The organism is Actinomadura flavalba DSM 45200 (assembly GCF_000374305.1).
GTDB classification, from domain to species: domain Bacteria; phylum Actinomycetota; class Actinomycetes; order Streptosporangiales; family Streptosporangiaceae; genus Spirillospora; species Spirillospora flavalba.
Genome location: NZ_KB894098.1, coordinates 1 through 57,535 on the forward strand (window position 1 = coordinate 1; position 57,535 = coordinate 57,535).

The 57,535-nt window shown below is 73.4% G+C and carries 46 protein-coding genes and 1 pseudogene (1 of these 47 cut by a window edge); 30 read left to right on the forward strand and 17 right to left on the reverse strand.

Annotated features, from left to right (window positions below; all coding sequences use genetic code 11):
* The first annotated feature begins 545 nt into the window (after positions 1-545).
* Entirely contained in the window at positions 546-1,286 is a 741-nt protein-coding gene (locus C229_RS0120620) for a nitroreductase family protein (RefSeq protein ID WP_018657003.1), read from the forward strand.
* On the opposite strand, the gene C229_RS0120625 is transcribed toward C229_RS0120620, so the two are convergent.
* Positions 1,212-2,024, reverse strand: coding sequence for a putative RNA methyltransferase (locus tag C229_RS0120625; protein ID WP_018657004.1), 813 nt, complete (start codon positions 2,022-2,024; stop codon positions 1,212-1,214). The genes C229_RS0120620 and C229_RS0120625 overlap by 75 nt on opposite strands.
* 30 nt (positions 2,025-2,054) lie before the next feature.
* Positions 2,055-2,405, reverse strand: a complete 351-nt coding sequence (locus tag C229_RS0120630) for a thioredoxin family protein (RefSeq protein ID WP_018657005.1) — start codon at positions 2,403-2,405, stop codon at positions 2,055-2,057.
* 164 nt (positions 2,406-2,569) lie between these two features.
* Here C229_RS0120630 and C229_RS31295 point away from each other — a divergent pair, with 164 nt between their 5' ends.
* Together C229_RS31295 and C229_RS0120640 are read left to right on the forward strand one after the other, a co-directional pair.
* Positions 2,570-3,541, forward strand: a complete 972-nt coding sequence (locus tag C229_RS31295; RefSeq protein ID WP_018657006.1) for a sigma-70 family RNA polymerase sigma factor — start codon at positions 2,570-2,572, stop codon at positions 3,539-3,541.
* A gap of 140 nt (positions 3,542-3,681) precedes the next feature.
* Positions 3,682-5,007, forward strand: coding sequence for a class II 3-deoxy-7-phosphoheptulonate synthase (locus C229_RS0120640; RefSeq protein ID WP_033424631.1), 1,326 nt, complete (start codon positions 3,682-3,684; stop codon positions 5,005-5,007).
* Between the two features lie 52 nt (positions 5,008-5,059).
* Here the strand turns inward: C229_RS0120640 and C229_RS0120645 are convergent, their stop codons facing one another.
* The 3 genes from C229_RS0120645 to C229_RS0120655 are packed head-to-tail and all read right to left on the reverse strand — an operon-like array spanning position 5,060 to position 7,966.
* The gene (locus tag C229_RS0120645; RefSeq protein WP_033424646.1) at positions 5,060-5,428 is read right to left on the reverse strand and encodes an ATP-binding protein; all 369 of its coding nucleotides are present in this window, start codon (positions 5,426-5,428) and stop codon (positions 5,060-5,062) included.
* A gap of 35 nt (positions 5,429-5,463) precedes the next feature.
* On the reverse strand, positions 5,464-5,793 hold the full coding sequence (locus C229_RS0120650; RefSeq protein ID WP_018657009.1) for an STAS domain-containing protein: 330 nt from the start codon (positions 5,791-5,793) through the stop codon (positions 5,464-5,466).
* A 31-nt stretch (positions 5,794-5,824) separates the two neighbouring features.
* Complete coding sequence (locus tag C229_RS0120655) at positions 5,825-7,966, reverse strand: SpoIIE family protein phosphatase (RefSeq protein ID WP_018657010.1); 2,142 nt, start codon at positions 7,964-7,966, stop codon at positions 5,825-5,827.
* Positions 7,967-8,278: 312 nt separating this feature from the next.
* Between C229_RS0120655 and C229_RS0120660 the strand changes: the two genes are divergently transcribed.
* The 3 genes from C229_RS0120660 to C229_RS0120670 all read left to right on the forward strand — a co-directional run bounded on the left by C229_RS0120660 (position 8,279) and on the right by C229_RS0120670 (position 14,739).
* Positions 8,279-12,487, forward strand: a complete 4,209-nt coding sequence (locus C229_RS0120660) for a HAMP domain-containing protein (protein ID WP_018657011.1) — start codon at positions 8,279-8,281, stop codon at positions 12,485-12,487.
* Between the two features lie 51 nt (positions 12,488-12,538).
* The gene (locus tag C229_RS0120665) at positions 12,539-13,213 is read left to right on the forward strand and encodes a response regulator (RefSeq protein WP_018657012.1); all 675 of its coding nucleotides are present in this window, start codon (positions 12,539-12,541) and stop codon (positions 13,211-13,213) included.
* A 497-nt stretch (positions 13,214-13,710) separates the two neighbouring features.
* Positions 13,711-14,739, forward strand: a complete 1,029-nt coding sequence (locus C229_RS0120670; protein WP_018657013.1) for an urease accessory protein UreH domain-containing protein — start codon at positions 13,711-13,713, stop codon at positions 14,737-14,739.
* Here C229_RS0120670 and gltX read toward each other — a convergent pair.
* Both gltX and C229_RS0120680 read right to left on the reverse strand, forming a co-directional pair.
* Positions 14,732-16,123, reverse strand: coding sequence for a glutamate--tRNA ligase (gene gltX, locus C229_RS0120675; protein ID WP_081639972.1), 1,392 nt, complete (start codon positions 16,121-16,123; stop codon positions 14,732-14,734). The genes C229_RS0120670 and gltX overlap by 8 nt on opposite strands.
* A 52-nt stretch (positions 16,124-16,175) precedes the next feature.
* Complete coding sequence (locus tag C229_RS0120680) at positions 16,176-16,739, reverse strand: TIGR03086 family metal-binding protein (RefSeq protein WP_033424647.1); 564 nt, start codon at positions 16,737-16,739, stop codon at positions 16,176-16,178.
* Between the two features lie 109 nt (positions 16,740-16,848).
* On the opposite strand from C229_RS0120680, the gene C229_RS0120685 reads away from it, so the two are divergent.
* A complete protein-coding gene (locus tag C229_RS0120685; protein ID WP_018657016.1) occupies positions 16,849-17,478 on the forward strand; it encodes an NUDIX hydrolase in 630 nt (209 codons plus the stop codon).
* Here C229_RS0120685 and C229_RS0120690 read toward each other — a convergent pair.
* Positions 17,475-18,284 (reverse strand): SDR family NAD(P)-dependent oxidoreductase, encoded by an 810-nt coding sequence (locus tag C229_RS0120690; RefSeq protein WP_018657017.1) that lies wholly within the window; start codon positions 18,282-18,284, stop codon positions 17,475-17,477. The genes C229_RS0120685 and C229_RS0120690 overlap by 4 nt on opposite strands.
* 41 nt (positions 18,285-18,325) lie before the next feature.
* Positions 18,326-18,826 carry an HAD domain-containing protein gene (locus C229_RS0120695; protein WP_018657018.1) on the reverse strand — a complete coding sequence of 167 codons (501 nt, stop codon included), beginning with the start codon at positions 18,824-18,826 and terminating at the stop codon, positions 18,326-18,328.
* Between the two features lie 119 nt (positions 18,827-18,945).
* Between C229_RS0120695 and C229_RS0120700 the strand changes: the two genes are divergently transcribed.
* Both C229_RS0120700 and C229_RS0120705 read left to right on the forward strand, forming a co-directional pair.
* Positions 18,946-19,764 (forward strand): PIG-L family deacetylase, encoded by an 819-nt coding sequence (locus C229_RS0120700; RefSeq protein ID WP_018657019.1) that lies wholly within the window; start codon positions 18,946-18,948, stop codon positions 19,762-19,764.
* 70 nt (positions 19,765-19,834) lie between these two features.
* The gene (locus tag C229_RS0120705; protein ID WP_018657020.1) at positions 19,835-20,899 is read left to right on the forward strand and encodes a phosphotransferase family protein; all 1,065 of its coding nucleotides are present in this window, start codon (positions 19,835-19,837) and stop codon (positions 20,897-20,899) included.
* On the opposite strand, the gene C229_RS0120710 is transcribed toward C229_RS0120705, so the two are convergent.
* On the reverse strand, positions 20,886-22,688 hold the full coding sequence (locus tag C229_RS0120710) for a GMC oxidoreductase (protein WP_018657021.1): 1,803 nt from the start codon (positions 22,686-22,688) through the stop codon (positions 20,886-20,888). The genes C229_RS0120705 and C229_RS0120710 overlap by 14 nt on opposite strands.
* A 279-nt stretch (positions 22,689-22,967) precedes the next feature.
* Between C229_RS0120710 and C229_RS0120715 the strand changes: the two genes are divergently transcribed.
* On the forward strand, positions 22,968-23,516 hold the full coding sequence (locus tag C229_RS0120715; RefSeq protein WP_018657022.1) for a hypothetical protein: 549 nt from the start codon (positions 22,968-22,970) through the stop codon (positions 23,514-23,516).
* A gap of 72 nt (positions 23,517-23,588) precedes the next feature.
* Here C229_RS0120715 and C229_RS0120720 read toward each other — a convergent pair whose 3' ends face one another.
* Together C229_RS0120720 and C229_RS35040 are read right to left on the reverse strand one after the other, a co-directional pair.
* On the reverse strand, positions 23,589-24,212 hold the full coding sequence (locus C229_RS0120720; RefSeq protein ID WP_018657023.1) for a hypothetical protein: 624 nt from the start codon (positions 24,210-24,212) through the stop codon (positions 23,589-23,591).
* Positions 24,213-24,782: 570 nt separating this feature from the next.
* A complete protein-coding gene (locus tag C229_RS35040; protein WP_033424633.1) occupies positions 24,783-25,166 on the reverse strand; it encodes a hypothetical protein in 384 nt (127 codons plus the stop codon).
* Between the two features lie 283 nt (positions 25,167-25,449).
* Between C229_RS35040 and C229_RS0120730 the strand changes: the two genes are divergently transcribed.
* The 3 genes from C229_RS0120730 to C229_RS31300 all read left to right on the forward strand — a co-directional run bounded on the left by C229_RS0120730 (position 25,450) and on the right by C229_RS31300 (position 28,961).
* The gene (locus tag C229_RS0120730) at positions 25,450-26,538 is read left to right on the forward strand and encodes a winged helix DNA-binding domain-containing protein (protein ID WP_018657024.1); all 1,089 of its coding nucleotides are present in this window, start codon (positions 25,450-25,452) and stop codon (positions 26,536-26,538) included.
* 128 nt (positions 26,539-26,666) lie between these two features.
* A complete protein-coding gene (locus C229_RS0120735) occupies positions 26,667-26,933 on the forward strand; it encodes a hypothetical protein (protein ID WP_018657025.1) in 267 nt (88 codons plus the stop codon).
* A gap of 891 nt (positions 26,934-27,824) precedes the next feature.
* Positions 27,825-28,961: a DUF2786 domain-containing protein gene (locus tag C229_RS31300; protein WP_018657026.1), complete on the forward strand. Its 1,137-nt coding sequence runs from the start codon at positions 27,825-27,827 to the stop codon at positions 28,959-28,961.
* Positions 28,962-29,000: 39 nt separating this feature from the next.
* Here the strand turns inward: C229_RS31300 and C229_RS0120745 are convergent, their stop codons facing one another.
* A complete protein-coding gene (locus C229_RS0120745; protein WP_026313999.1) occupies positions 29,001-29,213 on the reverse strand; it encodes a helix-turn-helix domain-containing protein in 213 nt (70 codons plus the stop codon).
* A gap of 1,826 nt (positions 29,214-31,039) precedes the next feature.
* Here C229_RS0120745 and C229_RS0120750 point away from each other — a divergent pair.
* On the forward strand, positions 31,040-31,966 hold the full coding sequence (locus C229_RS0120750; RefSeq protein ID WP_033424634.1) for a hypothetical protein: 927 nt from the start codon (positions 31,040-31,042) through the stop codon (positions 31,964-31,966).
* Here the strand turns inward: C229_RS0120750 and C229_RS33065 are convergent.
* Entirely contained in the window at positions 31,960-32,748 is a 789-nt protein-coding gene (locus tag C229_RS33065) for a hypothetical protein (RefSeq protein ID WP_018657028.1), read from the reverse strand. The two genes, C229_RS0120750 and C229_RS33065, sit on opposite strands and share 7 nt — an antisense overlap.
* Positions 32,749-33,271: 523 nt before the next feature.
* On the opposite strand from C229_RS33065, the gene C229_RS0120760 reads away from it, so the two are divergent.
* From C229_RS0120760 to C229_RS0120830, 15 genes and pseudogenes are all read left to right on the forward strand, one after another.
* Positions 33,272-34,555, forward strand: a complete 1,284-nt coding sequence (locus C229_RS0120760; protein ID WP_018657029.1) for a citrate synthase — start codon at positions 33,272-33,274, stop codon at positions 34,553-34,555.
* Positions 34,556-35,846: 1,291 nt separating this feature from the next.
* Positions 35,847-36,719 carry a hypothetical protein gene (locus C229_RS0120765; protein ID WP_018657030.1) on the forward strand — a complete coding sequence of 291 codons (873 nt, stop codon included), beginning with the start codon at positions 35,847-35,849 and terminating at the stop codon, positions 36,717-36,719.
* Between the two features lie 118 nt (positions 36,720-36,837).
* Positions 36,838-37,248 (forward strand): annotated as a pseudogene (locus C229_RS32365) (DUF4291 family protein); the annotation flags it as partial.
* Positions 37,249-38,851: 1,603 nt separating this feature from the next.
* Positions 38,852-39,160 (forward strand): hypothetical protein, encoded by a 309-nt coding sequence (locus C229_RS34425; RefSeq protein ID WP_155884962.1) that lies wholly within the window; start codon positions 38,852-38,854, stop codon positions 39,158-39,160.
* Positions 39,161-39,983: 823 nt separating this feature from the next.
* Entirely contained in the window at positions 39,984-40,289 is a 306-nt protein-coding gene (locus tag C229_RS0120780) for a hypothetical protein (RefSeq protein ID WP_018657033.1), read from the forward strand.
* A 405-nt stretch (positions 40,290-40,694) separates the two neighbouring features.
* On the forward strand, positions 40,695-41,600 hold the full coding sequence (locus C229_RS0120785) for a helix-turn-helix domain-containing protein (protein ID WP_026314001.1): 906 nt from the start codon (positions 40,695-40,697) through the stop codon (positions 41,598-41,600).
* Positions 41,601-41,654: 54 nt separating this feature from the next.
* Positions 41,655-42,056: a nitroreductase family deazaflavin-dependent oxidoreductase gene (locus C229_RS0120790; RefSeq protein ID WP_018657035.1), complete on the forward strand. Its 402-nt coding sequence runs from the start codon at positions 41,655-41,657 to the stop codon at positions 42,054-42,056.
* 76 nt (positions 42,057-42,132) lie between these two features.
* Positions 42,133-43,143 (forward strand): phosphotransferase, encoded by a 1,011-nt coding sequence (locus tag C229_RS0120795; protein WP_018657036.1) that lies wholly within the window; start codon positions 42,133-42,135, stop codon positions 43,141-43,143.
* On the forward strand, positions 43,140-44,006 hold the full coding sequence (locus C229_RS0120800) for an NAD(P)-dependent oxidoreductase (RefSeq protein ID WP_018657037.1): 867 nt from the start codon (positions 43,140-43,142) through the stop codon (positions 44,004-44,006). The genes C229_RS0120795 and C229_RS0120800 overlap by 4 nt, the downstream gene beginning before the upstream one ends.
* 7 nt (positions 44,007-44,013) lie before the next feature.
* Positions 44,014-44,397: a VOC family protein gene (locus C229_RS0120805; RefSeq protein WP_018657038.1), complete on the forward strand. Its 384-nt coding sequence runs from the start codon at positions 44,014-44,016 to the stop codon at positions 44,395-44,397.
* A 100-nt stretch (positions 44,398-44,497) separates the two neighbouring features.
* Positions 44,498-45,586 carry a hypothetical protein gene (locus tag C229_RS0120810; protein ID WP_018657039.1) on the forward strand — a complete coding sequence of 363 codons (1,089 nt, stop codon included), beginning with the start codon at positions 44,498-44,500 and terminating at the stop codon, positions 45,584-45,586.
* Complete coding sequence (locus C229_RS0120815; RefSeq protein ID WP_018657040.1) at positions 45,583-47,049, forward strand: hypothetical protein; 1,467 nt, start codon at positions 45,583-45,585, stop codon at positions 47,047-47,049. The genes C229_RS0120810 and C229_RS0120815 overlap by 4 nt, the downstream gene beginning before the upstream one ends.
* Positions 47,046-48,356 (forward strand): AAA family ATPase, encoded by a 1,311-nt coding sequence (locus C229_RS0120820; RefSeq protein ID WP_240487357.1) that lies wholly within the window; start codon positions 47,046-47,048, stop codon positions 48,354-48,356. The genes C229_RS0120815 and C229_RS0120820 overlap by 4 nt, the downstream gene beginning before the upstream one ends.
* 157 nt (positions 48,357-48,513) lie before the next feature.
* Complete coding sequence (locus C229_RS0120825; protein ID WP_018657042.1) at positions 48,514-49,032, forward strand: hypothetical protein; 519 nt, start codon at positions 48,514-48,516, stop codon at positions 49,030-49,032.
* A 99-nt stretch (positions 49,033-49,131) separates the two neighbouring features.
* Positions 49,132-49,818, forward strand: a complete 687-nt coding sequence (locus C229_RS0120830) for a hypothetical protein (protein WP_018657043.1) — start codon at positions 49,132-49,134, stop codon at positions 49,816-49,818.
* A 253-nt stretch (positions 49,819-50,071) separates the two neighbouring features.
* On the opposite strand, the gene C229_RS31320 is transcribed toward C229_RS0120830, so the two are convergent.
* The 3 genes from C229_RS31320 to C229_RS0120845 form a co-directional block, all read right to left on the reverse strand.
* Positions 50,072-51,547: a coiled-coil domain-containing protein gene (locus tag C229_RS31320; RefSeq protein ID WP_018657044.1), complete on the reverse strand. Its 1,476-nt coding sequence runs from the start codon at positions 51,545-51,547 to the stop codon at positions 50,072-50,074.
* A 64-nt stretch (positions 51,548-51,611) separates the two neighbouring features.
* The gene (gene hrpA / locus C229_RS0120840; protein WP_018657045.1) at positions 51,612-55,568 is read right to left on the reverse strand and encodes an ATP-dependent RNA helicase HrpA; all 3,957 of its coding nucleotides are present in this window, start codon (positions 55,566-55,568) and stop codon (positions 51,612-51,614) included.
* Between the two features lie 171 nt (positions 55,569-55,739).
* Positions 55,740-56,558 (reverse strand): NmrA family NAD(P)-binding protein, encoded by an 819-nt coding sequence (locus tag C229_RS0120845; RefSeq protein ID WP_026314003.1) that lies wholly within the window; start codon positions 56,556-56,558, stop codon positions 55,740-55,742.
* 74 nt (positions 56,559-56,632) lie between these two features.
* Here C229_RS0120845 and C229_RS0120850 point away from each other — a divergent pair, with 74 nt between their 5' ends.
* Positions 56,633-57,535, forward strand: the 5' portion of a protein-coding gene (locus C229_RS0120850; RefSeq protein ID WP_018657047.1) for an AraC family transcriptional regulator. 57 nt of this gene lie beyond the right edge of the window; the window shows 903 of its 960 coding nt (coding positions 1-903); its start codon is at positions 56,633-56,635; its stop codon lies beyond the right edge, outside the window.

Here is a 57,535-nt window from a genome sequence, read left to right on the forward strand (position 1 = left end):
TCGGGGGTACGGCCCGGAACAATCCGGACCGCTATAAAGGCACTGGCTTTTAACACGCTGTTGAGTTCTCAAGAAACGGACACCCACCGCGCTCCACCCGCTCACGCGAGCCTCGCTCCGGGGCAACCCTTCAACCTTACCCGGCCTCACCCCCGTGTCAAACCGATCCAACCGGACCAACTTCGACAACAGAGCCTCGACCAGCTCCCGCACAACAGCACGACAACCGATCCGAAACCGACCATCACACGTAGCAGGAGATTCGCCCTCCGGGCCGGCCACCTCACGGTGTCCTGCATCCCGTCGCGGGCTGTTGGTAAAACTCTAACACCGCGTGGACGGTGCTTCGACCGGTTTCCACGCGGCACTCGTCCGACGCTACGCGGCCATCACCACGAATCGCCCTCTACGTGCGTCAGCTCACATTGCGGTACGGTTCGCCTCAATCGCGTCACACCGGACGGTCGCCGGACGAAACCGCAGGTGCGACGCTCGCCGTGGACCGCCCGCCGGAGCATCGAGCGGGTCGAGGTGAGGAGGTACCGGTGGCCGGTGCGACCGTCGGCCGGGGCTCAGCGGAGCGCCTGGTCCTCGCGGGAACGATGGGACCGACGATCCATGACGTCCACGCCTGGCGCCTGCGTCTCGCGGACGGGCACATCGAGATCCACGCCGATCCCGAGCGGTTCCGCGCCATGGACGACCCCACGGGCCGGAGCCTGCACCTGAGCTGCGGAGCGGCGATCGTCAACCTGCGCCTGGCGGCGGCCCAGCTCAGTCATGAGGCGGTCGTCCGCCTGGTCCCCGACCCGGAGCACCCCGTCCTGCTGGCGTCGATCCGGCTCGCGCCCCGCCGTCCGCCGACCCGGACGGAGCGGCTCCTGTATTCGGCGACGATGCGCCCGTTCCCCGCCAGGGGTTCACGCAGCGCTCCCCCGCCCCGGCACATCGCGTCCTCGCTCGCGGACGTCGCGCGGCTGGAGGGAGCGTCGCTGCACCTGCGTCCGGGCGGACGAGCGGTCCTGACGACCTCCGGAGACTCCCCCGCGGCCTGGCTGCGCGCGGGCCGCGCCCTCCAGTCGGTACTGCTCGCCGCCACGGTCCGGGGCGTGGCGGCGTCGTTCCTGTACGAGGTCGTGTCGGTGCCGGACGCCCACGAGTACACCGCGCCGGGCGACGTCCCGCAGGTTCTGCTGGAACTGGCCGCGCGGCTACCGGTGGACCGACAGGACGAACGCCAGCGGCACCTCGTACGGGTCGGTCAGCTTCGCGACGCGACGCCGTAGTTCGTCGGCGTCGATGTGGTGGGCGTTCGGGCCCATCCCGACGAGGGTCGCGATCTCGGCGTGCGTGAGCCGCGCCGCCGCCTGGAGCGTGGTGCGCGCGTCGAGGGTGAAGTGGCCGGCGAGGCGGGCGTCGGTACGGGCGGTCTTGTCCGCGTCGACGGAGAGCAACCCGAGGTCGGCGATGAGCGGGGCGAGGTGGCCGGGCCCCGGCGTGACGGTGTGCAACGCCCCGTCCGGCCGCAGGACGCGGCGGAACTCGGCGGCGTTGCGCGGGGCGAACACGTTGAGCACCGCGTCCATGGACGCGTCGCGCACGGGCAGCGGCCGCCAGAGGTCGGCGACGACGGCCCCGGCGCGGGGGTGGGCGCGGGCGGCGCGGCGCGCGGCGTACTTGGACACGTCCAGGGCGATGCCGGTGGCGTCGCCGGAGAGCACGGCGGCGAGGTAGTGGCCGGTTCCGGCGCCCGCGTCCAGAACGCGCCGCGCCCCGGCGAGACGGACCGCGAGGGCGTCGGTCAGCGCGGCGTAGTGCCCGGCGCCCAGGAACTCGGCGCGGGCCGTGACCATGCCGGGGGTGTCGGCGGTGCCGGGCCGCGCCGATCCGGGGAGCAGGTTCGCGTATCCCTGGCGAGCGATGTCGAAGGCGTGCCCGGCGGCGCAGCGCAGGTCCCGGTCGCGCAGGGCGAGCGGGCCGGTGCAGACGGGGCAGCGGAGGTCGTCGACGACGTCGGCCAGCATGCGTCCATCATCGGCCACGCCGCGCGGAGGTCAGGACAGGCGGGAGCGGACGTCGTCCATGTCGAGCGCCCGCACCTCCTTGATGATCTTCTCCAGGGACGCGTCGGGCAGCGCGCCGGGCTCGGCGTAGACGATGACGCCGTCGCGGATGGCCATGAGGGTCGGGATGGACGCGATGCCGAAGCGTTCGGCGAGGACGGGTTCGGCCTCGGTGTCGACCTTGCCGAACACGATGTCGTCGTGCCGCTCGGACGCGGTCTCGTAGACGGGCGCGAACCGCCGGCAGGGCCCGCACCAGGCGGCCCAGAAGTCGATGAGGACGATCCCCTCGCCCTCGGCCAGCGCGTTGAAGGTCCCGGTGGTGACTGTGACGGTCGCCATGTCGCTTTCTCCTCTGCCTGGGTATCAGAACCCTGTGGGGTGGGGTGTTCGCTTCGCAGTATCGCCGAACTGGGAATCCCACAGCGGTATTCGCCGTTCTCCTCTTAGGGAGATCGCACCAGAGAAGGGTCAGGATGGCTGCAACCCGTACCAAGGCTGACAGGGTGGATGCCCCCGACAAGGATCTGGTCGGGGCGTATCTCGACCGGATCGGCCGTACCCCTCTGCTCGACGCGCAGGAGGAGGTCGATCTGGCGAAGGCGATCGAGGGGGGCCTGTACGCGGAACAGTTGCTCGACGAGGGCCGTGTGCCCGCCGGGGCGTCCGGTGACGAGCTGGAGGACCTGGTGGCGGCGGGTCTGCGGGCCAAGCAGCGGTTCGTCGAGGCGAACCTGCGGCTCGTGGTCTCGATCGCCCGCAAGTACCCCACCGACTCGCTGCCGCTGATCGACCTCATCCAGGAGGGCAATCTGGGGTTGATGCGCGCGGTGGAGAAGTTCGACTACCGACGGGGTTTCAAGTTCTCGACCTATGCGACGTGGTGGATTCGGCAGGCGATCGGGCGGGGCCTCAGCCACACGGCCCGGACGATCCGGCTTCCGGTCCACGTCGAGGAGGAGTTGTCGCGGCTGCGGCGGGCGGAGCGTCAGCTCAGCCGTGATCTCGGCCGTGAGCCCAACCGCGAGGAGCTGGCCGACGCCGTGGGCGCCGAGCCGGAGCACGTGGACGAGCTGCTGCGCTGGCGGCGCGACCCCGCGAGCCTGGACGCGACCGTGGACGACGCCGGTGAGACGCCGATGGGCGACCTCCTGGAGGACCCGGACGCGGTGACGCCCGAGGCGGAGATTCTCGCGCTGGACGATCTGGAGGGCCTGGGCCGCCTGCTGGAGCGCCTTCCCGAGCGTGAGGCGTCGATCGTGCGGGCCCGGTTCGGCATGGAGAGCGGTCAGCCGCTGTCGTACGCGCAGATCGGCGCCCGCTATGGCCTGAGCCACAATCGCGTCCGGCAGATCACCGACCGTTCGCTGCGCCGTCTGCGTCAGCTCGCCGTCGAGACCGACCTGTCGGGACGCCGCCCGTTCGGCGAGCAGGCCCGCGACGACACCCTGGTGGGCGCCGGCAGCCGCGCCGCCTGACACTCCCCCGCACACCGCGTCGCGCCTCCGGGCCCGGCGCGGTGTCGTTGTTCCGGCCGTCTCACTTCGCGGTCGCCCCGTTTCACAATCGGTTCTTTCCCATACCATTGGACTCTGTGAGTACATCAAGCGTTCCCGGGGTGCTCGACGCCTGGCGCGATCTCCCGGCTCTCCAGCAGCCCGCATGGGATGACCCCGCCGAGGTGGCGGCCGTGACGAGGGAGCTGGCGCAGTTGCCGCCGCTCGTCTTCGCCGGAGAATGTGACCAGCTCAAGGACCGGCTCGCCGACGTGGCGCGCGGCGAGGCCTTCGTCCTCCAGGGCGGTGACTGCGCGGAGACGTTCGCGGGGTCCAACGCCGACGCCGTGAAGAACAAGCTGAAGACCCTGCTCCAGATGGCGGTGGTGCTCACCTACGCGGCGAGCGTCCCGGTCGTGAAGATCGGGCGGATGGCGGGGCAGTACGCCAAGCCGCGCTCCAAGCCGTCGGAGGTGCGGGCGGGCGTGGAGCTGCCCGCGTACCGGGGCGACGCCGTCAACGGGCTGGAGTTCGCCGCCGACGCGCGGCGCAACGACCCGCGCCGGCTGCTCCAGGCGTACCACGCGTCGGCGGTCACGCTGAACCTGTGCCGGGCGTTCACCAAGGGCGGCTACGCCGACCTGCGCCAGGTGCACGCGTGGAACCGCGACTTCGTGGCGGCGAGCCCGGCGGGACGCCGGTACGAGCAGCTCGCCGGGGAGATCGACCGCGCGCTGACGTTCATGAAGGCGTGCGGCGTCAGCCCCGACGAGTTCCACTCGGTGGAGTTCTACTCCAGCCACGAGGCGCTGCTGCTGGAGTACGAGCGGGCTCTGACGCGGATCGACAGCCTGAGCGGCCTGCCCTACGACGTGTCGGCGCACTTCCTGTGGATCGGTGAGCGCACCCGGCAGCTCGACGGCGCGCACGTGGAGTTCCTGCGGCACATCCGCAACCCGATCGGCGTGAAGCTCGGCCCGAAGACGTCGCCGGACGACGCGCTGGCGCTGATCGACCGGCTCAACCCCGACGGCGAGCCGGGGCGGCTGACGTTCGTGACGCGGATGGGCGCGGGAACGATCCGGGACGCGCTGCCGCCGCTGATCGAGAAGGTGAGCCAGAGCGGGGCGCCGGTGGCGTGGATCTGCGATCCGATGCACGGCAACACGTTCGAGGCGCCGTCGGGTCACAAGACGCGGCGCGTGGACGACGTGCTCGACGAGGTCGCGGGCTTCTTCGAGGTGCACCGGGCGCTGGGCACGCATCCGGGCGGCATCCACATCGAGTTCACCGGCGACGACGTGACCGAGTGCGTCGGCGGCGGGCAGCCGGTCGTGGAGAGCGACCTGCACCAGCGGTACGAGACGGCGTGCGACCCGCGGCTGAACCGCGGTCAGTCGCTGGATCTGGCGTTCATGGTGGCGGAGCTGTACCGCAAGAGCGTCTGAGCCGGGTCGGCCCCGGTTCCCGCGCGGCGCGCGGGGCCGGGGTCGGCACGTGTCAGAGGGCGACCTCGGCCCAGACGACCTTGCCGCCGGTGACGGGGTCGGCGCCCCAGGTGGAGGCGAACCGGTCGACGATGAAGAGCCCGCGGTGGGATTCGTCGAGCGGGCCGGGGACGGTGAGGCGCGGCATCTGGGCGGCGCGGTCGCGCACTTCGACGCGGACGCGCCCGTTGCCGCGCAGCAGCCGCAGTTCGAGCGCGGTGCCGGCGTGCCGGACGGCGTTGGCGACGAGCTCGGCGACGATGGCCGTCACGAGCTCCTCGCGTTCCATCAGCGCCCAGGTGCGCATAGTGCGGGCCGCGAGGCGGCGGGCGTACTCGACCGCCTCCGTCTGCGGCGCGGCCCGCAGGGTGGTCTCGGTCATGGGATCGGTCACTCAGCCTCGCTCGGCGCGGAGGTTCACGTTGCGGCTCCGTTACCCGCATCGTCGAGGAGGAAACGGTCGAGCCCGGTGGTGCGCAGGACGTTCTCGACCCGTCCGTAGGCGCCGGTGACCGTCAGCGTGGCGTTCTGGGCGCGCGCGTGCTTGTAGGCGCGGACCAGGACGTTGAGCCCGGAGGAGTCGCAGAAGTCGACCGCGGTGAGGTCGACGACCACGGCACGTTCTCCTGCGTCGACCAGCTCCGTCAGCCGGGACCGCAACTCGTCGGAGGAGTGCAGGTCGATGGAGCCGCGCGCGGCGATCGTCGCGCGGCCGTCCTGTTTCGTCGTGTGCAAGGCCAGCCCCACGCCACCTCACCTTACCGATTGTTGAGCTTCATCATGACGCCCGCAGAACGATGAGAGCAACGTCGTCGTTCGAGGGTTCGGGTCCGAAGTCGCGGACGGCCCGCTGGATGCGGGCGGCCACGGCACCGGCGCTGAGACCGGTGCAGCCGGCCAGCAGGGTCTCCAGACCGTGTCCGTCACCGAGCAGTCTGCCACCGGAGCGGCGTTCGGTGACGCCGTCGGTGACGCACAGCAGGACCTGCCCGCTGCGCAGTTCGACGGTGTCGGTGTGGAACTCGGCGCCGTCGAAGACGCCGAGGAGCGGTTGGGGGTCGGCGGCCTCGCGCACGGTGCCGTCGTTGTCCAGGACGAGCGGCGGCGGGTGCCCGGCGCTGCTGAGGGTGATCGTGACGCCGTCGCGGCGGGGCCGGGGCGTGATCTCGCCGTGCAGCAGGGTGAGCAGGCGGGCGCGTTCGCCTTCGCCGAGGATGAGCCGGTTGAGCCGGGTCAGGACGTCGGGGACGGTGAGGTCTTCGGCGGCGAGGATGCGCAGCGCGTGCCGGGCGAGGCCGGTGACGGCGGCGGCCTGGGGGCCGGTGCCGCACACGTCGCCGATGGCGAACCGCCAGCGGGGCGCGGCGGTGGTGGGCTGCGCGGCGGTGGCGAAGACGTCGTAGAAGTCGCCGCCGACCTCGCTGCCCTCGCCGGCCGGTTCGTAGACGACCGCGACCTCCAGGCCGGGGATGTCGGGGATGCCGGGCGGCAGCAGGCTGCGCTGGAGGGCGCTGCTCATGGACGTCTGCTCGGAGTACAGGCGCGCGTTGTCGATGGCGAGGGCGGCGCGGCGGCCGAGTTCCTCGGCGAGTTCGACGGCGCTGCGGGGGAAGCGGTCGCCGGGCGGGCGGCCGATGACGATGGCGCCGATGCGGCGGCCGCGCGCGATGAGCGGGAAGGCGTAGACCTGGTCGTCGGCGGTGCGTCCGGCGGCGGCGCGGACGTCGGCGGGCGCGGCGGCGAGGCCGTTCCAGGGGCCGGGGCTGTCGGCGTCGGGCACGGAGCCGACGGCGTCGAGGAGGTCGCGCAGGCCGTCGGAGCGGTTCTCGTCGGCGTGCCAGACGTAGTCGGGGCGGGGGTCGCCGCCGTCGCCCGCGGTGTAGACGGCGCACCAGGTGGCCAGGCGCGGCACGACGAGCTGCGCGACGAGGGCCATGGTGCGTTCCTGGTCGAGGGTGCCGGCGAGCAGGTCGCTGGCCTCGGCGACGAAGCTGAGCCAGCCGCGCCAGGACCGTTCCAGCTCCCCGATCCTGACCTTTTCCAGGGAGAGCGAGAGTTCGTCGGCGAGGCGGCCGAGACGTCCGGCGTCGGCGTCGGTGAAGCGGCCGGGGCGTCCGGCGGCGGCGACGAGGAGGCCGGTGAGGCGGCCCTGGGCCTCCAGCGGCGCGGCGGTGAGCGAGCGGGCGTGCAGGGCGGCGGCGAGGGGGTCGGCGGTGGCGATGCCGTCGTTGGCGACCCAGGGGGCGCCGCCGCGCGCGTCGGGGCCGAGGCTGACGACGGACAGGTCGCCGATGGGCAGGTCGCCGGGCAGGCCGGTGGAGGCGCCGACGACGAGGGTGCCGTCGCGTTCGGCGAGCAGGACGGCGGCGGCGTCGGCGCCGAGGGCCTCGCGGACGGTGCCGGCGGCGTCGTCGAGGATCTCGCGGGCGGCCGGTGAGCGGAGCAGGCGTTCACCGCCGGCGGCGGGCAGGACGGGTTCGGGTTCGGCGGCCTTCGCCTCGGCGGGGGCGGGGGCCGCGGCCTCGTCGTCGGCGGCGGTGCCGTCGCCCTCGGCGGGGAGCAGGAACCAGACGCCCTTGGCGCGGCGGTCGTAGGTGACGCCCCAGGAGGAGGCGAGGCGCGCGATGGAGGGCAGCCCGCGGCCGCTGGTGGCGGTGACGCCGGGCATGTCCAGGCCGCGGGTGGGGTGCAGGTCGCGGACCTCGATGCGGACCTCGCCGGACAGGCGGCGCAGCAGCACCTCGAAGGAGGTTCCGGCGTAGGTGACGGCGTTGGTGGCGAGTTCGCTGGTGGCCAGGACGGCGTCGTCGACGGCGCCGGGCATGTCCCAGTCGGTCAGCGCGGTGCGCACGAAGCCGCGCGCCTCGGCCACCGAGGAGGCCGCCGAGGGGAAGGTGGCCGACACGGTCTGCCCATCCACCAGTCGTTTCCTCACGTGCGGCGTTTCGTCGTTCCTGGCTATCGTGGCAGACGGGACGACCGCCCGGCCACCGGAACGGCGCGGCCCGGTACGGGGCCGCCGCGAGGGGGAAGGGTGGCCCGGCGACGGTCTGAGCGATCATGCCGCCACGACACGACAGACCGTAACACAGGCATTACGACGTCCGGGGCCGGTGCGCGGGCCGGGGCCGGGGCTGCGGCCCAGGTGGCGACGTAGAGTACTGGTGCGGCCCACAGGAGGGTGCCCAGCAAGGTGCGGGCACAAATCTCGCGGTCGAGGAGGTTGGAGAACATGCCCCGAACCGCGTCCGGATCCGGAGCGCGCGCCCGTGCGGCGGGCGACGCGCCGTCCCGGGACACGACGCCGCGGTACAGCGACGCCGATCTGGCGCCGCTGCTGCGCGCTCTGACGGCGGTCCGCGACGGCAAGCTGCGCCGCCCGGTGGAGGTTCCGGGCGAGGGCGCGGTGGCCGAGGCGGCGGCGCTGCTCGCGGAGATCCGGGAGAACGGCCAGCACCTGTCCGGCGAGTTCGGCCGGGTGCGCCGCGAGATCGGCCGGGACGGCCAGCTCGACGGCCGGGTCCGGCCGGATTCGCTGCGGGGGCAGTGGGCGACGGCCGCCGAGGACGCCAACGCCATCCTCGACACGGTGACCGAGCTGTCCACCGGCATGTACCAGGTGGTGGAGGCGGTCGCCAAGGGCGATCTGACGCAGCGGATGGAGCTGCGGGCGCACGGCCGTCCGATGCGCGGCGAGCTGATGCGGATGGCGCGGTCGGCGAACGCCATGGTCGAGCTGCTCGACCGGTTCACCGCCGAGGTGACGCAGTTCTCCCGGGAGGTCGGCACCGAGGGCCGGCTGGGCGGGATGGCGTCGGCGAAGGGCATGTCGGGCCGCTGGCGCGATGCTACGGCCGCGGTGAACGTGATGGCGAGCCGGTTGACGGCGCAGGTCCGCGACATCGCCGAGGTGACGACGTCGGTGGCGCGCGGCGACCTGACCCGCAAGGTGACGGTCGAGGCGACGGGTGAGCTCCAGGAACTCAAGCTCACCGTCAACACGATGGTCGACCAGCTCTCGGGTTTCGCCGACGAGGTCACCCGTGTCGCGCGCGAGGTCGGCACCGAGGGGCAGCTCGGCGGGCAGGCGAACGTGCGGGGCGTCAGCGGGGTCTGGAAGGACCTCACCGACAACGTCAACGCGATGGCGAACAACCTGACGTACCAGGTCCGCAACATCGCCCAGGTCACCACGGCCGTCGCCGAGGGCGACCTCGGCAAGAAGATCACGGTGGACGCGCAGGGCGAGATCCTCCAGCTCAAGAACACGATCAACCAGATGGTGGACACCCTGTCGGCGTTCGCCGACGAGGTCACCCGCGTCGCCCGCGAGGTCGGCACGGAGGGGCGGCTGGGCGGCCAGGCGCGGGTGCCGGGCGTGAGCGGCGTCTGGAAGGACCTGACGAACAACGTCAACGGCATGGCGTCGAACCTGACGTACCAGGTCCGCAACATCGCCCAGGTCACCACGGCCGTCGCCGAGGGCGACCTGGGCAAGAAGATCACGGTCAACGCGCAGGGCGAGATCCTCCAGCTCAAGGACACCATCAACACGATGGTCGACACCCTGTCCGCCTTCGCCGACGAGGTCACCCGGGTGGCCCGCGAGGTCGGCACCGAAGGACGGCTCGGCGGCCAGGCGCGGGTGCACGGCGTCAGCGGGGTCTGGAAGGACCTCACCGACAACGTGAACTCGATGGCCAACAACCTGACCACGCAGGTGCGCGGCATCGCGCAGGTCACCACGGCCGTCGCGCAGGGCGACCTGGGCAAGAAGATCTCGGTGGACGCGCAGGGCGAGATCCTCCAGCTCAAGGACACCATCAACACGATGGTCGACACCCTGTCCGCCTTCGCCGACGAGGTCAGCCGCGTCGCGCGCGAGGTGGGCACCGAAGGGCGGCTGGGCGGCCAGGCGATCGTGCCGGGCGCGGGCGGCATGTGGAAGGACCTCACCGACAACGTCAACCGGATGGCGTCCAACCTGACGTACCAGGTCCGCAACATCGCGCAGGTGGCGACGGCCGTCGCGCACGGCGACCTGACGCGCCGCATCGACGTCGACGCCCAGGGCGAGATCCTGGAGCTGAAGACGACGCTGAACACCATGGTGGACACGCTGTCGTCGTTCGCGTCGGAGGTCACGCGCGTGGCGCGCGAGGTCGGCAGCGAGGGACGGCTCGGCGGGCAGGCCGAGGTCGAGGGCGTGTCGGGGACGTGGAAGCGGCTGACCGAGAGCGTCAACCAGCTCGCGTCCAACCTGACGACGCAGGTCCGCGCGATCGGCGAGGTCGCCAGCGCGGTCGCCACCGGCGACCTGACCCGCACGATCGAGGTGGCGGCGCGCGGCGAGGTCGCGGAGCTGTCCGACAACGTCAACCTCATGGTGGCGACGCTGCGCGAGAGCACGCGCGCCAACGAGGAGCAGGACTGGCTGAAGACGAACCTGGCGCGGATCGGCGGCCTGATGCAGGGCCACCGCGACCTGATGCAGGTCGCGCAGCTCATCATGCGGGAGCTGACGCCGACGGCCAGCGCCCAGTTCGGCGCGTTCTACCTGACCGAGCACGAAGGCGAGGAGACCGAGCTGGTGCTCCTCGCGGGGTACGGGGTGAAGCGGGACGTCGCCGGGACGGTGTCGTTCGGGCTCGGTGAGGGCCTGGTCGGGCAGGCCGCGCAGGAGCGGCGGACGATCCTCATCGCGGACGCCCCCGCCGACCACGTCAAGATCCGGTCGGGGCTCGGCGAGTCGGCGCCGGTGAACATCATCGTGCTGCCGATCGTCTTCGAGGACTCCGTGCTCGGCGCGATCGAGCTGGCGTCGTTCGGCCGGTTCACCGACGTGCACCTGGCGTTCTTCAACCAGCTCATCGAGACGATCGGCGTCACGCTGAACGCGATCAGCGCCAACACCCGCACCGAGGCGCTGCTGGCCGAGTCCCAGCGGCTGGCGCAGGAGTTGCAGGAGCGTTCGGACGAGTTGCAGCGCCAGCAGGGCGAGTTGCGGCACTCCAACACCGAGCTGGAGGAGAAGGCGGCGCTGCTGGCGCAGCAGAACCGCGCGATCGAGATCCAGAATTTCCAGATCGAGCAGGCCCGCCGGACGCTGGAGGAGCGGGCCGAGCAGCTCGCGATCTCCTCGCGGTACAAGTCGGAGTTCCTGGCGAACATGTCGCACGAGCTGCGCACGCCGCTGAACAGCCTGCTGGTGCTGGCCAAGCTCCTGTCGGAGAACCCGGGCGGCAACCTGACCGACAAGCAGGTCGAGTTCGCGCGGACGATCCACGCCTCGGGCACCGACCTGCTGGAGCTGATCAACGACATCCTCGACCTGGCCAAGGTCGAGGCCGGGAAGATGGACGTGCACGCGCAGCGGCTGCCGGTGCCGTCGCTGGTCGAGTACGTCGAGCAGAACTTCCGTCCGCTGACCCTGGAGAAGGACCTGGAGTTCTCGGTGGAGGTCGCGCCGGACGTCCCGGACACGATCCTCACCGACGAGCAGCGGCTCCAGCAGGTGCTGCGCAACCTGCTCGGCAACGCGGTGAAGTTCACCGGCGAGGGCGAGGTGAAGCTGCGGATCGAGCGCGCGGGCGACACCGACTTCGCGCTCCCGGCGCTGTGGAACACCCCGGACGTGATCGCGCTGCGCGTGATCGACACCGGGATCGGCGTCAGCGCCGACAAGATCCAGGTGATCTTCGAGGCGTTCCAGCAGGCGGACGGCACGACGAGCCGCCGCTACGGCGGCACCGGGCTCGGGCTGTCGATCAGCCGGAACATCGCGCGGCTGCTCGGCGGCGAGATCCACGCCGAGAGCGAGCCGGGGCGCGGCAGCGTGTTCACGCTGTACCTCCCGGCGCAGTACCACGAGTCCGACGGGCGCCGCCGCGCGGTGGCGCCGCTGGAGGAGACCGCCGCGCCGGTGGAGCGTGCCGAGGGCGCGCCCGACGACGCGGCCGTCACGGAGGTGCCGGTGGCGAGCGGGAACGGCACGGCCGGGCCCGCGCTGACCGGGACGCTGCGCGAACCCCCGTCGGACTTCCTGGACGCGGTGCTGTCGGGCCGCAAGGTGCTGATCGTCGACGACGACGTCCGGAACGTCTTCGCGCTGACGAGCGTGCTGGAGGGCTACGGGATGGAGGTCCTGTACGCCGAGGACGGGCAGGCCGGCATCAACGTGCTGCACCGCAATCCGGACGTGGCGCTGGTGCTGATGGACGTGATGATGCCGGGCCTGGACGGGTACGCGACGACGGCGGCGATCCGCGAGATGCCGCAGTTCGCCGACCTGCCCATCATCGTGATCACCGCGAAGGTGATGAAGGGCGACCGGGAGAAGAGCCTGGAGTCCGGTGCGTCCGACTATGTCCCCAAGCCGGTCGACGTCGATCACCTGCTGGACGTCATGCGGCACTGGCTCCAGCCCTCCACGGTGCGGTAAGGCTTTAGGTGACGCCGGGGCACGACGACGGGTAGCGGGGAGAGGGAACGCGTGGACGACAAGGCCAGAATCCTGCTCGTGGACGACCGGGAGGAGAACCTCATCGCCCTGGAGGCGATCCTCAGCTCGCTCGACCAGGATCTGGTGCGCGCCCGGTCGGGCGAGGAGGCGCTGAAGGCGCTGCTCACCGACGAGTACGCGGTCATCCTGCTGGACGTCGTCATGCCGGGCATGGACGGGTTCGAGACGGCGCGCGACATCAAGCGGCGCCGCAAGACCCGCGACCTCCCGATCATCTTCCTGACGGCGGTGAACAGCGATCCCGACTACGCGTTCCGGGGGTACGCGGCGGGCGCGGTCGACTTCATCGCCAAGCCGTTCGACCCGTGGGTGCTGCGCGCGAAGGTGTCCGTGTTCGTGGAGCTGCACAACAAGAACAAGCAGCTCCGCGACCAGGCCGCGCTGCTGCGCGAGCAGACGGCGCTGCTGCGGGAGCAGGCGGCATTGCTGGCGGCGCGTCCGCCGGGCGGGGAGAGCCCGCCGGAGGCGCTGGAGCGGCTGCGGGCCGTGGAGGACCAGTTGGACGTGGTCGGCAAGCGCATCTCCCCCGCCGCCGAACCCGACTTCGCCGAGCTGCACCGCCGCGTCGAGGAACTACGCGGCACCCTCGGCCCGACCACCGAGCCCGCCGCCAGCGAGACGGCGGAGACCGAGCCGGAGGCGTAAGCCCGCGCGAGGCCGACGGCGGCCACTCGCGCGGACAGCGCCCACCACGCGTGCGGCACCCTCCCCAGTGGGCGCGGACAGCGTGCTTGCGGCACGCTCCCCAGTGAGCGCGGACAGCGGCCAGCGTGCTTGCGACACCCCCGGTGCGTGCGGACAGCCGCCAGCGTGCTTACGACGCCCTCCCCTACGGGCGCGGACAGCGGCCAGCGTGCTTGCGGCATCCTCCAGTGGGCGCGGCCAGCCTGCTTGCGCACCCTCCCTGTGAACGCGGACAGCGCCCACCGCGCTTGGGGCACCCCCAGTGGGTGCGGACAGCGTGCTTGCGGCAACCCCAGTGGGTGCGGACAGCGGCCACTGCGCTTGCGGCACCCTCCCCGCCAGCGCGGGCAGCGTGCTTGGCGCCCTCCTCTGTCAGCGTGGACAGCGGTTCGTGGCGGTCTGGCCACGCTTGGTCCGGTGGCGTGGCGGGGAGGTTCCCGGTGCGGAGGTGGGGCCGCATGGACGCCGTCGCGCTGTTCGCCGCCGGTGCGGGTGCTGGTCTGCTGGCCGGGGCGACGTCGTGCGCGGCCGCGCAGCTCGGGCTGCTGGCCGGGGCCGTCCGGGACGCGCCGCATCCGCTGCGCCCGGTCGCGGCGTTCCTGGCGTCCAAGCTCGCCGTGCACACGCTGCTGGGCGCCGCCCTCGGCGCGCTCGGCGGCGTCGTCCAGCCGGGGCCCCGGCTGCGCGGCGTGCTGATGCTCGCCGCCGCCGCGGCCTTGGTCGCGCTGGCGCTGAACCTGATCGGCCTGCGTCCCGCGCGCCGCCCGGCGAACGCCGCCTGCGCGCCGCACGCCCACGGGAAGCGAGAGCCGGACACAACGGCGCGCCACCGGAGGCGCGTGCCACGGGTGGGTTCGGTTCGGCAGGCGGAGGCCCGCGCGTCGTGGCGTCCGGGGGCGGTGGCATGGGGCGCCGCGACGGTGGTGGTGCCGTGCGGGGTGACGTTGTCGGTGGAGCTGCTGGCGGTCGCGTCGGGGTCGGCGGCCGGGGGCGCGGCGGTGATGGCGGGGTTCGTGCTGGGGACGGTGCCGGTGTTCGCCGTGGCCGGGGTCGCGGTGCGGCGGGTGGTGCGCGGCCGGTTCGCCGTCGTGCCGGTGGTGGCGATGCTCGTCGTCGCGGCGTGGACGGCCGCCGCCGGGCTGCGGCTCGCCGGGTGGCTGCCGGAGGGCGGCGGGACGGCCCGCGCCGACGCCGCCCGGTTCGTCCGGGTCGAGCCCGATGGAACGCAGATCGTCACGGTCTGGGCACTGGACGGCGGATACCGGCCCGCGCTGCTGGACGCGCGCGCCGGGCTGCCGACCGTCCTGGAGCTGCGCACGCGCGGCGCCCACGGTCACACGCGCGTGTTCACCGTGCCCGAAAGGGGGCTGGACGTCCGGCTGCCCGCCGACGGCGTCACGCGGGTGCCGCTGGGCGTCCCGGGGCCGGGCCGGATGCGCTTCGTGTGCGCGTCCGGCCACTACCCCGGGGCGATCACGTTCAGGTGAGGCGGGCGCGGGCGGCCTGGATGCGCGCCAGCGTGCGCTCGCGGCCGAGGATCTCCAGCGACTCGAACAGCGGCAGGCCGACCGTGCGGCCGGTGACGGCGACGCGGACGGGCGCCTGCGTCTTGCCGAGCTTCAGGCCGTGCTCGGCGCCGACCGCCTCCAGCCGCGTCTTCAGCTCCTCGGTCTTCCAGGGGGCGTCGCGGTAGGCGGCCAGGGCGCCGTCCAGGAGGGCGGCGGCGGGCTCCTTCATGGCCTTGGCCCAGGACGCCTCGTCGATCGCGGGCTCGGGCAGGAACGCGAAGTCGACCATCGGCACGATCTCCGACAGGACCGCGACGCGGGTCTGCGCGAGCGGCGCCAGCTCGGCGAAGACGGCCGGGTCGACGTCGAACGGCGCGTCGGCCAGGAACGGGACGCACGCGGCCTCGAACTCGGCGGGCGTCAGGGCGCGCAGGTAGTCGCCGTTGATCGCGCGGAGCTTCTTGACGTCGAAGAACGCCGGTGAGGTGTTGACGTCCTCGATGCGGAACTCGTCGACGATGACGTCCCACGGGACGATCTCGCGGTCGTCGGACGGGGCCCAGCCGAGCAGCATCAGGTAGTTGCGCATGGCGCCCGCCAGGTAGCCCTCGGCGCGGTAGTCCTCCAGGGCGACCTTGTCGCGGCGCTTGGACAGCTTCTGCCGCTTCTCGTTGACGATGACGGGCACGTGCGCCCACACCGGCGGGGCGGCGTCCAGCGCCTCCCACAGCAGTTGCTGCTTGGGCGCGTTGGACAGGTGCTCCTCGCCGCGCACGACGTGGGTGATGCCCTGGCTGATGTCGTCGACGGCGTTGGCGAGCAGGAACGTCACCGAGCCGTCGGCGCGGGCGATGACGAAGTCCTCCAGGACGGCGTTCTCGAACACCGGCTTGCCGCGCAGCAGGTCGACGACGACGGTCTGGCCGTCGTCGGGGGTGCGGAACCGCAGCGCGCGGCCGGGACCGGCCTCCAGGCCGCGGTCGCGGCAGAAGCCGTCGTAGCCCTTGTGCTGGTCGCCGGTGCGGGCGGTGACGTCGTCGCGGGTGCAGTCGCAGTAGTAGGCGCGGCCGTCGTCGCGGAGCGTGCGGGCGGCCTCGGCGTGCCGGTCGGCGTTGGCGGACTGGAAGTAGGGGCCCTCGTACTCGCCGCCGTCCATGCCGAGCCAGTCGAGGGCGCGGATGATGCCCTCGGTCCACTCGGGGCTGTTCCGGGAGGCGTCGGTGTCCTCGATCCGCAGCACGAGCGTGCCGCCGGACTGCTTGGCCATCACCCAGTTGAACAGGGCGGAGCGGGCGCCGCCCACGTGGAACATGCCCGTCGGGGACGGCGCGAAGCGGACACGGATCGAAGACGTGGATGCCATGCGTCCCAGGGTAGAGCGCGCCGCCCCCCGTTCGCGCCGCGACGGGCGCGGGTCAGGGCGTCCAGCGCGGGTCGCGGCCGGACAGGCCGAGGAGGCGGTCGAGCGGCGGTGCGTCGGCCGGGACCGCGACCTCGGGGCCGAACGCGCCGTACTGGCGGCCCATGTCGGCGATCGCGGCGGTGCTGTCGTAGGCGGCGCGGACGACGGCGTCGTCCAGGCCGTGCGGGAGCCCGGCGGCGACGGCGAGGTCCCAGCCGTGCAGGACCCACTCTCCGAGGATCATGCCGCCGATGACGGTGGCGGGCAGGCCGGGCGCGCTGCCGGTGAGGCTGGTGCTCCCCTCCCGGGCGGCGGGCTCCTGCCAGGCGGCGGCGGTGCGGTGGGCCTGCTCGGCGAACGCGGCGGCGTAGCCGGGGTCGGCGGTGAAGTCGTGGTCCTCCCCCGGCTCGGCGGGCGGCTGCTCCTTGCGGGCGGCGCTCTCGCCGCGCGCGGTCCAGAAGACGACGTGGTTGAGGGTGGCGCGCACGTCCCACTCGGCGGCGGGCGTGGGGGCGTCCAGGACGCCGGCCGGGACGTCGCGGACGATGCGGGCGATGGCGTCGGCGGCGGTGAGCATGTCCTTCACGGAGTTCCCCTTCGATCGCGTGTTCGAGTCCACGCTACGCAGCCGATCACCAAGGGTCTTGAAGAAACGCGTCACGGGGGCGTCTGGCAGGATGCGCGCCATGAGCGGTCCCCTCGCTGATCTCGCCGCGTTCCGTGCCCTGGCCGCCGAGCGGCTGGGCGCGTTCGCCCGCACGACGGTGCCCGACGCGCCCGGGCTGCGCCGCGCGGGCGTCGTCCTGTGCGTCGTGGACGACGCGGCCGGGCCGTCGGTGTACCTGATCAAGCGCGCCTACCGGGGCCGCAACGCCGGGCAGTGGGGTTTGCCGGGCGGGCGCGTGGAGCCCGGGGAGGGCGTGCGGGACGCCGCGCTGCGCGAGCTGGCCGAGGAACTGGGCGTGACGGCCGGGCCGGGCGACGTCCTCGGCGCCCTGGACGACTTCCCCGCCGCGTCGGGTTTCGCCATCTCCCCGTTCGTGGCGGTGCTCGCCGACCCGGGCCCGCTCACGCCCGACCCCGGCGAGGTCCACTCGGTGCACCGGGTGACGCTGGCGCGGCTGGCCGACGACGACACCCCGCACTGGCTGGATCGCGGCGACGGCACCCGGCTGCTCCAGATGCGGCTCGGCCCGGACTGGCGGGTGCACGCGCCGACGGGCGCGATCCTGTGGCAGTTCCGGGAGGTGGTGCTGCTCGGCCGCCCGGACGCGCGCGCCGCCGGGTTCGTTCAGCCCGACTGGACGCGGACCTAGAACGTCCCGCCGTCCACGACGACGCGCTGCCCGGTGACGTAGGAGGCGGCGTCCGACACCAGGAAGCGGACGACGGCCGCGACCTCCTCGGGTGTGCACACGTGCCCGAAGGGCGAGGCGGGGTCGTGGTCGCGGATGTCGCTGATGCCGGTGGTGGCGCGCAGGAGCCGCCGTCCCATGTCGGTGTCGACCAGGCCCGGGGCGACGATGTTGACGTGCAGGCCGTGGCCGCGTTCCTCCTTGGCCAGGACGCGCGCCAGCGCCTCCATCGCGGCCTTGGCCATCGCGTAGGGGGCGCCGAACGCCGGGTACAGGTCGGTGATCACGCTGGAGACGAAGACGACGTCGGCGCGTCCGGCGGCGCCCGCGCGGCGCAGCAGCGGCAGCAGGGCCTGGGTGAGGTGGTGCGGTCCCTGGGCGTGCACGGCCAGGACGCGTTCCAGTTCGGCGGGGTCGGTGTCGGCGACGGACCGGCCCCGGCTGGCGATCCCGGCGCTGTGCACGAGGACGTCGAGCCGGTCGCGGCCGTCGGCGACGCGGGCGGCGAGGGCCCGGCACTCGTCGAGGGAGTCGATGCCGGCGCGGAGTGCGTCGGCGCGGGCTCCGGCCGCCTCCAGCGCGGCGACGGTCTTGTGCGCGGCCTCCTCGTCGCGGCGGTAGCCGACGAGGACGTCGTGCCCGTCGGCGGCGAGCGCCTCGGCGATGGCGCGGCCGATGCCCCGGCTGCCGCCGGTGACGAGGGCGAGGCGGCGGGGCGCGGCGGGCGGCGTGGGGGTTCCGGTGCGGGGGGTGTCTGCGTGCTGCATGATTCCATCGTGCCGCGCGGCGCGGCTCGCCGGTGAGAGTTTCAGCGGGTCAGGGCGGCGAGCCAGTCGGCTGCGCGGTCGAGATGGTCGCCGGTGAGTCCGGTTTCCGAATCGACCGCGACGAGCAGATGGGGGCCTATGTCCTTCTCGGCGGCGATGCGGACGGTGGCGTCCGGTTCGTCCTCGAACCAGACGAAGGGGCGCCCCTTGGTCCAGGGCGCGACGTGCCGGGCCTTCCACGCGCCGAGCGAGTGGCCCTCCTCCAAGCCGGGGAAGCGCGGAATCGGCACGAACGGCATCTCGGGCAGTCCGACGCGCGGCGCGATCCACTCGTTGGCGGCGCCCTTCCAGAAGCTCGCCCAGGCCAGTTCGGCGCCCGCGCCCTCGGCCAGGTCGAGCAGCAGCGGGCCGTGCGCGGCGTTCAGCCAGAGCCGGTAGGTGATGCCCTCCGGGGTGCAGCGGTGCCGGCGGTAGCCGCGATGGGGCCGGGAGAAGGGATTGAGCACGCCGTCCACGTCGAGCAGAACCAGCGGGGTGGCCATATCCGGAATGTACGCCACCGGGGTGCGCTCCCGCATGATCGGCGTCCGGGTCCGGTCGATGTCGGTGCCCGCGGTTAGAGTGAAATCCGCCCGCGCCCCCTACCGAGGAGTCCGCCACGATGGCCACGCCCCCGCTCACGCTGATGGCGGTGCACGCGCACCCCGACGACGAAGTGCTCGGCACGGGCGGTCTGCTGGCCCGCAGCGCGGCCGAGGGCGTCCGGACGGTGCTCGTCACGTGCACCGGCGGCGAACAGGGCGACGCCCCCGGCGGGATCAAGCCGGGCGAGGCCGGGCACGACCCGGCGGCCGTGGCCGCGCTGCGCCGCACCGAGCTGGCCGCCTCCGCCAAGCTGCTCGCCATCGACCACGTCGAGCTGCTCGGCTACCGCGACTCGGGCATGGCCGGCTGGGACGGCAACGGCGACCCGCTGGCGTTCACCAACGTGCCGGTGGCCGACGCGGCGGCCCGCGTCGCCGAGCTGATGGAGCGGTACCGGCCGCAGGTCGTCGTCACCTACGACGAGAACGGCGGCTACGGGCACCCCGACCACATCCAGGCGCACCGGGCGGCGGTCGCGGCGGCCGAGGCCACCGGCATCCCCGACAAGCTGTACTACACGGCGGTGCCGAGGTCGGGCGTGCGCGCCATGTTCGAGCAGGCGCGGGCGGCGGGCATCGACATGGGCGCCGACCTGCCCGACGACTTCGGCGTCCCGGACGAGCTGATCACCACCGTCCTCGACGTCGCCGTCCACGCCGACACCAAGCGCGACGCGCTGCTCGCCCACGCCAGCCAGCGCGACAGCGTGTTCCTGCTCGGCCTCCCCGAGGAGATCCAGCGCATGGTGTTCTCCTTCGAGGCGTTCACCCGCGCCACCAGCCGCGTCGCGGCGCCCGACGCCGAGGACGACGTGTTCGCGGGCCTGCGTTCCTGACCGGCCGGTCACGGCAGGTGCGCGGCTGTTACCCTCCGGTAGACCCGCATGCCGCAGAAGGGAACCGACGATGGCCCAGCCCGCCCAGATCGACGCCGCGCTCGTGGACTTCGGCGTCCTGGCCCGCTGGATGGACGAGCGGGACCTGCCCGGCGGCCCCTTCGAGGACGTCACGCCCCTCACCGGCGGCACGCAGAACGTCCTGATCCGGTTCCGGCGCGGCGGCCGCGGCTACGTGCTGCGGCGCGGCCCCGCCCACCTGCGGCGGCGCACCAACGACGTGCTGCGCCGCGAGGCCCGCGTGCTGGCCGCGCTCGACGGCACCGACGTGCCCGCGCCGCGCCTCATCGCCGCCTCCCCCGACGAGACCGTGCTGAACGGCGCCGTCTTCTACCTCATGACCCCGGTCGACGGCTTCAACGCGACCGTCGCCCTGCCCGAGCCGCACGCGTCCGACGCGGGCGTCCGGCACGCGATGGGCCTGAGCGCGGCGCGGTCGCTGGCGGCGCTCGGCGCCGTCGACCACGAGGCCGCCGGGCTCGGCGACTTCGGCCGCCCCGACGGGTTCCTGGAGCGTCAGGTCGCCCGGTGGACCGCCGAACTCGACGGCTACTCCGAGCTGGACGGCTATCCCGGCCCCGACATCCCCGGGCTGGACGAGGTCGCGGGCTGGCTGGAGCGGAACCGGCCCGGCACGTGGCGGCCGGGCATCATGCACGGCGACTACCACCTGGCCAACCTGATGTTCTCCCCCGCCGGACCCGACGTCGCCGCCATCGTCGACTGGGAGATGTGCACGATCGGCGACCCGCTGCTCGACCTCGGCTGGCTGCTGGCCACCTGGCCCGACGACGCCGAGAGCGCGGGCATCGCCGGGCCGCTCGGCGCCGCCGGCGGCCTGCCGACGGCGGCCGAACTCGTCGCCGCCTACGCCGAGCGCCCCGACGCGACCGCCGGGCGCGACCTGTCGTCCATCACCTGGTACGCGGTGCTGGCCTGCTTCAAGCTCGGCATCGTCCTGGAGGGCACGCACGCGCGGGCCTGCGCGGGCAAGGCCCCCAAGGAGACCGGCGACCTGCTGCACTCCATCACGCTCGGCCTGTTCCGCCGGGCGCGCGCGTTCATGGCGCGCTGACCCCGTCCGGCGTGTCCGGCATGGCCTCGGCGACCGCCTGCGACGGCTCGTCCCGCACCGGCTCGCGGAACCGCGTCGGCGCCAGCCGCAGCACCGCCGGGGCGTGCGACGGGACGATCGGAGCGTGCGGCGCCACCGGGTCCAGCCGCGTGTAGGCGGTGCCGAGGTCCGGGCGCGGGTCGGCCTCGCCCTTGTTCGGCCAGAACGACATCGCCCGCTCGGCCTGCGCCGTGATCGTCAGCGACGGGTTGACGCCGAGGTTCGCCGTCACCGCCGAGCCGTCCACGATGTGCAGGCCCGGGTGCCCGTAGACGCGGTGGTAGGGGTCGATGACGCCGGTGTGCGGCGAGTCGCCGATGACGCAGCCGCCGATGAAGTGCGCCGTCGTCGGGATGTCGAACAGGTCGAACCAGGTGCCGCCGGGCGTCGCGTCCAGTTCGGTCGCCAGCTCGCGGACGGCGTCGTGCGCGACCGGAATCCACGTCGGGTTCGGCTCGCCCTGGCCGGTGCGGGCCGTGAGGCGGCGGCCGAACAGCCCGCGCTTCTGCCCGACCGTGATCGAGTTGTCGGCGGTCTGCATGACCAGCGCGATCACCGTGCGCTTGGCCCAGTCCTTGAGGGACAGGCCCCGCAGGATGATGCCGGGCTGCCGGAACGAAGCGCCGAGGAACTTCAGCCAGCGCGGGCGGCCGCCGCCGTCGATGAGCAGCGTGCGGATCATGCCCATCGCGTTGTTGCCCGCGCCGTAGCGGGTCGGCTCGATGTGGGTGCGCTCGTCGGGGTGGAACGAGGAGGTGATCGCCAGGCCGGTGCTGTGGTCCACGTCGCCCTTGCGGTGCCAGAACGTCATGCGCTCCACGCCGAGCAGCGCCTCGGAGTTGGTGCGGGTCAGCTCGCCCAGGCGCGGGGACAGCCCGGTCAGCGTGCCGGTCTCGCGCATGCGGTGCAGCAGGCTCTGCGTGCCGTGCGTGCCGGCGGCGAACACGACCTGCCCGGCGGTGTAGGAGCGCTTGCGGCGGCCCAGCAGGCCCGGGGAGCGGACGTCCACGGTGTAGCCGCCGCCCTCGCGGGGCGTCACGGCGGTGGCGGTGGTGTCGGGGACGACCTCGACGCCCGCCTTCTCCGCCAGGTACAGGTAGTTCTTCACCAGGGTGTTCTTGGCGCCGACCTTGCAGCCGACCATGCAGGCGCCGCACGCCGTGCAGCTCGTCCGGTCGGGGCCCACGCCGCCGAAGTACGGGTCGGCGGCGTCCTCGCCGGGGGTGCCGTCGCCGAAGAACACGCCGACCGGGGTGGCGTGGTAGGTGTCGGCGACGCCCATCTTCTTGGCGACCTGCTCCATCGCGCGGTCGGCCGGGGTGACGATCGGGTTCGTCACCACGCCCAGCATCCGGCGCGCCTGGTCGTAGTGGGGTTCCAGCTCGTCCTGCCAGTCGGTGATGTGGCCCCACTGGCGGTCGGTGAAGAAGGGGCGGGGCGGCTGGTACAGCGTGTTGGCGTAGAGGAGGGAGCCGCCGCCGACGCCCGCGCCCGCGAGCACCAGCACGCCGGCCTCGCCGCGCACCAGGTGCAGCCGCTGGATGCCGCGCAGGCCGAGACGCGGCGCCCACACGTACTTGCGCAGCCGCCAGTTCGTCTTGGGCAGGGTCTCCTCGGTGAAGCGGCGCCCCGACTCCAGCACCGCGACCCGGTAGCCCTTCTCCGCCAGCCGCAGCGCCGTGACACTGCCGCCGAACCCGGAGCCGATGACGATCACGTCGTACTCGGATGTTCCGGTCGCACCGGACATGGGCCACCTCCGCCTCGTCGTCGAAAAGCTCTCCGACTATGCGGACGGGTACCGGGACGGACAAGGATTCGACTTCGTTAAACGGGTGATCCGGTTGTCACCCGCCTGACAACCGAAGGGTGATGTGGCTGGTCAGCGAAAGATCCGAAAGTTTCTCTGATATGGCCGGATCTGGCCACGCCGACGAACCCGCCGCGAACCAACACGGCCTCCGCGCCATCGAAGATCGAAGTGGATCTCTCCGGCGGACGCACCGGACCACGGGACGGAAGGACGGCGATGAGCGGGCGGACGATCCCCGACGCGATCACCCACCGGGGCGAGACCGGCGCCATCGCGGGCGTGCACGGCACCGGCCTGTTCGGCCCCGCCGCCCTCGGTATCGGCGCCGCGCCCATCGACGGCGGGCGCGGGCACGCCGCGTCCTACCTGGTGGACGGCGACCGACTGCTGCTGACCGGCGCGGTGCTCGGCCCGACCGGGCCGGGCGGGCCGCCGACCCTGTTCGGCGCCGGGCCCGACACCTCCGCCGTCCCGCCCGCCGGGGCGGCGTGGGTGTACACGGGGCTGCGGGTTCCGGTCCCCTTCTCCGGCGGGCTGCTGGCCGGCGCCGACCCCGTCGGGCACCGCTTCGGCGACCGGGTGTTCCACCCGCACTGGACCTACGGGCGGCTCACCGAGCTGCTGTTCGAGGACGGACGGCTCGTCCGCGCCGACGACCGCTCCGGCGAGGACGTCCGCGCGCACGGCGCCGGGCTGCTCGCCGACGAGGACGCGCCCGCCCCGTGGATCGAGCGGCGCTTCGCGCTGACCTACGAGCCCTGCTGACCGGGCCCGGGAACGCCGAACGCCCCGGCGATCCGAGGGGGGATCGCCGGGGCGTCGCGGGAGGGTGCCCGATCAGCCGCTGCCGAAGGGACGGGGCTGGCCCTTCTTGCCCGCGCCCTTGCCCCACTCCAGGACCTCGTACTTCAGGCCCTTGAGGTGACCGGCGCTGCCGCCGGTGTGGTACTTGCTCTCCGGCTTCTTGCCGTCGAGCAGGTAGCGGAACGTGTAGGTGTCCAGGTCGAGCATGATGCCCCGGTGGGACGGCTTGCCCGGGCCCCGGTCGCCGATGAAGCCCTCGACGCTGCGGCCGTTGTAGCTCACCTTGACCTTGGTGTGCAGCGGCCAGCTCGGGCTGGCGAACAGGCCCTTCTGCATCGGCTTGCCGCCGGCGGGGGCGCCGGTGTCGCCGTTGATGCCCGAACCGTCGTCCCAGAAGTAGGACGCGGTCGTCTTGCCGGAGAGGAGGGCCTTCTTCTCGTTCTTCTTGCGGTTCTTCTTGGCGTCCTTGTGGGACTCGCCCTTGCGCTTCTCGCCCTGCGCCTTCGGCGCGGCCTCGCCGCCCGCGGCCGGCGAGTTCGCCGGCGTGTTCTGCGGAGCGTCGTCGCCACTGGCGACCGCCACTCCCGCCACGAGCATGGCGGCCAGAGCCGACCCGGTGACCGTGGTGAGGATGACGTTCGTCGAGCGCTTCTGCATGGAGATCCTTTGTTCGGCGGACAGGAAGCCGTTCCGGCCGGAGGCGTCCGGACATGCGGAATCGGCGACCGAGACGAAGCTCGGAGAGGCGCCGCGGAAGCGTCCGGGCATGTCCGCGCACGGGCGTACGCGGAGGGGCTCCGCGCTCGCGGATGCCCGGACTGGGGAGAGGAATCGCCGAACGGAGGGGGCTCGTCGGCCCGGGGCTCCGGGGCGGCCGTGGCACGGCCCGCCGCGTTTCGGCTACAGGAGACCCGCCTGGCGGACGGGACACGACGCCTGAAGAGAAGCCACGGAGAGAGTTACCTGACCGTGACCTGACTACGAGTATACGTAGCTTTACCCGGCTTGAACCAAGATGCGGTTTTCTTTACCTTTTGCCAGGTAGATCGTTTGAACGTAGGTGCCCGGAAGTCCTATGTGCGGGGCCGTTCCGGGCGGCCGTGCCGTCATGACACGGTCAAGGCCGCACCCCATCGGGCGCGGCCGGTCCCGAAGAGTAGGCGAACCGTCGGCAAACACAAAACCCCGCCGTCCGTAAGGACGACGGGGCGGCAGGGAGCCGGTGGGTCAGTGGCCGGGGAAGGCCGTCGGCAGCAGGGGCGCGGCGGACCCGAACGGCCCGGCGGGAGCCGTCGCGAACGGCGACGCCTGCGGGCCCGGGTCGATCGGCACCGGGCCGGCCTGGGGCGGCGGGAGGGTGCCGTCCGCCCGGCGCGGTTCGGGCGCCTGCGGCGGCGCGGCGGGTGCCTGGCGCTCGGCGAGGACCGCCATCAGCGCCTGGGCCGTCTCGGCGTCCATCCGCATGAGGACGCTGGGCCGTCCCCCGGGGTCGACGAACGGGGATACCGAGGGTGCGGCGGCCACCTGGGGCAGCGCGCGTCGCAGTTCTTCGCGGAGGTCGTGGGCGAGGCGCAGCGCCTGTCGGTCGCTGTCGCTCAGGTGTGCGGTCATCGCGATCTCCGGGGAGTTCACGTGCAGGGGGAAGGCCGGGCTGGGGCAATCCTGCTTGAGATGGCGTGCAGGTGCAAGGGCTGATGCACGTGCATCAGCCCGATCCGGCGGGGTTCGCGGTGCTTCACGGCAGCATCTGAACGGTTCTCCGTTTCGTGTCCTACCCGTGACCTGCGGCGTGATCGCCACCACGCGAAACCTGTTCTGGCGGAACGAGGCAAAGGTCACATTGCGTCGCTTCCGCCCGCGTGCGCGCCGAGCGGACGACGGGAAGGATGGCTCCGTGACCGATCTGACACCCCGTCTGCTCAACCGCGCCACGCTCGCCCGGCAGGGACTGCTGACCCGCGAGCGCGTCCCAGCCGCCGAGGCGGTCGCACGGTTCGGCGGGCTCCAGGCGCAGGAGCCCAAGCCGCCCTTCGTCGGCCTCTGGAGCCGGTTGGACGGGTTCGTCCCCGGCGACCTGCACACGGCCCTGCACGCCTTCACGGTGGTGCGGTCCACGATGATGCGCGGCACCCTGCACCTGGTCACCGCGAGCGACCACCTCGCCTGGCGGCCCCTGCTCCAGCCCGTCCTGGACGCCGGACTGCGGGCGCTCGGGACACGGGCGGAAGGACTCGACCTCGACGCCGTCCTGCCCGTCGCGCGCGACGTCTTCCGCGAGCCCCGCACCTTCACCGAGGCGCGGGCGCTGCTGGCAGCCGAGTTCCCCGCCGCGCACGAACGGGCTCTCGGCTTCGCGGCGCGGATGTGCGTGCCGCTCGTCATGGTCCCGGAGGACGGGCGGTGGGGGTATCCGCGCGTCGCGCGGTTCACGCTCGCGGAACGGCACGTCGCCGCCGACGGCCCGGGCGGTTCGCTCGACGCGCTGGTGCTGCGGTACCTGGAGGCGTTCGGCCCCGCGTCCGTGCGGGACGCGCAGGCGTGGTCGGGGCTGGGCGGGCTGGGGCCGGTGTTCGACGGGCTGCGCGGATCGCTCGTCACGCTGCGCGGGCCGGGCGGGCGGGAACTGTTCGACCTGCCCGACGCGCCCCGTCCCGCCGCCGACGTACCGGCCCCGGTGCGGCTGCTGCCCGACTTCGACGGGCTCGTCCTCGCGCACGACGACCGCACCCGCGTCATCGCCGCCGAGCACCGGCCGTCGCTCACGACGCGCAACCTCCGCGTCCGGGCGACCTTTCTCGTCGACGGGTTCGTGGCGGGCACGTGGGAGGCGGCGCGGAAGGGACGCGTGGCCTCGGTGCGGCTGCGTCCGTTCGCCCCGCTCGGCGCGGGGACGCGCAAGGAACTGGTGAACGAGGCCGCCGCGCTGCTGCGTTTCACCGATCCCGACGCCGGGGACCACCGCGTCGAGGTGGACGCTCCATGACAGAACGGTCACCCTGCGCCGTGAACGTGATGATTCTGTGACCTGAAGCGATTGAAAGATCCACTAAATCGGCGCAAGCTGTTCGCGTCCGTCTCGCCCTGCCTGCCGACCGCCGAGGACATTCCGACATGTTCGAAATCTGGGAGACCAGCGGACCCACCCGGCTCATCAGCGACGCGGGCAGCCTCGCGACCGCGCTGGACAAGGTCGACACCATGTGCCGCCTCCGGCACGACCAGGCCGTCGCCCACGTCGGCGACACCCGCGCGAACGGCTACGAGTTCGAGATCCGCGACCCCGCCGGCCAGTCCCTCGCCCGCCTCACATACACCCCCGACACGACCCGCCCCTACCGCACCGTCGTCACCGAAGAACTCTTGACCGGCCGCCCCTGACACCCCTGCACGGCACGCGCCCGGGCATGACCGGAGCCCGCACGGGGTGAACCCCGTCCCCCGGTGAGTAGCCCCACGCGGCGCGCACCTGGCGGTCCTCCTCATCGCAGGTACCTGGCGCCCAGCCGACCCCGCGCGCCCAGGCATGACCGAAGCCCATACGGGTGAACCCCATCCCTAGTGCGTAGCCCCCGCGTGGCGCGCGCCTGGCGGTACCCCCGCCCCGCCACAGGTACCTGGCGCCCAGCGGCCCCCGCGCGGCGCGCGCCCGGGCATGACCAGAGCCTGCACGGGGTGAACCCCGTCCCCCAGTGCGTAGCCCCCGCGCGGCGCGCGCCTGGCGGTACCCCCCTCGCCGCAGGTACCTGGGGCGCAGCGGCCTCCGCGCGGCGGGCGCCCGCCGGTACCGGCCCGGCGTCGACAAGTCCGCGTGTGGGCAGCCCCGGCACGCCGCGCGCCTGGTGGCATGCCACCTGGAGACCGTCGACCCCGTCCTGGAAGGCCCGGCGCGCCGCGTGCCTGGGGGCATGACGGGCCTGACCGAACGGGTTCGCGTCGCGGGCGGCACGCCGCGTCCACCGCCGACGGCGGCTTCGCCGTCCACGCCGCCCGACTCCCGCGCGGAGGGGCTGCCGTTGCTGCGCCGTAGCGGCGAGCCCTGCACACCTGCTCCAGACCTCGGCGTTCCTATGGCACGCGGAGCGCGGGGCCCGCCGACGAACGGGCCTGCGGCGTCGTGCGTGGGGCGCTGTCGTCTGGTCCGCGGGGGCTTCGCGCGCAGAGGCGGTCTGCTCCTCCTTCGCGCGGCTCCTTCCCCATGCGCGGGTTCGCACGAGGGCTGTCGGGGGTCCGTGGCAGGATCGGGGCCCTCATGTTCGAGGAGGGCGGCGGATGGGTGTGCGGGGCGGAGAGGCCGCCGGCGTGCTGGCGGCGGCGTTGAGTGCGTCGACGGTCGGTGAACGGCGGATGCTCGCGGAGGCGCTCGGCGCGCCGCCGCTGTGGCCCGCCGCGACCGCCGACGCGCTGCGGGAGGCTTGCCGCGCGGGGCTCGCGCTCGCTGCGGCGCGGCACTGGGGGACGCACGAGCTGGCGTCCTACGTGGGGCGGCGCCTGGGTGCCCGTGCTCGGCGGCTCGTCGCGGACGCCGTCGCCGGGGAGCCCTTCGCCGTGCCCGCTCTGGACGACCGGTGCGCGCGCGAAGGCGTCCAGCCGGGCAGGATGGTCGAGACCGCGCTGGACGTGCTCGGGCTGCTGCACGCGCTGCCCCGGCTCGCGCCGGTGGCCGAACCGCCGTCCGGTCGCGCGGAGGGCGCCGACGCGCGCATGCTCGCCAAGGTGCGGGCGCTGCTGGCGAAGGCCGAGTCGACCGAGTTCCCCGAGGAGGCGGAGGCGCTCAGCGCCCGCGCGCAGGAGCTGATGGCCCGGCACAGCATCGACCGGGCGCTCGTCGCCGACACCGGCGCGCGCGGACCGGGCGCGCCGAACGGGCGGCGCGTCGTCATCGACACGCCCTACGAGGCGCCCAAGGCGGTGCTGCTGACCGTCGTCGCCGAGGCGAACCGGTGCCGGACGGTGTGGCACCGGGAGCTGGGGCTCGCGACGGTGCTCGGCTACCCCGCCGACCTCATGGCGGTCGAACTGCTCTTCACGTCGCTGCTGGTGCAGGCGACGTCGGCGATGGTGAACGCGGGCACCCGTAAGGACGCGCTCGGGCGGACCCGCACGCGCTCCTTCCGGCACGCGTTCCTGAACGCCTACGCGGCCCGCATCGGCGAACGGCTCCGCGAAGCGGCGGACGAGGCGGCGGGCCGGGCCGCGTCCCGTCCGGACGGGAGCGACCTGCTCCCCCTGCTCGCCGCGCGGGACATCGCCGTCGACGACGCCGTCACGGCCCTGTTCCCGAACCTCGTGCGCGGTCGGCGCGGCACGGTGTCCAACCGGGAAGGATGGCTGGCCGGCCGGGCGGCCGCCGACGCCGCCGGTCTGGACGAGCACGCGGCGGTCACGGAGCCGTCCCGCGGGAGCTGACGGCCTTCCGTCCCCCCGGGGGGCGAGGGGGACACCGGATCAAGCCTTCTTGCGCCGGGTGTTCCCGCCACGGCCTCGCAGCGGCACGCCCGCCTCCTTGAGCACGTTGTAGATGAACCCGTACGAACGTCCGGTCTCCGCGGCCAGATCGCGGATGCTCTCCCCCGCCGCGTAGCGCGGCGCGAGCTCGGCGGCCAACCGGGTGCGCTCGGCCCCGGTCACCCGGGTGCCCCTCGCCAGAGTGCGACTCACGTGTACCTCCTGATGTCGGCCGGAGCACGGGGCGATCCCGCAGCTCACAGGTCTGTTGATCTACCCAACGTACACATTGCCCGCAAATACCTCCGCACTACCACAGGAACAGCACAAGATCGGCCGAAGCCGGTCTTTTCCACCGCGTACGGCGTGTCCTCCACACCCCCAACCCCACGGATGCATCCCACCCCACCAACCACCCCAAATCACCAAAACCCAGACACCCAACCCCCATCAGCCCCAACCCACGAAACCAAACCCCAACGCCTCAGCCCCGACCTCATCCCAGCCCGCGCCTAATGCAAGCCCGCACGACACACCAAGACAATCCACGTAACACGCACAACCGCGCAGACCGGACGAACCGCTACGAGAACCCCGATGCAACACGGCACGACATCACCAACCCGACCTGGCGCGGCTCAACGCGACGCGGCCCTGCGGCGGGAAACGGCGCGACCCGTCCCGACGCGGCCTGGCACAGCACGGCACGGCACGGCACGACCTGACACGGCCCAACAAGGCCCGGCAAGCAGGCGCCGCACAGACCGACACGCCGCGCCCCAGCCCGAATCGGCACGACGCAGCGCGACACAACCAGCCCAACGCGATGCGACGCGACGCCGCGCTGCGGCGCGAGACAGCGCGGGACCGCACGACGCGGGACAGGCCAACACTGCGCGACCCAAAGCAGCGAGGCGCCGCCCAACCTGGCGCGGCCCGGCGCAACGCAGCGCCGAGCTCCGGCGCGGCACGGCACGATCCAGCGGGGAGCAGCGCGGTCTGAGCCGACGCAGCGCAGCACGGCACGGCACGGCACAACGGAGGGCGGCACGGGCGCGGGCGCGGCGCGGCACAACGCGGCGCAGCAGGGCACGGGCGCGGCACGGCACGGCACAGCACGGGCACGAGCACAGCGCGGGCACGGGCACGGGCGCGGGCGCGGCACAGCGCAGCACGACACGGCACGACACGGCGCAGCACGCCGGGGCACGCCGGGGCAGGGTGCGCGCTGGTACGGCGCGGCGTGGCGCGTGTCTGAACTCGGGGTGGGGTGTCTGCGGGGAGTGCGGGTGGCTGGGTGTAAGGGCGTGGGGTCCGGTGTGGAGGTGGCTTGGGGGTGGGCGGCGTGGGGTGGGTGCTGCGTGGAGGGGTTCGGTGGGCTCGGCGCGCTGTGCGGTTCGGTCGGGTCGGTGGGTGGGGGTGGGGAATCCGGGTTGGGCTTGGGTTGGGTGGTACTTCGAGGCGTGAAAGGGAGTTGCCGGGAGCCATGTGGATGTGAGCGTTGGTCAACGCTGCGTAGCCGGAGTGGCTACGATCGGTTCTCGCACCGTTACCAGCGCGAGATTCGGGGCGTGATGAACCGACGTGGGAGATTTTGTGGGGTGCTCGGCGGCGCGGTCGTCGCCGGGGTGGTGGGGTTGGGGGCGGGGGGCGAGGCTGCCGCCGCGCCGCGTCCGGAGCCTCGGGCACCCGTGCCGTCCTTCTGTAGAGCGCCCTGGCGGGACGAGCGTGCCGCCCGCGTGTGTGCCATGTGGAACGCGCTACAGCCCGATCGGCGGGGTTCCGGGCGCGATCCCGAGCGGCGTGCGCGCAGGGAGCATCGACCGGCGTCGCCCGGTGCCCGGCGCGAGCCCGCGCGCGCCGAGCGGCCTGCCGTGAAACCCGCGCCCCGTGACAAGTCGAAAGCGGAAGCCCGGCCGTCCGCACCCGACCGCGCCCCGCGCACGAACGCGCCGCAGCCCCCGGAAGCGCTCGCGCCCCTCCCCGCGTCCGCCCCTCCGCCCCGGGCCGACGGCGGCGACGGGCACTTCGCTCCACTCGTGCCGCTCTTTCTGACCGGCCTGGTCTTCCTGGCCGCCATCGCCGTCGCCTCGCGCCGCCGTCTCCCCTTCACCCTCGCGTCCGCCCCGGCCACCGACCCCGAGGCGCCGCCGCACCTGTTCTCCGTGCCGATGCGGGCCGCATCGCACGACGCGCCGGACGCGGGCGCGTCCGCAGGGTCGGTGACCACCCCCGAAGGCACCGCGAACAGCACCCTGGGCCGTCCCAAGGCGCCTGTGGCGGCCGGATCGGCCCGCGGCCCGCGTACCGGCCCGGCAGGCCCCGGCGTCCCGGCACCGCACGCGGACGTCCGGCAGGCCCGCGCACCGCTCACGGGCGTCACCGACCCCTTCGCGCTGCCGGTCTGGAACCTCGACGGCCCCGGAGCGCTGGCGGCGGCGAGAGCGCTCGTGCTGTGCGCGCTGGAGCACCGCAGCGATGACGTCCTGCTGGTCATGCCGCGCGCCGACGCCTCGGCCCTGTTCGAGCTGGCCGACGACGACCTGCTGGACGAGGAATCCGCCGCGCTGTTCCTCTCCGGCAACCTGGACGTCGCGCTCGGCCTGCTGGAGACCGAGCTGGCGGCACGCTCCGGGGACGCACCCGCGCGCCCCGGGTCACCTCGGCACCTCGTGCTGGTCGCGGACTGCGGCGCGGAGACCGCGCGCGTCGAGCGCCTCCTCCTCCATCGTTCGTCCTCCCTGACGAGCGTTCTGCTCGGCGGCCACATCGGCGACGCCCTCGTCGTCGACGCGGACGGGCGCATCGCCCCCGGCACCGGCATGCGGACTCCCCGCACTCTCGAAACGCTTCGTTTCCCCGTCCTCACTCCGTCCGTCGCCCGCGACCGTCTCTACGAGGTACTCCCCCGCCAGCGCGCCACCCGTCGCCGTAGCGCCCCTCGCACCCGGACCACCGCTCAGTGAGGCGGTTCGGCGGCGACGCCGGCCGGTTCGAGGGCGCGTAGGGACGCGCGGGCGGTGCCGAGGGCGCGAAGCGCCCGTCCGGCCGCGGCGAGGTCGGGTGAGTGGTCGGTGGAGCCGTCGAGGTAGGCGGTGCAGCGGGCGAGCCAAGTGCGGAGGAGTTCGGCGGCGGTGCGCTCGCTCTCGACCGCCTGGGCGCGGCGGTGCTGCTCGGTCTCGCAGCGCAGGCGGTCCATGAGCCCGCCGTCCGCGGCCAAGGCGCGGACATGCGCGAGGACGTGACGGCCGCCGGTGTCGGTGCGGAGCGAGAGTTCGGCCGCGAGACGTCCGAACCGGCCGGGCCGGATGCCGAGCGCGCGGGCCGCGCCCCGGGCGTCGAGCGTCCCGGCGAGCGGACCCTTGCGGGCGTCGACGATCTCGTGGAGCGTCCGTTCGGGTACGGCGTCGAGATCACGCGGCAGATAGATGGGATGGCCACGGAACGCCCCGGCCGCCGCCAGGTCGCCGCGAGCCGCGAGCACTTCGATGTCGGCCTTCTCGACGTCGAGGACGAGCCGGCCCGCCAGCCGCTCGGCGGCCCGCACCGCACCGAGCGGCGGATCGGCGCCGAACGCCTCGAGCACCGACGCCTTCCGCTCCGCGCAGGCCGTCGCCCCGGCGAGCGACCAGCGATGATCGCCCACGTCCGGGGCGGGGACGAGACCGTGCTCGCCGGCAAGGCGAAGCTGCCACTGGCTGAGGCCGAGGTGTTCAGCGAGCTGCCGGAAACCGTAAGAGGACGCCATGACCGTGCCTCCCTTTCATTCTCTGGGACCACGGCCAGCATCCGCGACGCGGCGGCACCCGGGGAAACTCCTTCCGAACCTGTGGACAACCGAATCCGGGCCACCCCTCGGGGCGTACACCGCATAGCGCCGACGCCGCCGGGCCTCGCGCCGACCAGGGAGGCGGACGCGTCCGGCGGCGGACCGTCGGAACGCGGCACGGCGAACCCGGACATCCACCCGGAGCATCGACATTCAGCCCCGGCGCCGCCACTCGGACACTGAGATCATTATCACTCGAAGACACCAACGGGAACATGCGTGATCATGACGCTGAGACGGGAGGAACGGAACGTGAGGCGCATGACACGCGCCCGTCACACCGGGTCCGGACCCGGTCCGGACGTTCCTCACACGGGGCTCCATCGACACCTTTCGGACGTCCCGGTGGCAGCGGAGGTCCGGAACGACCTGCATGATCGTCTGGATACGATGAAGGACGGAACGTCTACGCAGGTGTGGACGGAGTTGGGAGCGAGCGAGCATGTCGGATTTCGAGCTCAACCACACGGGTGGCCGGACGCCCCTCGAGGTGACGCAGTCGACCGAGGGTCCGTCGGGAGTGCGCATCGGCAGTCTCCTCAAGGACACCGGTCACGTCACGCTCGACCCGGGCTTCACCAACACCGCGTCCACCACGTCGGCGATCACCTACATCGACGGTGACGCGGGCATTCTGCGCTATCGCGGCTATCCGATCGAGGAACTCGCGGAGAAGTCCTCCTTCCTGGAGGTCGCCTACCTGCTGATCTACGGCGAGCTGCCCACCTCCGACGAGCTGTGGTCGTTCACCGACAAGATCCGCCACCACACGCTGCTGGACGAGAAGTTCCGCGCGTTCTTCTCGGCGTTCCCGCGCCGGGCGCACCCGATGGCGGTGCTGTCGTCGGCCGTCAGCGCGCTGTCGACCTTCTACCAGGACAGCCTCGACCCCTTCGACGACGAGCAGGTCGACCGGTCGAGCATCCGGCTCATCGCCAAGCTCCCGACGATCGCCGCGTACGCGTACAAGACGTCCATCGGCCAGCCGCTGCTCTACCCGGACAACTCGCTCAGCTACGTCGAGAACTTCCTTCGGATGACGTTCGGGCTGCCCACGCAGCCCTACGAGATCGACCCGGAGATCGTCCGCGTCCTCGACATGCTGTTCGTCCTGCACGCCGACCACGAGCAGAACTGCTCCACCTCCACGGTGCGGCTCGTCGGGTCCAGCCAGGCGAACCTGTTCTCGTCGGTGTCGGCCGGTGTCGACGCGCTGTTCGGCCCGCTGCACGGCGGTGCCAACCAGGCCGTCCTGGAGATGCTGGAGAAGATCCACGCCGACGGTGACGACGTGGACGCGTTCGTGCGGCGCGTCAAGAACAAGGAGCCCGGCGTCAAGCTGATGGGCTTCGGGCACCGCGTTTACCGCAACTACGACCCGCGCGCCGCCGTGGTGAAGAAGGCGACGAGCAAGGTCCTGGAGGCGCTCGGCAAGCCCGACCCGCTGCTCGACCTGGCGATGCGTCTCGAAGAGGTCGCGTTGAGCGACGACTACTTCGCCGAGCGCAAGCTGTACCCGAACGTCGACTTCTACACCGGCGTCATCTACAAGGCGATGGGGTTCCCGACCAACGCCTTCACGGTGCTGTTCGCGCTGGGCCGCCTGCCCGGCTGGATCGCGCAGTGGCGCGAGATGATGCACGACCCGGCCACCAAGATCGGCCGGCCGCGCCAGGTCTACACCGGCCCGACGGAGCGGCACTACGTCGACCCGTCCGCACGCTGACCCGAACGGCGGCACGCGCTCGCCGGGAGCGCGGCCCGGGTTGACCACGGACGCCCAGACAACGCCGAAGGGCGGACCCATCGCGATGGGTCCGCCCTTCGGCGTTCACGCCCGCCGGAACGGGCACGAGACTCGCCGGGACGACATCCAGGGCTGCCACAGGCTCGCGCGCAGGGCCAACGGGCACGGGACGCCGCGTCCGCAGACCCCAGAGGACCCGAGATGCGACACGCGCGCGGGTTCGGTGGTCTTGTGCCAGGACGAGGGGCGAGGACCGTCCCTGAGGCGCCCGGCACGCACGCGCTCGGCCGCGACACGGTCGGCGGCCTGGTGCCCGGACGAAGGGAGAGGAGCGGACCTGGGAGGGGCGCCCGGCGCGCACGGCTCGATCGCGACACGGTCGGCAGCCTGGTGCCCGGGCGAAGGGCGGGGAGCAGATCTGCGAGGGGCGCCCGGCGGCCGCGCCCGGCCGTGGCACGGTCGGCGCCCAGGCGCGTACGCGCGCCTCCGCGGCCTGGCACCGCAGGGCGGCGCGGCTGTACGCGCTCAAAGCCCGGCGCGTCGAGGGTGAGCCACCTGGACCCCATGGCCCTGGGAAGGTACCGGCTGGGAGCGGACCTGAAGGGACGCCGGCGCGCACGGGCTCGACGTGGCACGGTCGGCGCACAGGTGCTCCACCGCCGGACACCGCAGGGCAGTGCGGTTCTGCGCGCTCACGGCCCGGTGGGTCGGGGTGAGCCGCCCGCCCTGAGAAGGGATCGGCCGGGACCTGCGAGCGTGCGAGGAGGCTCCCGGAGCGTCGCATCGCTGACGAGACGAGCGGCCTCGGGGCGGCAAGCCGGTCCCGGCGCGACGAAGGCCGCCCGAAATGCCGCACGGCCCCAGGGCGCCAAGCGCGGTCATTCTCCGCCAGGAGGCCGCTCGCAGCGTTGCGGCGAGCCGGTCTGGGCGGGACGAAGGCCGCCCGAAATGCTGCACGGTCCCAGGCAGCCACACGCGATCCTTCGCCGCCAGGAGGCCGCCCGCAGCGTTGCGGCGAGCCGGTCTGGACGGGACGAGAGCCGCCCGAAATGTCGCGCGGTCTCTGGGAGCTACGCGCGGTCGTTCTCCATGCCGGAAGGCCGCTCGCGGCTGTCCGGGGACCTCACATCGCCTTATGGGCCGGGGCTGGCACCGATCCGGAGTGGGATCGAGCCCTACCGGTGAGTATCCACAGAATCACCTTCGGTCGTGCCGGGTGGCCCGCGCGCTCGCACCCTGGTGCCGAAGAACCGTTCTCCGGGAGGCACCCATGTCCGGCACCATCACCCTTCTCGTTCCCGAGTTGACCTCGACGTCCTTCGTCGTGGCGGCCGGCGCGGACGCGCCCGCCGTCACGCGCCCGCCCCTGGTTCCCGAACCCTTCGCGGCCGAGGCGGCGATCCGGTACGGCACGTCGCGGCTGCTCGTCACCGACGAGCCCGCGCGGACCTCCCCGTGGGACCTCGCCCATGTCACGGCGGGCACGGCCGCGCGGCACATCGAGGTGCGCGCGGTCGTGCCCGCCGCCGACCAGCCGTTCGGCGCCCGCCTGGCGCGGGCCGTCGCCCGTGCCCTGGCCGACGCGACCGGGGGCGTCGGCGTCGACGCCGACACGCTCGACGTGCTGGCGCCCGGCCGGGAGGCCGAACGGTTCACCCTCGCGGACGGCTGGCTCGGGGTGCGGCTCCCCCCGTATCGCGACGCCGGTCGCTGTCTGGTCGACGAGGACGAGATCGACGGCTGCGCCTGTGTCGAGCTCACGACGCGCGGGCTCCGCCGGTTCGGGCTTCCCGAGCTGCGGATCGCGGGGGTGTCGTGCCGGCACGACCTGGCCGCGCTGAACATCCTGCGGGCGACCGCGCAGTGCCTGCTGCCCTACGGCGTGAGCCCGGGCGCCCACGAGGTCCCTCGCGACCTGCCGTTGACCGCCGACGACTTCGCCGCCTTCTGGGGTGCGGCGTGGAACCCGTGGTCGAGCGGTCCGGTGACGGTCGGGCTCACCCCGATCGGCGAGCGTCTGGTCGCCGTCGGCGCCCCCGGCCATTACACGGGGTCTCTCAACTCGTGGCTCTGGGAGGAACTCCCGCCCGACTTGTACGACCTTGTCGGCTGCGAACCGGACACCGATCTGGACGCCGACTGAAGGCCCACGAGCTTCGCGTCGAGACCTGGACCGATGGACCGGTAATCGGTCAGGGGCAGCCCGGACCTTGGAAAAGAAAAGGAGTTGTCGTCCGCATGGGAGTCGCTAGGTTCATGGAGTGAGTAAGCAGATCAGAGCATTGTCCGACGATGATTGCGTTACCGTTCACCGAGCCTACGGGACGGAGATCGCGGAGGTGGCGGTGACCGCCGGACGGTTCGTCGCGCCGTTCTCGCGGGAGCGGATGACGTGGATCAAGCCGTCGTTCCTCTGGATGATGGAGCGGAGCGGGTGGGGTCGGAAACCCGGCCAGGAGCGTGTGCTCGCCATACGGATTTCCCGGGAGGGGTAGGAGCGGGCGCTCTCGCCGGTCGTGACCGGCCGATCTCGGCCCGGGACGGGCGGCGAGCCGTCCAGTCCCCGGTCAGGGAGGGGGCGGGCCGCGGTCCGGGTCCAGTGGGATCCTGAGCGGGACCTGTACGGCGGGCGCCGTGTTGACCGGAGCATCCAGGTCGGGATAGGACCGCAGGTCGTCGGCGCGTACGTTGATGAATGGACGGTGGCCATTGACGACATCACGCCGCTGTTCGACTGGTTCATCGGCTGCGCGGGGAGGGGCGCGCGGCGGACGCCCGCGCACTTCTGCCGACGGAACGGCCGTATCCACTGAGCGCGGAACTCGCGGCCCGGATTGGTGCGACGAACCTGGATTGACGCGACACACGGGGTGAGTGCCTCCGAGCAGGTTTCCGTGCCAGCCGACTTCCGCATGCCTCCCGCCACGCGAACTGCACCCGGGCGTCGAGCAGACGCGCCCCTGAGCGGGGTGCACCGGCGGTGCCGTACTGCGGCGCGGACCGCGCCGATGATCGGCCGGAGGTCCGGGACGGTGACTACCCGGGCCAGCGCACGGATCGGCGCTCCCTGTGGCGGATCGGCAAGAGGCCGAGGAGGTCTAGGCGAACCAGCAGGCTCACGTGCTGACCGTAAGAGAGACCCAGGCGACGAGGTGCGAGAAGCCGCACACAGGCGATAGGAGGCCGCACAGTAAGCAGCAGGAGGCCGCACCGCACGCTCACGGCGAGGGGGCGCCGGGGCGCACGCTTCACCGACGGAACCCACTCACCGACAGGGGGCCACACGGCCAGCGGAAGGGGGCCACACGGTCAGGCCGTTGAAGTCGGGCGGCCAGCACACGGACGTGATAGGAGGCCGCGCGGCCAGGCAGCAGGGAACAGCACGGTCGGCACAGGCCGAGGTAACGCGGGACTCGTACCCAAACTATGGGGCCCGTACGCAGGCATTAGAAGGCCGCACAGCAAGGAGTTGAGGGCCACGGCCACAGCGCACCGCGGGGCGCACGGGCCGCATGCCCGAGCGGCAGGATGCCGGGCGGGCGAGCGGCAGGACGCCGCGCGGTTGGGCGGCAGGACGCCGTGCGGGCGGGCGGCAGGATGCTGTGCCGTCAGGGCGCACAGCGAGGCGGCAACGGGCGCGCGCCCAAGCGCCGGAGCGCCGTACGGCGCCCACGGCGAGGCGGCCGGGCGCTCACGCCCAGGCGCCCTCCTGGCCTTCCACGACCGCACCCTGGACCGCGTCACCGACCGCACCGGCGTCCTGGCCCGCCGCCCCTACGCCGAGGTCAGAATGCCGCACGGTACACGCGCTGCAGGCGGCAGGTCGTGGCGCGGCAAGACGACGGGAGGCCGCGAGGTTTCGCCTCGGTCTGGTCTGCGGCGGCCGGTGGGAGGTCCACGCGCGGACGAGCCGACGGGACGGGCGGCAGGCGGTGGTGACGGGCGGACGCCTCCCCCCGCAAGCCGCGACACCCGAACGCGGGCGGCCCCGAACTCCCTGGTCACGAGCCGCGCTGCCGAGGCGCGGACGGCGGCCAACTCCCTGGTCGCAAGCCGCACTACCCGCAGCACGGACGGACGCGGAGCCCCCGGCCGCGGGTCGTGCCGCTGGGCCACCATGTGGGCGGCTATCTCCTGGTTGGGCAGGCCACGGGCGACCAGGGCGGTGACCTCGCGTTCGCGGGTGGTGACGCCCACTCCTTGGGCGCGTCAGCCGAGCACGGGCGGCTGCCAGCGCCCGGCCCGCGAGTTGCGTCGCCGCGAGCACGGACGGACGTGGACGCCCCCTGCCGCAGGTCGCTCCGCCGGGGCATGGACGGGCGCCAGCTCCTCGGCCGCGAGCCGAGCCGACGGGGCGCGGACGGACGCGGAGGCCCCCGCCAGGGCGCCGCCGGGGCATGGACGGGCGCCAGCTCCTCGGCCGCGAGCCGAGCCGACCGGGCGTGGACGGAGGTGGAGTCCCCGGCCGGGGGTGCCGCCGGGGCATGGACGGGCGTCAACGATCGCCAGATCCGGCTGGCGCTCGTCCGGACCCGGCAGCAGCCCGTTGTGATCGTGCAGGAACGCCAGATTCTCTGGGCGTGAGCCGTGCCGACGGGGTGTGGGCGGAGGGGGAGGTTCTGGGTGCGAGTTGTGCTGGTGAGGTGTGGGTGGGCGTGGGGGTCTTGGGAGTGGGTGTGCCTTTGGGGTTGGGTTGAGGTGGATTTCTTGTTTGCGCGTCGGGTTGGTGGAGCGGGGGCGGGGGCTGGCTGCGCGTCCTCGTGCTGCCGTCTGGCCCGTGCCTGCTCGCTGCGCTAGATGGCGGGATCGGCTCCTGGGCCTGGCTGCGGGCCGTGTTGTTGGGCTTGGGCGGGTGTTGTTGGGCTTGGGCGGGTGTCGTTGGGCTTGGGCGGGTGTCTTGTTGGGCTTGGGCGGGTGTCGGGTTGTTGGGGTTGGTGGCCCGGCCCTGGTCCTTGTCCCGCCACTTCGGCTTCTGCTTCGGCTCCTGCGCGGTGGAGGGCGTGCCGTTGTGGTGGGCGTGAGGGTGGAGTTGTTTGGTCGGTCGGTGTGGGGTGTGAGTCGGTTGTGATCGTGCTTCGTGTGGGGCCGGGTTTTGTTGTGTGACGGCCATTACGTTGTTCGGGTCACAGTGGGGGCGATTCGGTTGTCAAGGGAAGTGTTCGCGGTCACATTTTGGAGGGGTGGGTGCGCCATTTACCGGGTTATGTGATCGACTTCTCACCGGGGCGAGAGGTCTTCGCGGGAGGCGGTATTCGCGCTGACCTCGTGTTATGTCGGTGGGTGCCGTTCGGGTGACGGGGGTCTCGTCCTTAAGGGGCAACGGGAAGGGCTCGCGTGTCGTCTCCTTAGACGAAGGGCTTCACGCCGATCGTGAGAAGCCCGCCCGTTAAAGCAACTAGGGGGAAAGATGACCCAGGTTCTTCCCGGTGTCCGCTTCCTGACCTCGGGACCGATCAGCGACGCCGACCGGGCCGCGGCGGAGGCCGCCGTCCGGCGTGCGCTGGACAGCGCGGCCGAGCAGGTCACGTCCGTCCAGGTCACGCTGAGCATCGTGCCCGGGGGCGACCTGCCCCGGCCGGCGCTCGCGCAGGCGATCGTCGAGGTCGACGGGGTGCGGATGCGCGCCCAGGCCGCCGGACCGACGATCACGGAGGCGATCGGCCTGCTCCGCGACCGGCTCCAGGTGCGCACCGCCTACCTGCGCGCGGGTTGAGCGCGGGCGTCCGGCCCCGCGCGTCACGGCGCGGGGCCGGGCGCCGGGCCCGGACGGCGAGCGACCGGGCGGACGCCTTTCCAGCGGGCTTCGCCCGGGTGTCGAACCGTGGGCGGGACGCCGAATCGCCGGTGGCCGCGAGGGCGCCCGTGAACGCCATTGAGCCGCGCCGGAGCCGGTGGGCAATCGGCCGGGTGCGTACGCGTGAAGCCCGTGTCTCAGGGCTTGCGTTGCGACGGCGAGTTCCCGCGCGTGGACGCTAATACCGGAAATCCGAGAACGGTCTACCGGGAAAGCCTCCCAGAAGAGCCGTTGATCGACTAAGATGGACGCCGCCCTCCCCGCCGACTTCGCGCGGGCCCATCGACCGGCTGGTGAACCTTGCCTCAGGATGCTGCTGTCTCGATGCCTTCGCACGAAGACCGGCCGACAGGCGGAGACGTGCTCGGTTATCCCCGCCGCGGCGGACCCACGGTGCTGCGCATCCTGCTGGGCAACCAGCTCCGGCGGCTGCGCGAGGCGCGGGGCATCTCCACCGAGCAGGCCGGATACGAGATCCGCGGCTCCCACTCCAAGATCAGCCGGATGGAGCTCGGCCGCGTCGGGTTCAAGGAGCGTGACGTCTCCGATCTGCTCACGCTGTACGGCGTGGAGGACCCGGCGGAGCGGTCGGCGCTGCTGGAGCTGGCACGCGAGGCCAACACGCCCGGCTGGTGGCACCGCTACGGCGACGTGCTGCCGGGCTGGTTCGAGACCTACCTCGGGCTGGAGGAGGCGGCGTCGCTTCTGCGCAGCTACGAGTTGCAGTTCATGCCCGGCCTGCTCCAGACGCAGGACTACGCCCGCGCGGTGATCCGCCTGGGCTTCCCCGAAGAGGCGGCCGACGAGGACGTCGAGCCCCGCGTCCATCTGCGGATGACGCGGCAGGCGCGGTTCACCGAGCCGGGCGCGCCGACGCTGTGGTCGGTGATCGACGAGGGCGTGCTGCACCGTCCGCTCGGCGGTCGCGGCGTGATGCGCGGGCAGATCGAGCACCTGCTGGAGATGGCCGAGCTGCCGAACGTGACGTTGCAGGTGGTCCCGTTCGAAGCGGGCGGTCACGCGGCGGCGGGCGGCCCGTTCACGATCCTGCGGTTCGCCGAGCCGGGCCTGTCGGACGTGGTGTTCATGGAACAGCTCACCAGCGCCCTCTACCTCGACAAGCCGTCCGACGTCGACGTGTACATGCGGGCTATGAACCACGTCTGCATCACCGCGCTGCGACCCGATGACACGGTGCAGCGCCTGCGCGACATTCTGCGTTCGATGTAGGGGCATGGGCCCCGGGCAACGGGGAAGATCCTCCGCAGGAGAGGGAGGACCCACATGCTGTACGGCAGGGAACATGTCGAGAAGTACCAGGAGACCGGCGGCGAGGTCGGCCATGACTGGCAGGGCGCGACCGTCCTGCTCCTCACGACGACCGGCCGCAAGAGCGGCGAGCCCCGCACGACGCCGCTGATCTACCAGCCGGACGGCGACGACTTCGTGATCGTGGCGTCCAAGGGCGGCGACCCGGACGATCCGCTGTGGTACAAGAACCTCAGCGCCGATCCCGAGGTGAAGGTGCAGGTCAAGGACGACGTGTTCACGGCCCGCGCCCGCACGGCGAGCGACGCCGAGCGGCCCCGGCTGTGGGCGAAGATGGTGGAGATCTGGCCGCAGTACGACGAGTACCAGGCCGGGACGGACCGGAAGATCCCCGTGGTGGTGCTGGAGCGCGTCTAGCGTTCGCTACCGCCCGGCGGGCCGGGACGTGTAGCGTCGGGTGGGAACATCCGTTCGACCGCGACCGGGGTGCTGTGTGCCGACGACACCGAGTCCGCTGCGGCGGTGGGGGCTGACCGACGCCGCCGAGCCGGTCGCGGCGGGCACCGGCGCATGGCGCGTCACGGCGGGCACCGGCACATTCCTGCTCCGCGCCTACGCCGCGCCGAACCGCCGCGCGCTGGCGTTCCTGCACGGCGTGCTGGGGACGCTGGACGCGGCGGGCCTGCCGGTGCTGGCGCCCGTCCCGGCGAAGTCGGGCCGCACGCTGGTGGTCGCGGCCGGAACCGGTTACGTGTTGTTCCCATGGGCGACGGGCCGCCGCCGGTCCGGCCTGGAGTTGACCTACGCGCAGTGCGAGGCGCTCGGGGAGCTGCTGGGCCGCCTGCACCTGGCGCTGGACGACTGCACGCCGCCGGTGCAGCAGTCGATGCTGGTGGCGACGCCGCGCGCGGCGGACGCGGTGGCGGAGGCAGACGCGATGCTGGCCGACGTCCCCGCGGACGGCGGCGACTTCACGGCACTGACGGCGCGGCGGCTGGCGGAGCGGCGGGCGCTGCTGACGGAATTCGCCGATCACCAGCCGCCGCACCTGGACGTCAGCACGGTCGGGCACCTGCACGGCGCGTTCGGCCCGGACCGGCTGCGGTACGGCGGGTCGGGGCAGGTGACGGCGGTCCTCGGCTGGGACGGCCTGCGCACCGGCCCGCTGGCGGGCGAGGTGGTGCGGGCGGCGGTGGAGCTGTTCGCCTGCGACGACGAACGCGGCCTGGACCTGGAGCGGGTGCGGGCGTTCGTGCGCGGGCACCGGTCGGTGTTCCCGCTGGACGCCGACCAGATCCAGGCGGCGGTGCACCGGGCCTGGTGGGAGCGGCTGTGCGATCTCGGCCCGCTGCGCGCCCGCTACCTGACGGGCGCGGACGGACGCGACCACGCGGGCGCGGCGGCGCTCGTCGCGTGGTGGTCGGCGCATCTTGATCTTACGCTGGAGGTCTTCCCGGCTCCGTACACCGAGGAGCCGCACGTGGATCGAGGGAGTGCGCTGTGACGAAGGTCGCGCTGCTGGGCACCGGCATCATGGGTGCCGCGATGGCCCGCAACCTGGCGAAGGCCGGGCTGGACGTGACGGTGTGGAACCGCACCCGGGCTCGGGCGGAACCGCTGGAGGCGGACGGCGCCACGGTGGCGGACGCCCCGGTGGACGCGGTGCGCGGCGCCGGGGTCGTGATCACGATGCTGAACGACGGCGACGCCGTGCTCGCCGTGATGAAGGACGCCGCGCCAGGGCTGGCCGAGGGCCAGGTGTGGGCGCAGATGAGCACGGTCGGGGTGGCGGCGGTGGCGCCGCTGGCCGCGCTGGCGGCCGAGCACGGCGTCACGTTCGTGGACGCGCCCGTGCAGGGCACGAAGCAGCCCGCCGAGCAGGGGACGCTGCTCGTGCTGGCGGCGGGGTCGCCGGACGCCCGCCCGGTGCTGGAGCCGGTGTTCGGCGCGGTCGGGCAGAAGACGCTGTGGCTGGGCGAGGACGGCGCGGCGGGCGCGGGGTCGCGGCTGAAGCTGGCGGCGATCTCCTACGCGCTCTCGCTGACGGCGATCATCGGCGAGGGCGTGGGCCTGGCGGAGGCGCTGGGCGTCGACCCGGCGCGCTTCGCCGAGGTGATCACCGGCGGCCCGCTGGACAGCGGCTACTTCCAGGCGAAGCTGGCGGCCATCACCGGGGACGACTTCGCGCCGAGCTTCACGGTCGACAACGCGATGACGGTGACGCGGCTGATCGCGGAGGCGGCCGAGTCGGCGGGCCTGCACGTGGACGTGGTGGACGCGGCGCACGCCCGTTTCGACCGCGCGGCGCGGCGCGGCCACGGCGACCAGGACATGGCCGCCGCGTACTTCGCGGGTCCGGTGGGCTGAGCGGGGCATGGAGATTCTGAGCAGCCGCGTCCTGCTGCGGCCCGCCGACCCCGCCGCCGTCCGCCGGTTCTACCGTGACGTGCTCGGGCTCGCCGTGTACCGGGAGTTCGGGCCCCGGGACGATCCGGGGACGGTGTTCTTCCTCGGCCCGGGCTTCCTGGAGGTCTCCGCCCACGGCGAACGCGCTCCGGCGCCGACGCTGTGGTTGCAGGTGCGGGACGTGGCGGCCGAGCACGAGCGGCTGCGGGCGGCGGGGGCGGTGGTCGTCCGGGAGCCGCGGCGGGAGCCGTGGGGGCTGGTCGAGATGTGGATCGAGGACCCGGACGGCACGCGGATCGTGCTCGTCCAGGTCCCCGAAGATCATCCGCTGCGGCGGGACACGCGGGGCTGAAGCGTCCGACCCGTCCGCTACGTTCCGCGTGCGGTGGGTGCGCCCCTCGGTACAGTCGGGACGGTCGCACCCGCCGCACGGCCCCTGACGGAGAAGGACGATGACCGACGACGCCCCCGACCTGCGCCGGTTGCGCGGCGACGCGCCCGCGCGCAACCACGACGCCCGCACGATCGCCGCGCTGACCGCCAATCCGGGGTGCTCCCGGCGGGGGCTGCTGGACGCGGCGGGCGTGGACAAGCAGGCGGTGGCCGACCATCTGGGGTTCGCGCCCCGGTTCGGGCAGTCGCAGTTCGCGATCACGCGCGGCAACTCGTTCGAGGCGCAGGTGAAGGCCGACGGCTGCGCGGCGCTGCTGGCGCTGCTGCGCGGCGACCTCGGGCTGGACGTGCCCGCGGTGACGTCGGCCGACCTGGCGCCGCGCGGCGAGGGCCGGGCGGCGCGGCACGCCGAGACGCGGCGGGCGCTGGGGCGGGCGCTGTCGGTGGGCGGCGGCGCGCTGCTCGACCATCCGATGCTGGTGCTCGACATCGCGGGCCGCCCGGCGTATCTGGAGCCGGACGTGCTGGCGCTCCAGCTCGCAGGCCGGTTGCACGTCGTGGAGATCAAGTCGTTCGCCGTCGTGGACGGGCAGGCCGAGCCGGAGCAGGTCGCGGCGGCGGCGCGGCAGGCGGCGGTGTACGTGCTGGCGCTGCGGCGGCTGGTGGCCGAGCTGGGGCACGATCCGCAGCGCGTCGCGCACGACGTGTTCCTGGTGTGCCCGCAGAACTTCTCCAACCGTCCGGTGGCGACCCCGCTGGACGTGCGTCCGCAGCTCGCGGTGCTGGAGCGGCAGCTCACCCGGCTGACCCGCGTCGACGCGATCCTGGGCGAGCTGCCGGACGAGTTGTCGTTCGCGCTGGACGACGCGCTGCCCGAGTCCGTCCGCGCCGTCGAGGCCCGGTACGCCCCCGAATGCCTGTCGAGCTGTGAGATGGCGTTCTTCTGCCGGGAGGAGGCGCGCGCCTGCGGTGCCACCGGCTCGCTGGGCCGCGCCCTGCGCGACGACCTGGGCGGCGTGGAGTCGGTCGAGGCGGCGCTGGCGCTGGCGGCGGGCGCGGCGGACGTCCCGCCGGAGCTGGCCGAGACGGCGGAGCGGCTGCGGCTGGCGGCGCGGCTGCGCGGCGAAGCGCTCGGCACGGCGGGATGAGCGCGCTGACGGCGCTGGCGCGGCTGGAGGCCGTCGCCGCGCGCCGGGCCCGGCCGCTGGCCACGGTCCGGCACTGCCACCTGTCCGCGACGCCGCTGGTGGTGATCCCGCTGCGGCTGGCGGGCGAGGCGGGCGCGCCGCTGGCCGTCATGCTCGGCGGCGCCCGCGACGAGCCGGTGCTGCTCGCGGTGCCGCAGCCGCGCAACCGCGACCTGCGGTTCGCGTTCGCGGCCGAGCTGGGCAAGGTGCTGCTGGAGTACGTGGAGGCGTCGCGGGGCGTCGCGGAGGATCTCGGCCCGTCCAAGGACGGCGAGGACCGCGTCCGCTACACCGGGGCGCCGCAGCTCGTGCTGCCGAACACCGGCGGCGTGGCGTTCCTGCGGCTGCTCGGCCGTTCGACGCGGTTCCGCCGCACCGAGGGCGAGCACGCGGTGGAGCCGGCGGTCCCGGCGCTGGGCCGCTGGCTGACGTGGTTCGCCGAACGCCGGGACCGTCCGGGTTCGTCGCTGACGCTGGCGCTCACCGAGGCGCTGCGGCTGCACTGGGCGACGGGCCAGAGCTCGGTGGAGGACGCGAACCTGGCGGCGCTGCTCGGCTGGATCGACCCGCCGGACGGCCTGGACGGCCCGGCCGCCGCGACAATCGCGGAGGACCCGGCGCGCACTCCCCCGGCGGGCCCGGCCACCGACCCCAAGTTCGACAACGACGTGCTGGCGCCGGCGATCGCCGCATTCGACGAGGGCGCCGACGGCGCCGGGGAACGCGTCCGGGAGGCGCTGCGCACGCAGCTCGCCCCCACCTGGGAGCTGTGCTGGCGTGCGCTGGACCTGCTGGCCGCCCTGCCGGAGGGCGCGAGCGTCGCGGGCCGCTGGGAACGCGACCGCGACGCCTTCACCCATTTCCACCAGACGTTCGCCGAGGGCGTGCCGCAGGCCCGCCGCGACTCGGCGGTGGGCGCGGCGCGCCGCCTGCACCGGCTGGAGCGGGCGCAGGAGAGCTACGAGGCGCAGCGGGCGTTCGACGATCCCCTGGTCATGGCCGAGTACCGGCTGGAGGGGCTGGCGTTCGGCGGCACGGTCACCGAGGCCGACCCCGAGCGGCTGGACGAGTCCGGCAAGCGTCCTAAGCTGCGTCCGCGCCTGCGCGTCGCCACCGAGGACCCGCTGCGGCTGGAGCCGGGCGCGACGGTGTGCGACGCGGCGCGTCCGAAGGTGAAAGGGAAGATCGTGGAGTACGGCGCGGGCGAGGTGCTGGTGGAGCTGACCGGCGGGCTCGGCAAGAAGCTCACGCCCGAGCCCGGCACCGTGCCCGAGGCGGGCGCGCGGGTGGTGTTCACGTCGGTGACCGAGGGGTCGTTCGGCCCGGCGCGGTTCCCCGAGCACGAGGAGACGCCGTGGACGCACGGCGGCCCGCCCGCGGAGTACGTCCCGGACGCGCGCGACGCCGGGGAGGCGTGGTCGTGACCGTCGATCCGGCGACGGCGGCGGACGCCGTCGTGGCCGCAGTGCTCGCCGATCTGGACGCCGGGCACCGGGGCATCGTCGTCGACTCGCCGCCGGGCGCGGGCAAGTCGACGCTGGTGGTGCGGGCGACGGCGCACCTGGCGGCGGCGGGCGAGCGCACGATGATCGTCGCGCAGACGAACGAGCAGGTGGACGACCTGATCGAGCGGATCGCGGCCAGGCATCCGGACGTCACGGTCGGCCGTCTGTCGGCGGCGGGGTACGCGCCGTCCGAGCGGGTGCGGGCCGCGCCGTCGGTGAAGGTGGCGGGCAAGGCCGACGATCTGGCCGACCGCGCCGTGGTGATCGCGACGGCGGCGAAGTGGGCGACGCTGTCGGAGGGTTCGTGGCCGTGGGCGATCGTGGACGAGGCGTACCAGATGCGCTCGGACATGCTGCTGCGCATCGCGGGCCGGTTCGAGCGGGCGCTGTTCGTCGGCGATCCGGGGCAGCTCGACCCGTTCTCGACCGTGGAGGTGGAGCGCTGGACGGGCCTGGCGTGGGATCCGATGCGCAGCGCGGTGTCGGTGCTGCTGGCGCACAATCCGAACCTGCCGGTGCACCGGCTGCCGGTGTCGTGGCGGCTGCCCGCGTCGGCGGCGCCGGTGGTGGCGCGGGCGTTCTACCCGTTCACGGGGTTCCGGTCGGGGACGGGCCCGGGCGACCGGCGGCTGGAGTACGGCGCGGGCGGCATGGGCACCACCTACGACCGCGCGCTGGACGAGGCGGCCAGCTCGGGCTGGGCGCTGTACGAGCTTCCGGCGCGGCACGCGCTGCGCACCGACGCCGAGGCGGTGCGGGCGACGGCGGCGCTGGCCGTGCGGCTGTTGCAGCGCGGGCCGGTGGCGCACTCGGAGCTGGGGTCGCATCCCGTCCGCGCCGACCGGGTGGCGATCGGCGCGGCGCACCGCGACCAGGTGACGGCGATCCGCGCGGCGCTCGGCGAGCACGGCGAGGGCATCACGGTCGACACCGCGAACCGGCTCCAGGGCCGCGAGTACGACGTGACGGTCGTGCTGCACCCGCTGTCGGGGCGGCGGGACGCGACGGCGTTCCACCTGGAGGCCGGGCGGCTGTGCGTGCTGGCGTCGCGGCACCGGCACGCGTGCCTGGTGGTGGCGCGGGCGGGCATTCCCGAGCTGCTGGACGCGCATCCGTCGGCGGAGCCGGTGCATCTGGGCGTCCCGGTGAAGTTCCCGGACGGCTGGGAGGCGAACCAGGCGGTGCTGGCGCATCTGGCGGAGCACCGGGTGCGCGCCGAGGCGTGACCGGAACGGGACGGCTGAACCGGCGGCGGCTGGGCATGGAGTCCCCGGAGGGCGCATGTCCGGCGCGCGAGAGGGCAAGGAGCCTGGCACGACGGGTAACGCGGCGGTGCCCGGAGGGATACGGTGAGAACCGGGGCCTCGGCGATACGGAGGGGACATGGAGGACGACATCGGCTTCATGTGCGCCCACTGCGGCGGTGAGGTGCATGACGTCACCCACAACCGCGAGGGGGCGGTCGACGGGGTCGGCTACCGGCACAACCGCCGGGTCGAGCCGTGGGACCACGAGCTGGAGCTGGCGGTCGGCGTGGCGCAGGCGCCGTCGCGGGCGTGCGACTTCTGCGGCGAGCACGAGCCGAGCTGGCTGTACTACCCGACGCTCGACCCCGACGACACCGACATGTTCGAGGTCGAGCTGGACACCACGCACCTGTCCGACGACGACACCGCCGTAGCGGTGCTGAACATGCTGTATCCGTGGCTGGCGTGCGACACGTGCTCGGTGCTGGTCGCCGACCGGAAGGTCGACCGGCTCATCGACCGCGCGCTGGACCGCACTCCCGTGCCCTCGGACGCGGCGGTCGACGAGGAGACGGTGCGGGCGCGGTTGCAGGGGTCGCTGTCGGTGTTCTTCTCGACCCGCCCCGGCCGTCCGCAGCCCTCGCGGGCGATCTGAAACACACGCGGCGCGCGGGGGGAACGTCGGGTCTTCTCACTATGATCGCGATCGGTCCGGATTCGCCGGCCCGACCAGCACGAAATCCGGGGGGATTCGGTGATCATCGCAAGGCGGTTCAACGGGCCGGACGGCTCGGGCAACGGCGGCTACGTCGCCGGGGCACTGGCCGCGCACGTCGACTCCGACACGGTCACGGTGTCGCTGCGCCGCCCGCCGCCGCTGGAGACGCACCTGCGCGTCTCCCCCGCCGACGACCGCTGGCTGGGCGCCTGGCTGTGGGACGGCGACGACCTGGTCGCCGAGGCGCTGACCGGCGCGATCGTGGTGCCGCCCGTCCCGCCGGCGCCGCGCGAGGTGGCGCGGGAGGCGGCGGAGAAGTTCCGCGCCCAGGAGAGCCACCCGTTCCCGCACTGCTTCGTGTGCGGGCCGGAGCGCGAGGCCGGGGACGGGATGCTGCTGGCGCCCGGCCGGGTCGACGCCGAGACGGTCGCGTCCCCGTGGACGCCGGACGGCGCGGTCACGCCGGAGCTGGTGTGGGCGGCGCTGGACTGTCCTGGCGGCTGGTCGTTCGACCAGAACGCGAGCATGGCGCTGCTGGGGACGATGACGGCCCAGGTGCTCGATCTGCCCGAGACGGGCGAGGAGTGCCTGGTGATGGGGCGGGCGCGCAGCCGCGAGGGCCGCAAGCTGCACGCGGCGACGGCGCTGTACGGGGCGGGCGGGCGGCTGCTCGGCCGGTCCGAGCAGATCTGGATCGAGATCGACCCGAACCGCGTCCCGTAGTCGTTTCCTGCGGTTTCTGTGTCATCTGACGCAGCGTTCCGGACCGGTCACAGATGTACTGGTGGTCCGCGAGGAACGGAGGCCGCCGGTGAACGGGGTGCTCGTGCTCTGCCTGATGGCGCTGGCGGTCGTGCTGGGGACGGCGTGGGAACGCGCCCGCACCGCCGCGTTCGGCCGCGCGTCGCGCCCCCCGCGCGAGGACGGCGACCGGCCCGGCCCCGGCGGCCCCGGCGGGCCGCCGGAGATCACCCGGTCACGGCCCGGTGAACAGCGGGTCCTCCCGGTCGGGCGTGCCGTTGACGGGCCGTCCCGGCGCGCCCGGCACCTCTCCCCCGTGCGGGAACCGGTCCGGGGGAAGCCCCGGGACCGGCGCCGACAGCGGAACCGGCGCTGACGCGGCGGCCTGCGGCGCGGGCGCGCCCATCATCGGGGAGTGCGGCGGGCGTCCGCCGGGGGCGGCGTTGGACGACAGGGTGTTCGACGACAGCGTGTTGTGCGTGAACGAGTCGATCTGGCGGCGGGCCCGGTCGGCCTCGGCGCGGGCGGCGTCGCGTTCCTCGGCGAGGGCGGTGAGCGCGGCGCGCTGCTCGGCGACCGACTGGGAGAGCTGGCGGATCTGCACGCTCTGCTCGTTGATCTGCGCGGTGAGCTGGTCGCGTTCGGCCAGCGCCGCCTGGGCGCGGGCCTGGGCGGCGTCGCGTTCGCCGGCGGCGGCGTCGGCGCGGGCCTCGGCGGCGCGTCCGGCGGCCTCGGCCTCGCCCTGCGCGCGCTGGGCGGCGGCGCGGTCGGCCTCGGCCCGGCTGGCGGCCTGCATGGCGCGCTGCCGGGCGGCCTCGCTGTCGCGCATGGCCGAGCGCAGGTCGTCGGTGCCCTGCTTGGCGACGGCGGCCTCGACGCGCTGCTTCTCGATCGCGCCGTCGCTCTCGGCGACGCGGGCGTGCAAGGAGACCATCTCGGCGCGGGTGGCCTCCAGCGCGGCGAGCAGTTCGGTCTCGCGGGCGGCGATGCGGTCGCGTTCGCTCTCGGCGGCGAGCTTGGCCGTCATGGCCTGCTGCGCGATCTCGTGCGCCTCCTCCCACGCCTGCTGGGCGGCGTCGCGCTTGGCGGTGGCGACGCGGGCGTCCTCGCGGGCGCGCGCGGCGTGCGCCTCGGCGGCCTCGGCGCGCTGCCGGGAGCCGGTGGACTCGTGCCACGCCTCCTCGGCCTTGCGCTGGGAGGCGTCCCGCTCGGTCTGCGCGATGGCCAGCTCGCGGGCGGCCTCGGCGCGGACCTCGGCGACGCGGCGTTCGACGCCGGCGACGCTCAGCTCGGCGGTGAGCGAGTCGGCGAGGGCGTCGGCGGCCTTCTCCATCCGCTCGACCATCTCCCACGCGGACGCGACCTGCCCGGTGAGGCCGGGGGCGTCCCGGCCGCGTTCGCGGCGTTCGCGGGCCTCGCGGGCGCAGGCGCCGTCGTTGTCCTGGCAGTAGCGGACGGTGCGGACGGCGCCGGGCGGCTGGGCGACGGGACGGCCGCAGTTGGCGCAGGGCCAGACGGCGACGGGGTCGCCGACGCGGGCGACCGCCGCCTCGGGGCCGGGGCGCGGCGGGCCGAGGGGTGGGCGCGGCTGCGGCGGACCGGTGGGGTGGGGAAGGGAATCGCGCGGCGGACCGTCGCCCGCGTACGGGCCCCCGGCGGCCCCGGCCCCGGGCGGGGGGCCGCTGCTGTCGCGCTCATCACTGTTCGGCATGAAAGGCACTTTACGGGCATGCAGTCGGGACCGCAGTGACTTGGGGGGTGCCTGTGCCGAATCGTCAGCCGCGCAGCGCGCCCAGCGCTTTGCGGATGCGCTTGTCCGACACCGGATAGCGGGTCCCGAGCTGCTGCGCGAACAGGCTGACCCGGTACTCCTCCAGCATCCAGCGCACGGCGCGGACGGGTTCGTCGTCGCGCCGCGCGGGCGGCAGCCGCCGCAGCTCCGCCGCGTACTCGGCCTCCAGCGTGCCCGCCAGGTGCGTGCCCTGGCGGTCGCGGGCGGGGTTCTCCGGCAGCCGGTCCAGCCGGATCTCCAGCGCCTTGAGGTAGCGGACGAGGTCGGGCAGCCGGGCCCGTCCGGTCTCGGTGACGAACCCCTTGTGCACCAGGCCCTCCAGCCGGGCGCGCGCGTCGGTGAGGGCCGGGACGAGCGTCAGGCTGGTGCTGCCGCGCATCCGCCGGTCGACGGCGTGCGCGGTGGCCAGCACGCGTTCCACCTGGGCGACGATCTCGGCGGTGACGTCGTGCAGGTCGGCGCGGACGGCGTCGTAGAGCGCGGTGAAGCCCCGCTCGTCCCACGCCGGTCCCCCGGCGGCGGCGATCAGCGCGTCGGCGGCGGCGGTCACGCAGTCGTCGAACAGCGCGCCGACCGACCCGTGCGGGTTGTGGCTCAGCGCCAGCTTGCCCTGGTTGGTCAGCCGGGCCTGGATCTGCTTGACCGGCGACGGCGCGTTGAGCAGGACGAGGCGCCGGGTGCCGCGCCACATCGCGCGGCGCTGCTCGGCCTCGGTCTCGTACAGGCGGACGGCGACGGTCGCGCCCTCGTCGGTGAGCGCCGGGTACGCCTTGACCGTGTAGCCGTCGCGGTTCCGCTCGTAGACGCGGGGCAGCTCCCCGATCGTCCAGGACGTGAGGCCCGCGTGCTCGACGCCCTCGTCGGCGGCGGCCTCGCTGAGCGTGCCGCGCACCTTGCCGGACAGGCGCCGTTTGAGCGCGGCCAGGTCGGTGTCCTCGGCGACGGTGCCGCCCTTGTCGTCCACGACGCGGAAGCTCATCCGCAGGTGGGCGCCGAGCCGCGCGGTGTCCCACGCCTCGCGGGCGACGGCGACCCCGGCCGGGGACAGGTCCGACAGCTCGCGTTCCAGGGCGTCCAGCAGCGGTTCGGTGCGCGGCGCGACGCGCTCCAGGACGCGGCGCGCGTAGTCGGGCGCGGGCACGAAGTTGACGCGGAGCTGCTTGGGCAGCGAGCGGATCAGCTCGGTGACCAGCTCGGCGCGCAGGCCCGGGACTTGCCAGTCGAACCCGTCGGGACGGACCTGGTTGAGGATCTGGAGCGGGACGTGCACGGTGACGCCGTCGGCGTCGGCGCCGGGCTCGAACTGGTAGGTCAGCTTCAGGGTGAACGGGCCCTGCCGCCAGGCGCCGGGGTACTCGGCCTCGCTGACGTCGCCGGCGGAGGCGTTGATGAGCATCGACCTCTCGAAGCTCAGCCGGTCGGGCTCGGTGTGCCGGGCCTTCTTCCACCAGGCGTCGAAGTGGCGGCCCGAGACGATGTCGGCGGGGACGCGTTCGTCGTAGAAGTCGAAGAGGGTCTCGTCGTCGACGAGGATGTCGCGGCGGCGGGCGCGGTGCTCCAGTTCCTCGACCTCGTCCAGCAGGGCGCGGTTCTCGGCGAAGAACCGGTGGTGCGTCTGCCAGTCGCCCTCGACCAGGGCGTGCCGGATGAACAGCTCGCGGGCCAGTTCGGGGTCGACGCGGCCGTAGTTGACGCGGCGCTGGGCGACGATCGGGACGCCGTAGAGCGTGACGGTCTCGTAGGCCATGACGGCGGCCTGCTTCTTGGACCAGTGCGGCTCGCTGTAGTTCCGTTTGACCAGGTGCTGGGCGAGCGGTTCGATCCACTCCGGCTCGATCTTGGCGTTCGTCCGCGCCCACAGCCGGGACGTCTCGACCAGCTCGGCCGACATGATCCACCGGGGCGGCTTCTTGAACAGCGACGAGCCGGGGAAGACGGCGAACTTGGCGCCGCGCGCGCCGACGTACTCCTGGCCCTTGCGGCGCTTGTCGCGGGGTTCGTCCTTCTTGTCGGCCACGTCCATCAGGCCGATGTGCGACAGCAGCCCGGCGAGCAGGGAGACGTGGACGGAGTCGGGCGCGGCGTCCACGGTGTTCGCGGTGACGCCGAGGCTCTTGGCGACCTGCTTGAGCTGGGAGTGCAGGTCCTGCCACTCGCGGACGCGCAGGTAGTGCAGGAACTCGTTCTTGCACAGCCGCCGGAACCGGCTGCCGGACAGTTCACGCTGCTGTTCGCGCAGGTAATTCCACAAGTTGAGGTAGGACAGGAAGTCCGAGGCGGGGTCGGAGAAGCGGCGGTGCAGCTCGTCGGCGGCCTGCTGCTGGTCGGCGGGGCGTTCGCGCGGGTCCTGGACGGACAGCGCGGCGGCGATGATCAGCACTTCGCGGACGCAGCCGTTGGCGGCGGCCTCCAGCACCATCCGGCCGAGGCGGGGATCGACGGGGAGCTGGGCGAGGCGGCGGCCGGTCTCGGTGAGCCGCTTGCGCGGGTCCTTCTCGGCGGGGTCGAGGGCGCCTAGCTCGTGCAGGAGGTCGACGCCGGCCTTGACGTTGCGGCGGTCCGGCGGCTCGACGAACGGGAACGCGGCGATGTCGCCCAGGCCGAGCGCCGTCATCTGGAGGATGACCGACGCCAGGTTCGTGCGCAGGATCTCCGGGTCGGTGAACTCGGGGCGGCTCTCGAAGTCCTCCTCGGAGTACAGCCGGATGCAGATGCCCTCCGAGACGCGCCCGCAGCGCCCCTTGCGCTGGTCGGCCGACGCCTGCGAGATCGCCTCGATGGGCAGCCGCTGCACCTTGAGGCGGTGGCTGTAGCGGGAGATGCGGGCGGTGCCCGGGTCCACGACGTACTTGATGCCGGGGACCGTCAGCGACGTCTCAGCGACGTTGGTGGCCAGCACGACGCGGCGCCCGCCGTGCGGCTTGAACACGCGCTGCTGCTCGGCGGCCGACAGCCGCGCGTACAGCGGCAGCACCTCGGTGGCCGGGCCCCGCCGGTCGCCCAGGTGCTTGCCGAGCGCGTCGGCGGTGTCGCGGATCTCGCGTTCGCCGCTGAGGAAGACCAGGACGTCGCCGGGGGCCTCGCGGCCCAGCTCGTCCACGGCGTCGATGATGGCGCGGACCTGGTCGCGGTCGGGGTCGGCGGACGGATCGTCGGGGTCCAGGACGGGCCGGTACCGCACCTCGACGGGGTAGGTGCGGCCGGACACCTCGACGATGGGGGCGTCACCGAAGTGCTTGGAGAAGCGCTCGGGGTCGATCGTCGCGGAGGTGATGATGATCTTCAGGTCGGGGCGGCGCGGCAGGATCTCGCGCAGGTACCCGAGCAGAAAGTCGATGTTCAGGCTGCGCTCGTGCGCCTCGTCGATGATGAGCGTGTCGTAGCGGCGCAGCAGCCGGTCGGTCTGGATCTCCGCGAGCAGGATGCCGTCGGTCATCAGCTTGACGAGCGTCTCGTCGCCGGACTGGTCGGTGAACCGCACCTTGTAGCCGACGGTCTCGCCCAGCTCGGTGCCCAGCTCGTCCGCGATGCGGTCGGCGACGGTGCGGGCCGCGATCCGGCGCGGCTGGGTGTGGCCGATGGAGCCGAGGACGCCGCGGCCCAGTTCGAGGCAGATCTTGGGGAGCTGGGTCGTCTTGCCCGAGCCGGTCTCGCCCGCGACGATGACGACCTGGTGGTCGCGGATCGCGGCGGCGATGTCGTCGCGCTTCTGGCTGACGGGCAGCTCGTCCGGGTACCGGATCGCGGGCACGGCGGCGCGCCGCGCGGCGACGCGGCGCTCGGCGGCCTCGATGTCGGCGGTGATCTGCGCGGTGGCCGACGCGCGGCGCCGGTCGTCGCGCAGCTTCTGCGTGCCGTCGATGCGGCGGCGCAACCGGTGCCGGTCCAGCGGCGCCAGCTCGGGCAGGCGCGCGCGCAGCTCGGCGAGCGGCGAACTCACAGGCGATGACGTCCTTACATGCGTTGCTGGCTCAGTGCCCAGGATAGGGAGCGGGCACGCCGGGCTACCCGGCACGCTAGCGGCGGGTCCGCGCGCGACGCGACCCATTATCCGGGGCACGCTGGAGCAACGCCGTGGGCGGGCCGCCCATTCCGGGCGGCCCGCCGGAGGTCACGTCCAGACGCCGGTGCCGGCGGCCTCCTCGGCGTAGGCGGCGAAGGAGCGCGCCGGGCGGCCGAGGACGCGCGGGATCGCGTCGTCGACGCGGTCGCCCTTGCCGTCGGCGATCTCCTGGAACAGGTCGGTGAGCATGACGGCGACGTGCTCGGGCACGTCCTCGGCGACGAGCGCCGCGACGTAGTCGTCCGGGGTGATGGCGTCGTAGCGGATGTCGCGGCCGGTGGCCTTGGCGAGCGTCGCCGCGACGTCGGCGAAGCCCAGCGCCTCGGGGCCGGTCAGCTCGTAGGCGGCGCCCTCGTGGCCGTCCTCGGTGAGCGCGGCGACGGCCATGGCCGCGATGTCGTCCGCGTCGACGAACGCCTCGCGGCCGGTCCCGGCGGGCAGCGCGATCCGGCCGTCGAGGACGGACGGGAGGAGGTAGTCCTCGGAGAAGTTCTGGTGGAACCAGGCCGGGCGCAGGATCGTGTACGCCGCGCCGGACTCCCGGACGGCGGTCTCCCCGGCCTCCTGGAGGGGGTGGACGCCGTCGTGACCGCGCGCCGACAGCAGGACGATCCGCCGGGCCCCGGCGGACACGGCCGTCGCGGCGAAGTCCCGCAGGGTGGCGGCGTCGGTGTACTCGCTGAACGGGACGAGGTAGACGTCCCGGACGCCGTCGAGCGCGGCGTCCCAGGTGGCGGGATCGGTCAGGTCGAAGCCGGTGGTGCGCGAGGCGGCGCGGAACGGTCGTCCGGCGGCGGTGAGGCGTTCGGCGACGCGGCGGCCGGTCTTGCCCCGGGCGCCGATGACGAGGATGGGGTTGTCGTTCATGGTGTCCACTCCACCAGCCGCCGCCGAGACGCTCCATGGCTGTTCGTCTCCGTCACCTGTGAGATCGTCTCAGCATGGACGTCCTTGACGAGATGCTGGCGAGCATGCGGGCCGACGGCTCCCTGCTGTGCCGTTCGGTCGCCGCGCCGCCGTGGTCGATCCAGTGCACGAGCGAGGCGCCGCTCTCGCTGGGAACGCTCCACCGGGGCACCGCGTGGGCGCTGCGGCCGGGTGCCGCGCCGGTGCGGCTCAACGAGGGCGACATCGTGCTGAAACGGGCGTCGGTGCCGGTGACGATCGCAGACGACCCCTCGGTCGATCCGCAGATCATCATCGACGGGCCGAACTGCTGGACGCCCGGCGACGGCCCGGCGCCGGACCTGGCGCTCGGCGCCCGCGCCTTCGGGTTCGACGGCGACGGCCCGGACCAGTTCATCAGCGCCGACTACCCGGTGCGCGGCGCGGTCTCCGAACCGCTGCTCGCCGCGCTGCCGGAGATGGCGATCGTGCCGCGCGACGCGGAGATCGCGCCGCTGCTCGATCTGCTCGCGGTCGAGGTCGGGCGGGACGCGCCCGGCCAGCAGGTCGTCCTGGACCGGCTGCTCGACCTGCTGCTCGTCCGGGTGCTGCGCGCCTGGTTCGCCCGGCCGGAGGCCGAGGCCCCGGCGGGGTACCGGGCGCTGGCCGACCCGGAGATCGGCCGCGCGCTGCGGGCGCTGCACGCGGCGCCCGCCCGGCCGTGGACGGTGGCGTCGCTGGCGGCCGAGGCGGGGCTGTCGCGGGCGGTGTTCGCGCGGCGGTTCGCCGCGTTGGTCGGGCAGCCGCCGCTGGCGTACCTGACGGGGTGGCGGATGGCGCTGGCGGCCGACCTGCTGGCCGAGCCGGACGCGAGCGTCACGGCCGTCGCGCGGCGGGTCGGGTACGCCGACGGGTTCTCGTTCAGCGCCGCGTTCAAGCGGGTGCGGGGGGTGCCGCCG

Excerpts from the sequence above, each read along its gene's own strand:
- C229_RS0120625 (WP_018657004.1), bottom strand. The coding sequence starts at position 2,024 with ATGCTGGCCGACGTCGTCGACGACCTCCGCTGCCCCGTCTGCACCGGC.
- C229_RS0120630 (WP_018657005.1), bottom strand. The coding sequence starts at position 2,405 with ATGGCGACCGTCACAGTCACCACCGGGACCTTCAACGCGCTGGCCGAG.
- C229_RS0120645 (WP_033424646.1), bottom strand. The coding sequence starts at position 5,428 with ATGACCGAGACCACCCTGCGGGCCGCGCCGCAGACGGAGGCGGTCGAG.
- C229_RS0120660 (WP_018657011.1), top strand. The coding sequence starts at position 8,279 with ATGCCCCGAACCGCGTCCGGATCCGGAGCGCGCGCCCGTGCGGCGGGC.
- C229_RS0120670 (WP_018657013.1), top strand. The coding sequence starts at position 13,711 with ATGGACGCCGTCGCGCTGTTCGCCGCCGGTGCGGGTGCTGGTCTGCTG.
- gltX (WP_081639972.1), bottom strand. The coding sequence starts at position 16,123 with ATGGCATCCACGTCTTCGATCCGTGTCCGCTTCGCGCCGTCCCCGACG.
- C229_RS0120680 (WP_033424647.1), bottom strand. The coding sequence starts at position 16,739 with ATGCTCACCGCCGCCGACGCCATCGCCCGCATCGTCCGCGACGTCCCG.
- C229_RS0120685 (WP_018657016.1), top strand. The coding sequence starts at position 16,849 with ATGAGCGGTCCCCTCGCTGATCTCGCCGCGTTCCGTGCCCTGGCCGCC.
- C229_RS0120690 (WP_018657017.1), bottom strand. The coding sequence starts at position 18,284 with ATGCAGCACGCAGACACCCCCCGCACCGGAACCCCCACGCCGCCCGCC.
- C229_RS0120695 (WP_018657018.1), bottom strand. The coding sequence starts at position 18,826 with ATGGCCACCCCGCTGGTTCTGCTCGACGTGGACGGCGTGCTCAATCCC.
- C229_RS0120700 (WP_018657019.1), top strand. The coding sequence starts at position 18,946 with ATGGCCACGCCCCCGCTCACGCTGATGGCGGTGCACGCGCACCCCGAC.
- C229_RS0120705 (WP_018657020.1), top strand. The coding sequence starts at position 19,835 with ATGGCCCAGCCCGCCCAGATCGACGCCGCGCTCGTGGACTTCGGCGTC.
- C229_RS0120710 (WP_018657021.1), bottom strand. The coding sequence starts at position 22,688 with ATGTCCGGTGCGACCGGAACATCCGAGTACGACGTGATCGTCATCGGC.
- C229_RS0120715 (WP_018657022.1), top strand. The coding sequence starts at position 22,968 with ATGAGCGGGCGGACGATCCCCGACGCGATCACCCACCGGGGCGAGACC.
- C229_RS0120720 (WP_018657023.1), bottom strand. The coding sequence starts at position 24,212 with ATGCAGAAGCGCTCGACGAACGTCATCCTCACCACGGTCACCGGGTCG.
- C229_RS35040 (WP_033424633.1), bottom strand. The coding sequence starts at position 25,166 with ATGACCGCACACCTGAGCGACAGCGACCGACAGGCGCTGCGCCTCGCC.
- C229_RS0120735 (WP_018657025.1), top strand. The coding sequence starts at position 26,667 with ATGTTCGAAATCTGGGAGACCAGCGGACCCACCCGGCTCATCAGCGAC.
- C229_RS31300 (WP_018657026.1), top strand. The coding sequence starts at position 27,825 with ATGGGTGTGCGGGGCGGAGAGGCCGCCGGCGTGCTGGCGGCGGCGTTG.
- C229_RS33065 (WP_018657028.1), bottom strand. The coding sequence starts at position 32,748 with ATGGCGTCCTCTTACGGTTTCCGGCAGCTCGCTGAACACCTCGGCCTC.
- C229_RS0120760 (WP_018657029.1), top strand. The coding sequence starts at position 33,272 with ATGTCGGATTTCGAGCTCAACCACACGGGTGGCCGGACGCCCCTCGAG.
- C229_RS0120765 (WP_018657030.1), top strand. The coding sequence starts at position 35,847 with ATGTCCGGCACCATCACCCTTCTCGTTCCCGAGTTGACCTCGACGTCC.
- C229_RS0120780 (WP_018657033.1), top strand. The coding sequence starts at position 39,984 with ATGACCCAGGTTCTTCCCGGTGTCCGCTTCCTGACCTCGGGACCGATC.
- C229_RS0120785 (WP_026314001.1), top strand. The coding sequence starts at position 40,695 with ATGCCTTCGCACGAAGACCGGCCGACAGGCGGAGACGTGCTCGGTTAT.
- C229_RS0120790 (WP_018657035.1), top strand. The coding sequence starts at position 41,655 with ATGCTGTACGGCAGGGAACATGTCGAGAAGTACCAGGAGACCGGCGGC.
- C229_RS0120805 (WP_018657038.1), top strand. The coding sequence starts at position 44,014 with ATGGAGATTCTGAGCAGCCGCGTCCTGCTGCGGCCCGCCGACCCCGCC.
- C229_RS0120810 (WP_018657039.1), top strand. The coding sequence starts at position 44,498 with ATGACCGACGACGCCCCCGACCTGCGCCGGTTGCGCGGCGACGCGCCC.
- C229_RS0120815 (WP_018657040.1), top strand. The coding sequence starts at position 45,583 with ATGAGCGCGCTGACGGCGCTGGCGCGGCTGGAGGCCGTCGCCGCGCGC.
- C229_RS0120825 (WP_018657042.1), top strand. The coding sequence starts at position 48,514 with ATGGAGGACGACATCGGCTTCATGTGCGCCCACTGCGGCGGTGAGGTG.
- C229_RS31320 (WP_018657044.1), bottom strand. The coding sequence starts at position 51,547 with ATGCCGAACAGTGATGAGCGCGACAGCAGCGGCCCCCCGCCCGGGGCC.
- C229_RS0120845 (WP_026314003.1), bottom strand. The coding sequence starts at position 56,558 with ATGAACGACAACCCCATCCTCGTCATCGGCGCCCGGGGCAAGACCGGC.